The sequence below is a fragment of the Micromonospora sediminimaris genome (genome assembly GCF_016863575.1).
Classification (GTDB): Bacteria; Actinomycetota; Actinomycetes; order Mycobacteriales; family Micromonosporaceae; genus Micromonospora; species Micromonospora sediminimaris.
This window is the reverse complement of record NZ_BOPD01000024.1, coordinates 57,672-115,342: the sequence shown is the minus strand read 5'-3', so window position 1 is coordinate 115,342 and position 57,671 is coordinate 57,672. Positions and strand designations below refer to the sequence as shown.

The following is a 57,671-nucleotide window of genomic DNA, read 5'->3' as shown; positions in this document are numbered from 1 at the left end:
AGGCGGGTCCGGGGACTCAGTTCGGCCGCCAGGGCGTCCGGCTGGACGGGCCGGCCGGCGGCCGTCGGCACCACCCGGAGGGTGGCGCCCTGCCGCTCGCACAGCCGCCGCCAGGGCAGCAGGTTCGAGTTGTGTTCCATGCCGCTGACCACGACGTCGTCTCCCGGACCGACGATCCGCGCGGCGAAGGTCTCGGCGAGCAGGTTCGTCGCGTCCGTGGTGCCCCGGGTGAAGACGATCTCCTCGTCATGGGCGGCGTTGAGAATGCGGCGCACCGTCGCCCGGGCCTGCTCGTAGTGGCCGGTGGCCCGGCGGCTCAACTCGTAGAAGCCGCGGCCGACGTTGCTGTTGGCGGTGACGTACTGGTCGACCAGCGAGTCGAGCACACATCGGGGCTTCTGCGTGGTGGCCGCGTTGTCCAGGTATGCCAGCTGCGGGCGCTTGTCGGCGTGGTCGAGGAACGGGAACTCGGCCCGTACCGATTCCAGGGGATGGGCAGCCGTGTCGGTCATCCTGACTCCTCCGTGAAGCTCGCGATGAAGCGGTCGAGGAAACCCGGTGGGCAGGGAAACAACTTCTGCTCCGGGTAGGGCCGCTCCGCCGGCGGAATCCAGCCGGGCGCGCCGCGGCGGGGCCACCTACCGGTCCGGTCCGCCAGGTGCGGCCCGTGGAAGAACCAGCAGATCTGGCTGACCTGCTCGGTGAAGACGACCGGGTGCACCAGTGGCGAGTACATCGCCAGGTGGCCGTAGGCGGCCCGGAACTCACCGGCCACCCCCATCGTCGCGCCGTGCAGTATGTGCCCGAACACGTCGTGCACGACCCGGAAGATGTCGTTGTGCAGCAGCTCGACGCCGTTGACTGTGACGCCCGACGGCGCACAGAGCGGATGGTCCGGTGCCGGTCCGTGGGGGCCGTGTCCTGCGCTGGTGAGGTAGACGTACAGTACGCCCGTGCGGTCCACGGCATCGATCAGCTCGGCCGCGCCATGGTACGGCTGCCCAGGTCCCTGCCACGGCACGACCCGCAGCCCGGCCGGTTCGAGCAACGCGAAGTGGCGCCGGGTCTCCTCGGTGAAGCGGTTGTACCGGGCGACGAGGTCGGCGTCGAGGGCCCGCCGGGGCGCGCGGTCGAAGTGCCGGGCCACCTCGCGGCAGAACTCCGGATCGACGCGGACCCGGGTGCGGGACAGCCGGGACAGGTCCCGGTGGGGTAGTTCGTTCCGTGCGGCTGCGGCGTCCACGTACGCCTGGGCGACCGTCAGCAGGCGGTCGTGTCGTGCCGACGGTCGGACCCGGTCGGCCGGGCTACCGGCTCTGGTCGTCATCCGGTCCTCCCCGGCGTCGCCCCGTCGGGTGCGGCGCGCGCCCGCAGGCACAGCGCCGAGCCGGGCAGGCACACGATGCCCTCGCCACCGGCGTACCCGGCCGCCGCCTCGGCGAGTCGGTCCCATCCGGCGCGTTCGCCGTCGCCGCCGAGGTGCTGCCGCACCGCACGCAGCAGGCCGGGCGGTGTCACGTCCCGGGCGTACTGGAGGTACTCGGCGACCGAGGCGAACCGCATCGAGACCGGCACGGACTCGATGGTGATCTCGACGAAGCCGGCGGCCGCCAGTTCCTCGTGGGTACGCGCGACGTCGCACATGCTGAACGGACCGGGTCGCGGCGGTGGCGGGCCGGGCAGTTCGGCACCGAGGGCGCGGAAGGCCAGCGAGGTCATCGGATTGGCCGCCGGGGTGTCCCAGACCGCCGCGGCCAGCACGCCGCCGGGAACCAGCAGGCGACACAGGCTGGAGAGCATGCGGTGCCGGTCGACGGCGAACATCAGGCCCCAGCGGCTGAGCACCACGTCCATCGAGCGCGGCGGCAGGTCCAGTGACTCCACGTCGGACTCGACAAAGTCGATCGGATGGTCGAGACCTGCGGCGGCCATCCGGGCGCGGCGTACCATCTCCGGAGCGAGGTCGATGCCGAGCACCCGGCCGGTCGTGCCGACCAGGCGTCCGGCGCTGATCGCCGGCTCGCCCGTGCCGCAGCCGACGTCGAGCACCCGGTGGCCGGGGCGCACTCCGGCCGCGCGCAGCAGCCAGTCGGTCACCGGCGCGGCGGCGCGTTCGTACCGGTCCCGCCAGAACTCCCACCCGCCGCTGACCGCGTTCCAGGTGTCGCGTTGCTCGGCCTTGAAACCTGCCGGGTCGAACTGTACGACCGTCATGCTGTCTCCTCGCCGGCGAAAATCGGCCTCCGCCAACTATATGATTCGCAAGTATCTTGGGCAACGTCGGCTCTTGCGGGCTGAAGGCTCGCCAACGACAACGTCTTCTTCAAGCGTCTCGCGCCTCGGCGCGGTGTCCACCCTCGCGCTCCCACGGGTAGCCTTCGCCGAAGCGCCGGAACGTCCGAAGGGGAGCCGACATGAGCCAGGCCGACCCAGCCACCGCACCACCGAGCTGGCCGGTCGGTGCCGACGAGGCGTACGCGGCGGCGCGGCGCGGACTCGCCGACGCCGAGCAGGAGCTGCGCGACCAGGTCGAACGGGTGGCCGCCGCCCGCCGTGCCCTGCCGCCCGGCCCGCTGCTGGACGACTACCGGTTTGCCGAGGGCCCCACCGACCTGGACCGCGCCGAGCCGATCCGCGAGGTGCGGCTGCGTGAGCTGTTCGACGGGCACCCGACACTCTTCCTCTACCACCTGATGTTCGCTCCGGACGCCGCCGAGGCCTGCCCGATGTGCTCGATGTGGGTCGACGGCTTCCACGGCGTCCTGCCGCATCTGCTGCGGCACACCGCTGTCGCGGTGGTGGCGAAGGCGCCGCTGCCCAAGCTGCGGGCGTGGGCCCGCAGTCGTGGTTGGGCCGGCCTGCGGATCGTCTCCAGCCACGGCACCTCGTTCAACGCCGACGTCCGGGCCGAGTACCCGGACGGCACGCAACGCCCGATGGTCAGCGTGCTGCGGGCCGAGGGCGAGCGGGTACGCCATCTCTACTCCGCCCCGGCGAGCTTCCCGGACGGCGGCGAGCGCGGCATCGACCTGCTCAGCCCGGTCTGGAACGTGCTGGACCTGTTGCCCACCGGACGCGGCGACTGGTACGCCGGCAACGACTACGTCGCCGAGCCCGGCGCGGGCCGATCCGCGCCGCGCTGACCGACCCGCTCGCCCAGGAACGCCTCGGTGGCCAGCAGATCCGGCAGCCGTACCGCCGCCAGCCGGCGACCCGCGAAGTCGGCGTACCAGACCAACGCGCCGTCCCAGGTCAGGCCGACCGGCCGACCGTCGACGAGCGCCTCCCCGAGCAGCCTGCCGTCCCGGCCGTCCACCGCCCGCAGCAGCGCGGCCTCGAAGTCGGCGTAGATCACCACGTCGCCCGCCACGGTCAGGCCGGAGGGCGTACCCGGCACCGGAAACTCCCGGCACACGGTCATCGTCTCGACATCGCGCAGTTGCACCACCGACGGGCCGCGCAGACCCATCCACATCATCACGCCGCTGGTCTCGACACCACAGAGCCGGCCACTCGGTGGCCGGACCTCCCGCTCGTCGAGGACCTCCCCGCTGGTCGGGTCGATCAGCAGGATGCGCTTCGGACGTCCACCGACCTGGCACAACGCCCCGCCACCCACCGTCAGGTCCGCCCGGACCCGGCGGCAGGACAGCGTCCGTACCACCGCGCCCGTGGCCGGGTCGAGCGCGTAGATCTCTCCGGCCGCCTGATCGGAGTGCCAGAAGAACTCACCGTCATGGGTGAGGCCACAGAGGTAACTGCCGGGGGCTGGCAGCTCCCGGGCAATGGGCAACGTCGTGTCGACACCGGGAATGGTCATCGGGTACCCCTTCTCGTCTCGGTGGAAGCGGTGAACCGGTCAGATGCCATCGGCAAGCGCCCGGGACACGTCCTCGACCAGGTCGCGGCCGTCCTCGATACCGGCCGAGAGACGGATGAGTGCGTCACCGATGCCCCGGCGGGCGCGGACCTCGGCGGGCACCGGCCGGTGCGTCATCAGCGCCGGACACTCCACGAGGGAGTGCACGCCTCCGAGGCTGACGCCGCAGGAGAACAACGCGAACCGGTCCAGCAGCCGCGCAGCCGGGCCCCCCAGATACTCGAAGGACACCATCGAGCCGGGCTCGGTCATCTGGGCCTTGGCCACCGCGTGCTGCGGATGCTCGGCAAGCCCCGGGTAGTGGACGCGTCCGACGACCGGGCTGGCCCGGAGCCGCTCGACCAGCGCCCACGCGTTCGCCACCTGCCGACTCACCCGCAGCGACAGCGTGTGCAGACCCCGCCGGACCAGAAAGCAGTCAAGCGCGCCCGGCACGTTGCCGGCCGCCGTTCGGTACGACCGGTACGCCGCGTGCAGTTCCTCGTCCCGGTAGACCAGAGCGCCACCCAGCACGTCGGCGTGCCCGGCGATCGACTTGGTCGTGCTGTAGAGGGAGACGTCCGCGCCGAGGTCCAGTGGGCGCTGGAGCGCCGGACTGGCGAAGGTGTTGTCCACCACCAGCCGGGCACCGCGCTCGTGCGCCCGGCCAGCGACCTCGGCGATGTCCACCACGCTCAGCAACGGATTGGTGGGCGTCTCGACCCAGACCAGCGCGACGCCGGGGACGTCCAGCGCGCTGTCGATCCCCTCCGGGGTGGTCAGGTCGGCGTAGCGCACCCGGACACCCTGCCGGGCTGCCAGCTCGAACAACGCGTCGGTGCCGGAGTACACGTCGTCGGTGCTCACCACGCACTGTCCCGGGCGCAGCTGGGCGAGCACGGTCGCCGCGGCGGCCTGCCCGGAGGACAGGACGGTGGCGAACCGTGCCCCCTCCAGATCGGCAAGACACTCCTCCAGTTGCTCCCGGGTCGGGTTCTCACCCCGCCCGTAGAAGTAGCGGAGGTCGTCCTGCGCCCGCCGCTCGTACGTCGTCGAGAGGTGGATCGGCGGCACCACGTCTCCGGTGCCCGGCGTTGCCCGACGACCCCCGTGCACCAGGCGCGTGTCGAACCGCATTGGTCACCCCACCCCGACGCCGGCACCGCGGAACGGTGACAGTGCCCGGACCAGGCCGGCCGGTACGCGGGCCGGTTCGGTACGTCCGTTCGGCCCACGCATGCAGGCGATCCGCTGCCGCCCCCGGGCCACCAGCAGGTCGTCCTCGGCGATCCGCAGGTAGTCGAAGGCCAGCTCCATCTGCGTCTGGGTCAACTCGGCCAGCCGCATGCGTACCGCCAGCCGATCGAACGGAGCCAGCTCGGCGAAGAACTCGCAGTCGACCTTCAGGGTGAACAGTTTCAGGTCGCCTCGCAGCTCGTCGAGCACCTCGGGCGCGTGCTCGTGCAGGAACATCTCCCGGCACCGACCCTGCCACCGCAGGTAGTTGACGTAGTAGACGTTGCCGACGAGGTTGGTCTCCTCGAAACCGATGGTGTGGTGGTACTCGTAGTAGCGCGACACTGTCACCCCTCCGTCCCGTTGAGGACCGCCACCACGACCTGCTCCGCGGCGCCCGCCACCGTGCACACCCGGGTGGCGATCCGCACGCCACCGGAGTCCAGCACCACCCACCCGTCCGGGGCGGCGCCGGACACCAGGGTCAACGGACCGCCGGTGCGCCCCGCCTTCTGCAGGCACTCGGTCGCGCACCACACCCGGGTCGCCGCGAGGTCCGGCGTGTCACCGACCTCGGCGACGAGCAGCGCCGCCAGCGGCCCGTGCCGACCGATCAGGTCGCGCCGGGCGTCCGCCGACCGGACGGTCACCGGCTCCACGTCGCAGGCCAGCGGGGCGCCACCGACCACCGCGAGGCGCAGTGGCGCGGAGTACGCCACCGACACCTCACCCAGGCCGTCGGCCTCGGGTCGCCCGTCCGGTCGGTGGCGTACCACCACCGGCCGGCCAGCCGCCCGGGACAGCAGTGTCTCGGCGTCGCGCGGCCCACCGCCCGGCGCGGCAGCCACCGCGACGTCCCCGGTGAACACCTCCGCCAGACGCCGCTGCAACAGCGGCCCGAGCAGCACCGCCGGCCAACCCGAGGCCGGTGCGTGTGGACGCACCGCGCGCAGTCGAAGCCCTGTCCAGCTCTCGATCACCGTGCCGGTCGCGTCACGGACCACCGCGTCGTAGACGTAGCCCGTGCCGTGCTGTTCGCGTTCCCAGGCGGTGATGGTCACCGTCTCGGCCGCGGAGAGCTTCGGACCGGCGGACCAGATCCGGTCGATGCCCTCCGGCAGCAGCGTCGCATCCGGCACGCAAACCTGGATGCCATGCATGAACGCGTCCCGGGCACCGGGGTCGCCCAGCACGAGACGGCCCGGTAGGAAGCGGCTGAACCATTCCCCCGCGTCGCTGGTGGTCACCTCCGCCTCGACGAGCCGCGCCGCCACCTGCCGGTAGCTGTTCAGCCGCTGGAACCGACCGGCCTGGAACAGCAGGTCACCGTAGAGGTCCCGGGCCGGTTCCAGGGGAAGGGCCGGCAGCTCCGTCTGCTCCGGCGCGGCGGTGTCCTCCGGGTACGGCCCGTCCGGCGCGAACCGCATGCGGGCCCGGAAGTGGTCCGCCGCGAAGCCGGTCTCGGCGCTGCGGATCACGACGTCGATCACCTGTCCCGACCGGACCAGCGCGGCCACCCGGATCGTGACACCGCTCTGCGGGTCGACCACCACCGGCCGATCGAACCGGACGTCCTCGATGACCGGCACTCCCGGGTGGCGGGCCAGCGCGGTGGCGACCTGGGCCATGGCCTCCAGCCCGAGCACCGCGGGGAAGATCAGGTCACCGTCTAGCTGGTGATCGGCCAGGTACGGGTCGGTGGTGGGCGCGAGATCCACCTCGCAGACGAGTTCCACGCCGTCGTAGCGGATGAGAGGTCGTTCGGTGAACCGCAACAGTGGCAGCTCCGGCCGGTGGTACCGCAGGGTCTCCAGCCCACCGGTACGCCCGGTGACCACCACCACCGGCGGCAACGTGTCGTCGGAGAGCACCTCGCGCAGCACCCGCAGCCCGTCCTCCGGGCCGATCGGGGTGACGCCACGGCCGCTGAGCGCCTCGACCACCGACAGCCGTTCCCCCATGCCGACGCCGGACCACACCGACCACTCCAGACAGACAGCGCGGCACGTCGGGTAGGTCGCCGCGACATCCCGGGTCAGCTCCGCGAGTGCCTCGTTGGCGGCGGCGTAGTGCGCCTCACCATGCAGCCCGGCCCGCCCGATGATGCTGCCGAACGTCACGAGCAGCCGCAGCTGCGCAGGGTCGATCGCGGCGAGCACCGCGCGCAGGCCGCCCACCTTCGGCGCGAACACCTGGCGGACCGCGGCCTCGTCGAGGTCGCCGAGCGCGGTGGGGGTGTTCAGCCCGGCGCCGTGCAGCACGGCAGTCACCGGGCCCCAGTCGGCGGTGAGGTCGGCGACGGCGGCGGCGACGGCGGCGGGGTCGGTGACGTCCACCCGCAGGTAACGCAGGTCGCTGGCGGAGTCACGCAGCCGGGACAGGTTCGCGGACAGCACCTCGTCGGTGGCCGGGTCGGAACGACCGACCACCGCCAGCCGGCCACCGCTCTCCCGGGCCAGCAGCGCGGCCGCCTCGGCGGTGATGCCCTTGCCGCCACCGGTCACCAGCAGCACGTCCGCCGGTCCCAGGGGCAGCGCACCCGGCCGGGGATCGACCGGAGTAGGCCGCAGCACCGGCACCCGGCGGATGCCCACCGCGTCGTACGTCACCTCGGTGAAGTCGACGGTGCCGGCCACCTCGGTCACCACCCGGTCCACGGTGTCCGGTCCGAGCGGAGTCGTCACCACCGTCGTCCGCAGCCGGTCACCCTCCAGTCGGGCGGTCTTCGCCAGCGCCCCGCCCCGTGCCGCCGGTTGCACCAGCACCAGCCGGCCACCGGGGGGTTGCCGCAGCGCGGCCTGGGCACCGCGTACCGCGGCCTCCAGGTACGCCTCGTCGGGGTCGTCCGGCAGGCAGACCAGGACGCCAGAGCCGAGCCCGGCCTCCTCCAGCGCGCGCCGCAGCGGTTCGGCGAGCCGATGGCCGGGACTGGCGTAGACGTCCCACCGGCCCCCGGTGCCCGCCGGCTCGCCCGCCGGCGCCGGCTCGTCAACCAGGTCGACGACGAAGGTTCGTACCCAGGGCGCGACCCCGGCGACGACATCGGCTGGTCCAGCGGTGTCCTCACGCCCCCGGGCATGCAGCGCCTCGGCCATCTCCCGCACGGTGGCGGTGGCGAAGTTGGTCGGCACGGACACCGCCGAAAGCCCCATCGCCCGCGCCGCCTCGTTGACGATCTGCCCAACGGTGATCGAGCTCATGTGCAGGTCGTCGAGGAGGCGACTGTCCTCGTGGAGCACCTCCACCGGCAACTCCGCCCGCTGCGCCACCAACTGGCGGACCAGCTCCAACGCCCCGTCGCCGGCGGGAAGCGCGACCTCGGCGGTCGGCGCTGGCGACGCGGCGGTGGCCGGCACCGCCACCTGGGGAGCCGACTCGCAGGGGTTGGCGAAGAAGGTGCTCGGCCGGTCCAGGTCCAACGGCCGGGTGAACCGGTCCTCGAACAACGCCGGATAGCTGGCCGGACCACCCAGCACGTACACCGCACCGACGGCGGTGAGCAGGCCGACGAGAGACTCGGCGTCGGTGTCCAGCGCCAGCGCCGGAAGGTCCGGCATCTGGTCCCGGGCCAGCCGACTGAGCACCTGCCCCGGACCCACCTCGACGAACAGGTCGACCTCGACCGCGGCACGGGCCAGCGCCACGGTGAAGCGCACCGGCGCCTGGATCTGCCGGTGCAGCAGCTCGACCAGATCGGTGTCCGGTGGCAGTACGATCCCGGTCACCGTCGAGGCCACCCGCCGCAACGGTGGGCCGAACCGGCATGACCGCAGCCGTTCGCCGAAGGCTTCGGCCGCAGGCGCCATCAGCGGCGAGTGGAAGGCGTGCGAGACATTCAGTCGGGTGCAGGCCAGACCGGCCAGCGACGCCCGCCGGGCCACCTCGCCGACGGCGTCGTCAGTGCCGGCCACCACCGTCTGTCGGGGGCCGTTGTAGCCGGCCACCACCGCGCCCGTGCCGTCGAGCAGGGCGGCGGTCTCCGCCGGGTCGCCGATGACGCCGGCCATCGCACCCGGCCGGGCCAGGCTCGCCATGAGGTGCCCCCGCGCCGCGACCAGATCCCGCAGCTCACCCTCGTCCAGGCAGCCCGCCCAGTGCAGAGCGGTCAGCTCGCCGAGGCTGTGCCCGACAGCGACGGTGGCGTCGATGTCGAGCGCGTCGAGCACCCGCAACGCGCCGATCGACCCGGTGACGATGCGGGGTTGGGCGGCGGCGGTCCCGACGCTTTCGGCACGGTCACCGCCGGGGACGTCGCCGGCGGTCCGCCAGACCTCGTCCACCTCGGTGAATCGCCGGCGCAGTGCGCCGCCACCCCAACCCTGACCGGAGCCCTGGCCGGGAAAGAGGAAGCCGACGCGGACCGGACGGGTGACCCGTCCGACGAAGACACCCAGCCCCGGGTCGACCAGCCTGCCCGGGGCCCCGGGCGCCAGCGCGGCAGCTGCCGCCTCCACCGCCCGCTCGGCCTCCCGGGGGGTACGGGCCACGACGGCGGCCCGGTAGGCCCGCCCTCGTTGCTGCCGGTGCAGCGTCGCCGCCAGGTCGGCCAGGTCGGCGAAGGCGAGCCCGGCCACCGTCGGCCGTAGCTGCTCCAGCCGTTCCCGCAGCGCGTCCGGGCCGTCGGCGTCCACCAGGAGCAACTCGGCGTCCTGCGCCGACCGGGCCAGCTGCCGGGTACGCCGGTCCAACTGCCGGCGACGCGGACGGACCGGCCCGTCGATCACCAGGTGGGTGTTGATGCCGCCGAACCCCATCGCGGTGATCCCGGCCCGCTGTGGGGCGTCGTCCGGCCACGGCTCAGCCTGGCGGACCACTCGCAGCGCCGGCCGGTCACCGACGAGTTCGGCGTGCGGATCGGTGCAACCCACGGTCGGCGGGATGACCTGATGGTGCACCGCGAGTACGGCCTTGATCAGCCCGGCCACGCCGGCCGCCGCCTTGGTGTGACCGATCATGCCCTTGATGGAACCGATCGCCGCCGGTGCGACCTGCGGATCCGCCGACCGCCGTTCCGCGCCGAGTGCCCTCAGTTCGGTGGCGTCGCCCACCGCGGTCCCGGTGCCGTGTCCCTCGAACAGCGGCACGCTCTCCACGCCGAAGCCGGCCCGTTGGTACGCGCGGCGCAGCGCCAACCGGTAGCCGTCGGCCTCGGGTCGGGTCATGCCGCCACGCCCGTCGGAGGAGACGCCCCAGCCGGCAACCGTGGCGTAGATGCGGCGGCCCTGCGCGAGCGCGTCCCGCTCCCGCATCAGCACGACCATGCCGCAGCCCTCACCAGGCCAGAATCCGTTGGACCGACGGTCGTAGACGTACATCTCCTCCCGGGCCAGGGCGCCGGTGCGGGCGAAACCGACCATCTCGAACGGATCGATCGACAGGTCCACCCCACCGGCGATCGCCACGTCGACGTCCTGATCGGACAGGTTGCGACAGGCGGTGAGCACGGACAACAGCGAGGAGGCGCAGGCGCCGTCCACGGTGTAGCCGCCGCCGTGCAGGTCGAAGTAGTTGCAGATGCGACCGGCGATGGTGTTGGACAGGCCACCGGCGAGGCTGTCCTCGGTCACCTCCGGGAACGGCGACTTGTAGGAGGACTCCAGGCCGGCGAGGAAGTCCGCCACCCGCTCGTCGTCCCAGCCCTGCGCGCCCAGCGCGGCGCCCACCACCCGCCGCACGTACGGCCAGCGCAGCCGCATCGTCCCCGCCCGGGTGAATTCGCCGGTCAGCGTGTTGCCGACGACGACGGCCGTACGCTCGCGGGGCAGGCCGTCGCCCTCGGCGAACCCGGCATCGGCCAGCGCCTGCGCGGCCATGTCCAGTGCCAGCCAGTGGGTCAGGTCGGTGGAGCGGTAGGTGCTGCCGCTGACCTTGAAGCCGACCCGGTCGAACTCGTACCCCTCGATCACCGCGGCGTTGGCCGCGTAGTAGCGGTCAGCCGCGGTCGGGTCCGCCGACCAGTAGTCCTCGGCGCGCATCCGCTCGTCGGGCAGCCGGCGGAACGCCCGCCGCCCGGCGAGGACGTTCTCCCAGAGTTGACCAGGTCCGGCGGCGTCAGGAAACCGGCAGGCCAGGCCGACCACGGCGATCCGACTCATGCCCGCACCATCTCGCGTGTCACGCTGGCCGACACCTTGCCGTCCAGAGCGCCGGCGTCGGTGGGCCCCGGCCGCGCGGCGAGGCGGACCGCGTGCAGCGACCAGAGGAAGCCGCCACGGATCAGGCAGACGATCGCGGTGGCGAAGAACAGCCCGTACACGACGGATGCGCCGGTGAGCACGCCGTAGACCAGCGCGACACCGCCACCGAAGGCGAACTGTGACGAGGGCTTCGACGGTGTCGTCCCCGGATCGGTGATCATGTAGTTGGTGAACAGCACGAACGCCACGCCGGTCATGGTGGCCAGCGCGCCGACGATGGAGGTGTCGAGCACCAGGCCACGGAACACCGACTGGAGGACGAACACCCCCAGCCAGCCGGCGATCAGCCACATTCGGCCGGTGAGCTTGGCGTTGAGCAGCGTCCCGAAGATCACGATCACCGCCGGGACGATCCAGTCGCCGACGCCGGTGAGGTGCTCGGTGAACTGGTACGGCGGTGCGATGGAGATCCACGGAAACAGCAGCAGCGCGATCGCGATGCCGAAGTTCGACGGGTTCATGTAGTGCCGGAGCCGGCCGTTGACCGGCGCTCGGAACAGCCACTTGCCGCTGATCGCGACCATCACCGCGAAGAGCATGACCGGCACCTGGTCGTTGACGTACAGCAGCATGTTCACGGCGAGGCTGGTGATGTGCGCCGGGTAGAGGAACTCGACGAATCCGCGTACGCCGCCGCCGAGGTAACGCGCGCGGCGCTCCTCGGCCCACGCGCCGATCGTCTCCAGCAGGATCTCGACGCTGTACCCCACCGCCAGTGCGAGCAGTGGCCACGCCCAGGCCTGCTCGAACCCGAGCACGGTGTACCCGAAGATGTTCAGGGCCGTGATGGAGATGGCGAACCTGCGCAGCGCGGTGACGATCCGCGGGTCCTTGTGTTGGGTACGCTGCTGACTCATCGCGAAGCCTCCCGTGCCTGGGTACCGAGGGCGAGGGTGTGCCGCCCGGGGGTGAGCCGCAGTTCCTGCTCCCGGGGGATGCCCTCACGGTCGCGCCAACTCAGCTGCACGGTGACCGGACCAGCCACCTCACCGAGGCCGACCGAAACTTCGTTGCTGCGCCGGCCGGAATGGCCGCTACCACCGTCGACGCGGTCGATCAGCACCCGCCCGTCCGGGGTGGTCACCCGGACCTGCGCGCCGATCACCGGTGAGCCGGCGCCAGCGAGCGGGCCGGCGGCCTGCGGCTGGTCGTGCAGCAGCCGCAGCGTCAGGTTGGCCCCGGTCGTCGGGCTGTCGTTGTGGTACACGACGGGGGCGTCCCACTGCCGGGCCACGGCGAAGTCGAGCCGGCCGTCGCCGTCCATGTCACCGACAGCGACACCCCGAGTGGGCACCCGCTCGGCCAACCCGAGTTCGACACTCAGGTCCTCGTACCGGCCGTCGTCGCCGGCCACGTGGAAGACCAGGTGCTGGCCGCCGGCGATGTCGTCGCCCTGCTCGACCCGGGGCCACCAGCGCGGATCGGCCAGCAGCTCGTCGTTGGCCGTGGCCAACTCCTGCAACTGCGCCCAGCGGTTGACCTCTCCCTTGACGAAGCCCGCCGTCTGCACGATGTCCGGCCGGCCCCGGTTGGTGAAGTCGGCGAGCTTCACGTCCCAGCTCCAGCCGCTCCAGGCCAGGCCCAGCTCGGCGCTGCGGTCCTGCCACGGCGCCTTGCCCTCGCGCAGCGTGGCGCGCAGCTCGTCGGTGTCGGCGGCGGTGTTGACGAAGGCGAAGTTGCTCTCCTGGATACCGAACGACGTGGTGATGTTGCCGACGTACAGGTCGAACATGCCGTCGCCGTCGAAGTCGCCGAAGTCGACGCCCATGCCCTTGAACGAGTCGTGGCCGACCCGCTTCGACTTGGGCGTCAACCCGGGAAGCCCGCTGCTCTCCACCAGGGCGAAGGCGATGCGGCCCGGCTCCGACCGGTTGTGCAGCAACCGGTCGGGGCCGAAGTCGTTGGCGATGTACAGCTCCGGCAGCAGGTCGCCGTCGACGTCGTTGGCGGCGACCGCCAGCGTCCAGCCCCGCGACACGTCGGTGGCGAAGACGTCCGGCACCTCGGCGTACGAGACGTCGGGCTCCGGGCCGGCGCTGCCGCCGGTGAACCGCAGCACGTGGTCGTCGCCACCGTTGAGCGCGTTGGACATCGACCGGTTCATCGCCACCCCGCCGTGCTGGCCGGGGTCGAGTACCGGGCTGTCGGGGAAGTAGTTGCCGATGTAGACGTCGAGGTTGCCGTCACCGTCGAAGTCGGCCAGCGTCGCGGCGTTGGTGTTCCACTGCGGACCGGTGTAGGTGCCACCGGCCGGCACCCGGTCGGGCAGCAACTCGACCGCCACATAGGCGTCGCGGGACAGGGCTGTCGCGTCGGCCCGCGCCAGGAACGCCACAGGCGTGCGACCCCAGTAGTAGACCAGCAGGTCGGTACGGCCGTCTCCGTTGAGGTCGCCGGGCAGGCAGCCCATCGGTGCGATGTGCGGGTTGGTGGGCAGCGGCGCCAGGTCCAGCACGAAGGGCTGGTAGCGGTCCGCGCCGGGCGTCGGTGCCGGCGACACCACGACCCGGTCGATGCGCGGGTCGGTGACGCAGAGGTCATTGGCAAGCCCGTCGCCGTCCAGGTCGTTCACCGCGATGCCCGCCCCGACCGAGGAGATCCAGGCCGCGATATGCCGGTACGCGCCGTTCACCTGGCGGATCGACTGCTGCGGCAGCCCACCGGGCATGGTCAGCGACAGGGGCGTGAAGCGGTAGGACTGCGCCATCACCCGCCGCTCGTCGGCGCTCGCCTCCGGCAACCGGACGGCCACAAAGGTGCCGACGAGCAGCACCAGCGCCACCACCCCGGCCAGTTGCCGGCGGAGCATCCTTCTGATTGCCAACACGGGTCAGCACCTCCCCAAGGTCACGAACTGCTGGGCGATCCGCTGCCGCCAGACCAGGAACGCCGGCACCGGCCCGTCGTGGTCGAGGCCGTCCAACGCGTGCTCGGTGACCTCGGCGGCCTGCGCTGCGGGCGTACCGCAGAACACCTCGGTGGCGACGCCGGTGTGTTCGCTGGTCAGGCCGGCACGGCGACGGGCCTGCGCGGCGAACGCGCTGCCCTGCGCCATGGCCGGTGCGTACGCCGCGCCCCGTTCAGCCAGCCGGAGCAGCAGTTCTCGGCGGGCACCGCCGGCGTAGGTGGCGGCGAGCGCGGTCCCGCTGTACAGGTCCTCGCGCCGCTCGACGGGGAACTGTTCGATCGTGTCGGCGACCCGGTCGGGGTCGGCGCCCGCCACGAACCACAACGCCCGCCCGACGCCCTGGTCGATGACCTGACCGGTCCACCGCCCGGCGGGATCCCCCGGCCACGAGCCGATCCGGTCCCGGTGGCGTTCCCGCACGTAGCGCTGAGTGTGGAAGTACGCCTGGTGGAAGCCGTACCCGTCGAGGGCCAGCCAGCCCAGCAGGCGGTCGGTCGGTTGGACGGCCCGCCAGCGCCAGCGGGGCAGCCGGGCCATCGCCCACCCCAGCCCGACATGGACCATGTAGACGTGCCGATCGGCGGGACCGGCGAGGAAACGGGCCAGCCGGCGGCCACCAGTCAACCCGTCCAGCACGGCGAAACCCATCGCGGCACCCTCGTACGCGAAGCCCCGCAGGTCGGGCTCGACCGTTTCCAGCCGCGCCGCGGCCTCGACCGGGCCCCGCTCACCCACCGCGTACCGGAAGCCGGTGAGGAAGTGGACGCCGACGGACTCCAGCAGCTCGCGGCTGGCCTCGTCGCGGGCGACAAACCCACGAGTGGCAAAGCTGGCCTCGGTTGTTTTCGGGGTCAGAAGGTTCTGACGAATGGTTCGCCAGTTGACGGGCATGGATTACTCCTGACGCGCGTCATCCGCAATAAGGCCGACATGATTCGGCAAATTGGACCCCGCTGATTAATCAGCCCCATACGGGACCAGTGTCGCCGTGTCGGTACCCGAACCATGTTTCACGGCGATCATCGGAGTTACTTCTCTCAACTTGCTCGGCTGGCCCATCAATTGCCGGCCGGCCCTCCCGGCCAGCAATCAAGAAAACGTCAAGCACAGCCGCGCACAATCCACAACGGTGCCCGATCGACTCGCAGGGAGTGCACGTGAAAACGACGTCAGGCATGACGCGGAGCACGGTCGACCACTCCCGTGCTGCCGCTGCGGCACGGGCGATCGAATACATGCGTGGTCATCTCGCGGAGCCGCTGCAGCTTGCCGACCTGGCCCGGGTGGTTCCCTTCAGCCCGTTCCACTTCCATCGGCTCTTCCGGGACGTGACCTCGATGACCCCGGCCCGGTTCCTCGCCGCGCTGCGCATGGCGGAGGCCCGCCGGCTGCTGCTGCACACCGGCCTGACGGTGACGGCGATCAGCGGCTACGTCGGCTATACCAGTGCCGGCACGTTCACCACCCAGTTCACCCGTCTCGTCGGCACCTCGCCCGGACACTTCCGCCAGTTGGCCCGGCTGCTGGCCGGACGGCCCTGCTACGTCCTTGCCGAGGCGCTGCGCCGGGCGCGCACCGAGGTGGTCCGCCCCCGGCTGACGCTGCACCTGCCCGACAGCACCCCCGACGACCTCGTCCTGGTCGGCCTGCGCACGGCGGGTGAGTCCAGTGACGCGTCAACTGCGTGGGCGGTCTCGGCCGGCGGCACAGGCGTGCCGGTGGTGGCCCGTCCCGGCACGTACCACACCCGGGTCGTGCTGGTCCGAGGTCACAGCACGGTCGCCCAGGCCCTTGTGGACGAGGAGCCGACCAGCTATCTGGTGGGCGCCTCGGACCTGCTGCTGCCCCAGGACGGCCGGGCCCGTGCCCGCATCGCGATCCAGCCTCCCCGCCCCACCGACCCGCCCGCGCTGGCGATCGGGCCGGTGTGCCGGCTGGTCGAGACGCTCATCGGCCGGGTCGCACCGGGACGCTGGTCAGGACCGGCCCGGCCGGTCGGCCGTCACGCGCCCGCCACCCCGGCCATCGCGTTATGGCTGCGGCCTGGCGGGTTCGCCCGACGGTGACCGGCCCGCGACGCCGTGAACAGGAAGGCGGTTCCGGACAACCATGCCAATCGATCCCGTTTCCGGACGCGTGTCCGCACTGAAGGCCGCCGTCATCGGTGCCGGTTACGTCGGCACCTGCCTCGCGGTGGCGCTCGCCGAACGCGGCGCCGAGGTGGTGGCGATAGACAGCGACGAGTCCCTGGTGGCCGACCTGCGGGCCGGCCGGTGCCGGCTGCCCGAGCCCGGCCTCGCCGCCGCCGTGGCCGACCTGAGCGCCACCGGACGGCTCACCGCGAGCAGTTCGTACGAGGTGGTGGCCGGCGTCGACGTGGTGCTGGTGACCGTCGGCACGCCTACCGACCCGCGGGGTGAGATGGTCGCCGACCAGTTGGTGGCGGCCTGCGAACAGCTCTCCGGGTACCTGCGCGCCGGGCAGTTGGTGATCGTCAAGTCGACGGTCTCCCCCGGCACCACCCGCACCCTCGTCGCGCCATTGCTGGAGCGCGGTGGGCTGGTCCGCGAATGCGACTTCTGGCTCGCCTTCTGCCCGGAGCGGCTGGCGGAGGGCGCCGCCCTGGCCCAGGTGCGCAGCCTGCCGGTCGTGGTGGGCGGGGTCGGTCCCCGCTCGGCCGCGGCGGCCGAGCGCTTCTGGCGCTCCAGCCTCGGCGTCGAGGTCCATCAGGTGCCGTCCGCCGAGGCGGCCGAGGTGGTCAAGCTGGCCACCAACTGGTGGATCGATGCGAACGTGGCGGTTGCCAACGAGCTGGCACGGTACTGCTCGGCGCTCGACGTGGACGTCCTGGACGTGACTGGCGCGGCGAACACCCTGCCCAAGGGCAGCAGCATGGTCAACCTGCTGATGCCCGGGGTGGGGGTCGGTGGCTCGTGTCTCACAAAGGACCCGTGGATGGCCTGGCGGGACGGTCGCAGCCGAGGCGTCCCGCTACGCACGGTGGAGACCGCCCGAGCGGTCAACGACGACATGCCCCGCTACACCGCCTCGCTGATCGCCGACGAACTGCTCAAGCTCGGCCTGGACCGGTCGGACACCACGGTCACCGTGCTCGGCGCGGCCTTCAAGAGCGACACCGGCGACGTCCGCAACACCCCGGTGCTGGGCGTGGTGGCGGCGCTGCGCGAGGCCGGGTTCCAGGTCCGGATCTTCGACCCGCTCGCCGACCCGGCGCAGATCGAGGCCCGGTTCGGCTTCGCACCGGCGGCGAGCCTGACCGAGGCGGTCGCCGGGGCCGGCTGTCTCGCCTTCCTCGCCGGACACCGCCAGTTCCACGACCTCGACCTCAGCACCCTGGTCACCCAGGTGCACCGCCCCTGCCTGTTCTTCGACGGGCGCATGCACCTGACGCCGACGCGCATCCGCGAGGTGCTTCGGCTCGGCTTCGCCTATCGCGGTATCGGGAGGTGACATCGTGCCGAGGTCCTTGGTGACCGGCGGCTTCGGCTTCGTCGGCAGTCACGTGGTGCAACGTCTGCGCGACCGGGGTGACGAGGTGGTGGTCTACGATCCCGCCGACCCGCCGCCGGACCTGGCCGGGGCAGCCGGCGACGTCCGGCACGTGCGAGGCGACGTCCGTGACGCGACCGCGCTGACCGCTGCCGCCACCGGCGTGGACGAGATCTACCACCTCGCCGCTGTCGTCGGTGTCGACAGGTATCTCAGCCGGCCGCTGGATGTCGTCGAGGTCAACGTGGATGGCACCCGCAACGCCCTGCGGGCCGGCCTGCGCTGTGGCGCCCGGGTGCTGGTCTCCAGCACCAGCGAGGTGTACGGACGCAATCCCCGGGTGCCGTGGCGGGAAGAGGACGACCGGGTGCTCGGCAGCACCGCGACCGACCGGTGGTCGTACGCGACGAGCAAGGCCGCCGCCGAGCACCTCACCTTCGCCTACCACCGGCAGGAGGGACTACCGGTGGTCGTGCTGCGCTACTTCAACGTCTACGGCCCGCGCCAGCGGCCCGCGTACGTGCTCAGCCGCACGATCGCCCGGCTGCTCCGTGGTGATCCACCGGTGGTGTACGACGACGGCCGGCAGACCCGCTGCTTCACCTGGGTACCCGAGGCGGCCGAGGCGACCCTGCTCGCGGCGGCGCACCCGCGGGCGGTCGGCGAGTGTTTCAACATCGGCAACACCGTCGAGACGCCGGTGGCCGAGGCGATCCGGCTGGCCGCCGAGGTGGCCGGGGTGACGGTGTCGGCCCGGACGGCGGACACCGGTGCCGGCCTCGGAGCCCGTTACCAGGACATCCCCCGGCGCGTGCCGGACTGCGGCAAGGCCGCCAGCCTGCTCGGCTGGCGCGCCGAGACTCCCTTGGCGACCGGCCTGCGCCACACCGTCGAGTGGGCCCGGCGCAACCCTTGGTGGACAGCGCAGGCCGACGACGGGTTGGTCGCCCGGTAGCCGGAGCACCACAGCGCCGCTCGGGTCGTCGGGGGTGGGCAACACGTGCGGTCAGGCCTGTCCGGGCACGACGGTGGCTGGGCGGATCTGCCCGCCGAGGCTCGGCCGGTCACCGGTGACCCGGGCTCGCGCGTACCGGCGACGGAGCGGTTCCTCCACCCAGCGGTGCAGACCGAGCGCGACGGCGATCGACACCAGCAGCATCGCGCCCGCGACCAGGAAACCCACCCCGGCGCCGAACCGCTGGTCCGCACCGACCAGGTGCCGCATGATCAGCATGATCGGAAAATGGATGATGTACAGCGCGTACGACGCGTTGCCCAGGGCGACCAACGGCCGGGATCGCAGCACCCGACCGCGACCCTCCAGGTCCGCGTGGGCGAGGTTCGCCACCAACGCGAACAGGGGCAGGAACAGCGCCGCGCTGAAGATGAAGGTGAACGGCAGCATCGGGGTCAGCAGGAACGCCAGGATCGTCGAGACCACCAGCTTCCACCGGGCGACCCGCCGCCAGCGACCGGTCTGCACGATGCGCGCCAGCACCATGCCGAGCAGGAAATTCAGCAGCCGGACCGGAGGGAAGGTGTAGACGAACCAGTACTCGGTGAGGTTGAACGGCAACCAGTCCAGTTGGGCGACGCCGGGTAGCAGCGGGCTCAGTGCCGAGATCAGCAGGATGCCCCCGATGATCGCGAAGCACCAGCGCCACAGCCGCTCGGCCGGGATACGCAGCACCAACGGCAGCAACAACGGGAACAACAGGTAGAAGAAGGCCTCGGTCGAGATCGACCAGGCCGGGGCGTTCAGGTAGGACAGGTAGTCCCAGGACGGCACCCAACCCTGCACCAGCAGCAGGCTCGCCACCGCCGGGCCGGCCCGTAGGTCGGTGGAGAATCCGCTGACCGGCGACGGCGCGCTGGCGAGCAGGACGAACGCCACCGCGACACCCCAGGCGAGCACGTGCAGCGGCACGATCTTCCAGAACCGGCGACGCCAGAACCGGACGGCCCGGTCCATCGCTGGCGCCGACCAGGTCAGCACGAAACCGCTGAGAGTGAAGAAGGTGGCCAGGGCGGCCGAGGCCAACGGCGTGGTCAGGCCCATCCCGAGTTGCAGCGCCTCGTTGGCGAAGAGCTGCGACGTGGAGAGCAGGTGCACCGCCGCCACGGTGAGCGCGAGGAAGAAGCGATAACCGGTGAGTGCCGGCAGCCGGTGTGGTCGTGCGTCGGTGTGTGTCACGTCGCTCCTCGGATGGGCCGGGCCACGCCCTGAGCCGTCGGATGCCGCGCGTCCACCGGTGCCATCGGCGGGTGCCGACACTCGGGCTGAATCTTTCGTCGTATCTGCCGACGAAATAGGATCAGTCCGTCTGGCAGACAAACGTCCGTCGTCCCGCTGATCGGTTGCGGTGAATGCGACGATGACACGCGCACGGGCGCTGACGCACCGTACTATTGGACGGTTCGTCGATCCGTAGAGCGAGGTTGCGACGCCGAGGAGACGGTCCGGTCTATCCGTTTCCCGGGTTACTCATCCGCCGGACCACTACAACCTTCCCGGCTCCCACATCGTAGGATTGGTCCGTCGAGGTTGGCCCGCGTGAGATCCGTTCAGTTCGACGGCGGCTCGCCGGTACGGGTGGCCACGAAAAGTCCTCGTCCAGTTAACCAGCCGGTCACATATGACCCTTCGCAGCCAGCGGCGGCGAACGCGTCCAAATACTCGTCACGAGTGAACATCGCCAGCAGGCCGACCTGGGTGAACTCGCGTATGCCGTGGGCGTCACCCACCAGCCAACGCTCCTCCATCCGGGTGAGCCGCCCCTGCTGGGTCGAGCGTGAGATCCGAGCCACCACCCGGTCCGGCTCCCGGACCAGGTCGCCGCCGAGGTGACCGTCGATGAACCGCTCCGGGAACCACCAGGGCTCCACCACCAGCACGCCGCCGGGCGCGAGATGCCCGGCCATCGTGGCGATGGCGGCCCGCATCTCGGCCACCGTGCCGAGGAAGTTGATCGCGGTGAAGAGGCAGGTCACCGCGTCGAAGGTGGCACCCAGCCGGAAATCGCGCATGTCACCGACGTGCAGCGTCACCCCGGGCAGCCGGCGGCGGGCCACGTCCAGCATGGCCGGCGCGAATTCCACGCCCTCGACATGGGCGAACCGGCCGGCGAACGATTCCAGGTGGGCTCCGGTGCCGCAGCCGACGTCGAGCAACCGGGTCGCAGTCGGACGGACGGCCAGTATCCGGTCGGCCACGTCGGTGGCCTCTGCCTGCCAACTCTTGCCCCGGCTACGGTAGGTCGCCTCGTACACCGCGGCGTGCTGTGGCCCGAACATTCCTACCCCTCCCGGCACCACCGGTCGTCGACCAGGTGGCAAGCTGGATCGGCGGTGCCGCGACGATCGCCGACCTACCGCCTTTATAACCACGGTCTGATATTGTCGTGCCGTGCACGCGTTCGACGTCCTGGGCGACCCCGTCCGCCGCCGCATCATCGAGCTGCTGGCCGACGGCGAGATGTCGGCTGGCGAGGTCGGTGCGATCGTGCAACGCGAGTTCGGGATCTCCCAGCCCGGTGTTTCCCAGCACCTCCGGGTGTTGCGGGAGAACGGCTTCACCACGGTGCGTCCGCAGGGCACCCGCCGCCTGTACGCCGTCGATCCGGCACCGCTTCAGGAGCTGGACCACTGGCTGGAGCGCTATCGCAGCTTCTGGAGCCAGCGCCTCGACGCGCTGAGCACAGAGATCGCGCGGGGTCGGTCCCGCCGCCGGTCCGGCAGTGGCGAGTCGCCGGCCGACCACCAGACCCGCCGTCGGTCCGACGGCACGGACGGCTAGGGCGCGTCTTCCGGATCTTCGCCGGCCTGCGACGGACCCAGAAGGCGCCCGGCGGCACCGGTGGTTCGTCCGGATACCACACCGGCATCCGGACGAACCAACGCCTTGCCGAATCGCCGCCTGGGTCCCGTCTCGGCTCGACCGGATCCGGGCGACACGCCCGGGGCGGTTCCGGACGCTCCGCTCCGGTGACCGCCCAGCTGCGCCGGCACGGCCGGACGACGGCGAACGGGCGTTCGGACAGCCCGATTCGGGCCCATCGCCCGGGCGCGATCAGGCGGCCCGTCCCGCGGCGAAGTCGGGCAGCCGGCGGGCGACCTCGTCGGGGGCCGGCATCGCGGCGATCTCGGCGGCGACCGCCTTCGCCGCCGTCCGGTAGCTCTCGTCCGCGATCAGCCGCTTCGCGGCGTCCGCCACCGCCTCGGCGTTGACACCGCCGGGCGGCAGGTGCTCACCGGCCTTCGCCTGGGCCACGGCTTGGGCGTTCGCGAACGAGTCACCAGCCCACGGGAAGGAGAGCTGCGGCACACCGGCGTCGAACGCGCCGATGGTGGTCCCGCTGCCACCGTGATGGACCACGAGGTCGACGTGGGGAAGCAGCGCCGCCTGCGAGACCCACGACTCCAGCCGCACGTTGGTCGGCACCTCGCCGAGTTGATTGAGATCGAGCGAAGGGCCGCCCGCGACGAGGACATCGACGTCCAGGGCAGCCAGGCCGTCGATCGCGGCCCGCAGCACCTCGACGGTGCCGCCACTGGAGGTGCCCAGGGTCAGGTACACCAGGGGCCGGGACCCGGTCCGCGCGAGCACCCAGTCCGGCACGTCCGGTCGCTCGGTGAACGGCACCGGGCGCAGCTCATGGCGCTCGGGGCGGGACCGGAACGCGGGCTCCTGCAACGACGGCGGATAGATGTCGAGGAACGGGTTGCCGAAGGCGTCGATGCGCCCGGGCGGCAGGTCGATGCCGAGCTGAGCGGCGAGCCGGGCCACCTCGTCCTCAATGGAACGGGTCAGCTCGTCCGGGGTGTCTCGGCCGACCCCGTGGCAGATGGTCGGGATGCCGGCCTTGGTGGCGGCCAGTCCTGCGCCGTAGTTGCTGATCTCCTGCACGACGAGGTCGGGTCGCACCCGGTCGAGCACCGGCTGGAGCTGGTCGAAGATGCGCTGTGGCATCACCTGCCCGAACACGATCTGGGGAAGCTCGCTGAGCTGCTCGGGCGTCAGCCCGTCGGGGCTGTCGGTGTCGAAGCGGATCCTTAGCGCCGCCAGGAAGCCGTCGAAGACCGGCATCCCGGTGGCGACCGGGTCGAAGCCCTGCCCACGCAACACCTCGGCAAATCCCTCACCGGTGGCGAAGGTGATCTCGTGGCCGGCATCCCGAGCGGCGGCGGCCAACGGCAGTAGCGGGTAGGTGTGGCCGTGTGTTCCGAGACTGGCGAACAGCACACGCACGTCGATCACTCGCCTTTCGAAGGGAAACAATCCACTTTATTCATATCTAGCACAAGCCTTACGGATCAACAGTGTCCCGGCTTGCGCAACTCGCGCTGCGAGCAACCTTGCCGTGTTGTGCCATCCGACGCTCCTGTTCTACGCTTGAAAATATAAAGTGATCTACGTCTGGGAGGCCTCCATGGGCAGCGGTGACGGTCAGGACCTGCGTGCCTTCGTGCACGACTCGGCCGAGGAGACGGACACGACTCAGCGCCTGACGAAGCTCTTGACCAACTCCCCCATCCCGACCGAGGAACTGGTCAACAACCTTCCCCTCTTCCTACGCCGGCACCAGCTGACCGACCTGCTCTCCATGGACCACCTCTACCGCGAGGTCCTGGACGTACCCGGCGTGATCATGGAGTTCGGTGTCCGGTACGGCCGCCACCTCGCCACCTTCACCGCGTTGCGCGGCCTCTACGAGCCCTACAACCCGCTGCGCCGCATCGTCGGCTTCGACACCTTCACCGGGTTTCCGGACGTCAACGAGGTCGACAAGGTCGGTCCGACCGCGTACGAAGGCCGGTTCGCGACCCCCGGCGGCTACCCGGCGTACCTGCGGGAGGTCCTCGACGCCCACGAGTGCAGCGAGTTCTTCGGCCACGTGACCCAGCGCAGCGTCCTCGTGGAGGGAGACGTACGCGAGACGGTGCCGCGCTACCTGGCGGAGAACCCGCAGACGGTCATCGCGCTGGCCTACTTCGACCTCGACCTGTACGAACCGTCCAAGGCGGTGCTCGAGGCCATCCGTCCGCACCTCACCAAAGGCAGCATCGTCGCCTTCGACGAGTTGGACAACCCCAAGTGGCCAGGGGAGAACATCGCGATGCGGGAGACCCTCGGCCTGGACCACGCCACGCTTCGCCTGATCCCCGGCCGACCGGCCCCCGCCTACCTGCGGTGGGGCTCCTGAACCCCGCGTGTCCACCACACATCGAGCCAACCGCGCGGGGTGCGTATAAACTCTGACTTACGTTTGCGTCGACTTATGGAGAGGTGGGCGAGCCGCGAGCCGTCCACCTCCCGCACAGCGACAGTGAGGACGGAGACATGCCACAGGAGAAGACCGCGTCCGCCACCCGCACGGCGACCAAGAGCACCACCGCCCGGAAGCCGAAACCGCCGAACTACGATCCGTTCGTCCGGCACAGTGTCACGGTCGCGGCCGACCGCAAGACCGCCTTCAAGGTGTTCCTGGAGGACTTCCCGCAGTGGTGGCCGGAGAACTTCCGCACCACAAAGGTCGGCGCGCCCCTGGGCGTCGACCCCAAGAAGGGCGGCCGCCTCTACGAGATCGACGAGCAGGGCGAGGAACACACCTTCGGCCTGATCCGCACGGTGGACGCACCGGACACCCTGGCCGTCGGCTGGCGACTCAACGGTTTCGGCCGCATCGACCCGGACAACGCCAGTGAGTTCACGGTGACGTTCGTGCCGGACGGTCAGAAGAAGACCCGGGTCGAGGTCGAGCACACGCACTTCGACCGGATGGGCACCAAGCACGCCAAGCGGGTCCGCAACGGCATGGACAAGGGCTGGCCCACGATCCTCGCCTCCTTCGAAAAGAGGATCAAGGAGGTGACGGCGAAGTGAGCGAACTCAACAACCCGGTGGCCTCCGGCCAGCCGACCGAGCGACTCATCGGCCGGCGTTCGATCCCCGCCGGCGACGCCCGCAGCGTCATCATCCGGCAGCGATACGACGCGCCGGTCGAGGAGGTCTGGAGCGCCTGCACCGACCCGAACCGGATCAACCGCTGGTTCATCGAGCCGAAGGGGGAGCTCCGCCAGGGCGGCACCTTCGACCTGCCGGGCAACGCTCACGGAGACATCCTGCGTTGCGAGCCGCCGCGGCTGCTCACCCTCAGCTGGATCTACGGCGACAAGCCCGACAGCGAGGTGGAACTGCGGCTCAGCGAAGACGGCTCCGGCACGCTGCTCGAACTGGAGCACGCCACGGTCTCCGACCTGATGCTCATCGAGGTGGCCGTGGGCTGGGAGATGGCCCTCGACTTCCTGAGCATGTTCCTGCGCGGCGACCTGCCCGGCGCCCCCGTACCGGAGGACGCCGCCGAGGAGTTCGAGCCGAGTCCCGAGATGATGCGGATCGCCCAGGAACGCGGCCAGACCTGGGCCGCCCTGGTCAATGCCGAATCCTGACCGCCAGACGAAGCCGGCCCCGGTTCCCTCGCGGGAACCGGGGCCGGCTTCGTCTGGGGTCAGCGCTGCTTGCGGTTGTAGAGCAGGGCGGTCGGCGTCGCGAACACCACAATGAGCGCCGCGCAGGCGAGCAGACCCGCCGTGAGGTCACCGCCGGACAGATCACCGTGCATCAGGCCACGCGTGGTGGTCGCCGCATGGGTGACCGGGTTCAGCTTCACCACCGCCTCGAGCCAGCCCGGCATGGTCTGGGAGGGGGCCAGGATGTTGCTGCCGAACAGCAGGATGAACTGAAGCAGGTTGACCACACCGGCCGCGGCCGTGGGCTGCGGAATCAACACCGCGAAGAACATCCACAACCAGCTCACGCTGAAGGTGAACAGCTGCAGGTAGAGCAGCGCGAGCACCACACCGGCGAAGCCGCCGTCCGGGCGGAAGCCCAGCAGCAGACCCAACGCCAGCGGCACCACCGAGGTCAGCGCGTACCGCAGGACGTCGCCGCCCATCGTGCCGACCAGGACCGCCGGCTGCCAGATGGGCGTGGAGCGCACCCGATCGAACATCCCGGTCGCGATGTCGCGGTTGAGCGTCAGGGCACTCATCATGCTCGACGCCACAAGCGACAGAACGATCACACCGGGCAGGAAGAACTGCAGATAGTCCCCAGGCGTACCGGCGATCGCGCCACCGAGCAGATACGTGAAGACCAGGGTGAGGATCACCGGGAACACCACGGCGGTACCGAGGTGGTCCTGCACGTACTTCAGCTTGATCAACGTCCGCCAGGCGAACGTACGGCAGGCGAAGAGGGCGCCCGGAGCGGGTGGCCGTTGCATGCCGGGCACCGACCGACCGGGGAACTCGGCCGCCGGCCGAGCCTGGGTGCTGGATGATGTCATGCCCGAACCTCCGCTTCCTCTTCTCGGGTGTCGTCCAGCGTGGAGTGGCCGGTGAGCGCGAGGAACACCGTGTCCAGCGACGGCTGCCCCAGGGTGAAGTCCTCGACGCTGATTCCCGCGCGGGCCAACTCGCCGAGGGCGCGCGCGGCCTGGTCGGCGTCGGGAATCTTCACCAGCAGCCGGGACGGGTCGGACTCGGCGTCCACGCCCGCGCCGATCGCGCGGGCGAGCAGCGTGCCCGCCTCGGCGCGGCGGGACGGGTCGGTCAGCAGCACCTCCAGCACGCCGTCGGCGCGGCTGGTCTTCAGCTCGGCTGGCGTCCCGCGGGCCACCACCTGCCCGTGGTCGATCAGGGTCAGGTCGTCGGCCATCTGGTCGGCCTCGTCGAGATACTGGGTGGTGAGCAGGACGGTGCCGCCATCCTGGACGAGCACCCGGATCATCTGCCAGACCTCGCTGCGACTGCGCGGGTCGAGGCCGGTGGTCGGCTCGTCGAGAAAGAGCAACTCGTGCGTCACCACCATGCTGGCGGCCACGTCGATGCGCCGTTTCTGACCACCGGAGTAGGTCTTCACCAGCCGATTACCGACCTCGGTCAGCTCGAACGCCTCCAGCAGCTGCTCGGCGCGGGCGGTGGCCGGGCGGTGCCGCAGGCCCTGGAGGCGGCCGGCGAGGATCAGGTTCTGCAGGCCGGTCATGTCCTCGTCGAGCGCCATGGTCTGCCCGGTCAGGCCGATCCGGCGGCGTACCGCCGCCGCCTCGCGCACCACGTCGTGACCGAGCACCTGGGCATTGCCGGAGGTGGGCCGCAGCAGGGTCGCCAGAATCTTCATGGCGGTCGTCTTACCGGCGCCGTTGGGCCCCAGTACACCGTGGATCGTCCCGGTGCGCACGGTGAGGTCCAGCCCGTCCAGGGCGCGCGTCTCTCCGTAGACCTTCACCAGCTCATGGGTCTCAATGGCCAGCGCTGGATTGCCTGTCATGCTCTCTCCCGTCGCGTCACAGCGAACTCGGGCAGCCGAATCACGAGATCTTGCCCGGACCAAGCTACAGAAGCTACTTATATCATTCAAGCCTGCTATTAGTCGCGACGACAATAACGCCGGATCAATCCGGCGGGTCAAGCCACAGGTTGGCCGCGTCGTACCAGCGGTCGACGTGCGGGAGGGGAATCGCGTCGCGTACCCGCGCGCTGGTCAGGTGCTCGATGGTCGGTTCGCAGACCAGGATCGGCACGATCGCCACGTCGGTGAGGACCTGCCGGTCGACCTGGTGCCACAGCGCCGCCGCCGAATCCTCGGTAGGCGCGGAGAGCGCGCGGTCGATCAGGTCGTCGACCAACGGATTGTGGTAGCCGCCGTAGTTCGCCGTGCCGACGGCTGTGTTGCTCTGGAACATCGGCTGGACGTAGGACCGGCCGTTGTTGCCGAACCAGTCGGGCATGAAGGCCGCCGGGGTGATGTCCCACTCCCCCGCTGCCGCCCGTTTCGGATCCTGGAGGATGCGGTAGTACTCGTCGGTCTGGTCGATCTCCACCAGTCGACAATCGATCCCACCCGCGGCCAGGTCCTCGGCGATCGCCTTCGCCACCTGACCGTGCACCGCGTCGATCCGGTAGATCATCGTCAGGGTGAGCCCGTCCGGATAACCCGCCTCGGCCAGCAGTTGGCGACACCGCGCACGGTCACCTTGGTCCCCGGGGGTCGGGTACGGGTCGTAGTCACGGTGGCCGACGTTGCCAGGCGGGATGACGCCGTGCGCGGGACGGGTCACCGTGCCGATTCCCATGTCGTCGAAGAACCGGACCAGCCGCGCCTTGTCGATCGCGTACGCGATGGCCAGCCGGACCTCCCGCCGCCGCAACGCACCCGCCGCACGCGGACTGTTCAGGTTGAACACCAGGTAGGGGTTGAGCGCCCAGCCGAGGTTGCGGTCCGCTTCGGTGCGTCGGCGTGGCCGCCCCACGGCGGCGCCCCAGGACAGGTCCGCCCGTCCGCTGGTGATCTCGTCGCGGACCCGCTCGTCGCTCACCCGGGCCATCCGGACGTCGATCCGGTCCACGTACCGGCGACGGATCGGGTCGGCGTCGGGCCGCCAGGCCGGGTTGTGCGCCATGGTGAGGTGGCTGCCCGGGACGTAGGAGGTGATCCGGTACGGACCGTTGGAGCGGACCTGGCGGATGAACTCCGGGCTGTCCGGGACGAGCTGGTCGTACTCGTGCGGGGCTGCCGAGGCGAACGGCATCGCCAGCAGGTTGAGCAGATCGTTTGCCGGTCTGACCAGGTCGATGACCAACGTCCGGTCGTCGACCGCCCGCAGGCCGGCGATGTCGTGGCTGTTCTGGTAGTCGGCAAGCTCCGCAGCGGTGGGCGTGCGGCCGGCGAAGCGAGCCCGGTAGCCCGCGACGAACTGCCCCATCCCGGCGATGGTGCTGGTGTAGTAGGCGAGGGCCCCCGCGCCGGCCACCGGATTCGCCATCCGCTTGAAGCCACGGACGAAGTCGGCGGCGGTGACCGCCCGCTGCGGGCTGGTGTCCCAGTACACCCCGTCCCGCAACCGCAGCGTGTAGCTCCGACCGTCGGCGCTGCGTCCTCCGTTGGCGACAGTGGGCAGTTCGGCGGCGACATCCGGCACCGGCACCAGTGCCCGGGCGTCCTCCGTGGTCGGATAGCTGAACAGCTGCCGGGCGAACAGCCGGATCACCTGGTGGGAGAAGGCGTAGTAGGCGGCGGCGGGGTCGAGGTGGTCAAGCCCGCCGGGGCCGTAGAAGCGCAACGTGCCGCCGGGGCGGGGTCGTGGGTGGGGATCCGGCACGGTTCGACGACCTCCCTGCTCAGGCCGGCACGCCGACCGCTACGGACATCACCGACCGGGTGGGCACCACCTGCTCCAGTCGGAGACCGGCGGCGGTGAACAACGGTTCGAGTTCGGCGGCCGTACGCTCCTGTCCGGTGCGTGCGGCCAGCATCATGAAGTCCATCTCCTTGCTCTGGTGCGGGTCGTTGCCCTCCGGGACGACCGCGTCGACCACCAGTACCCGGCCGTGCGCCGGCATCGCGCGACGGCAGTTGGTCAGGATCCGTACGCTCCGCTCGTCGTCCCAGTTGTGCAGGATCCGCTTGAGCACGTGCACGTCGGCGTGAGGCGCCTCGTCGAGGAAGTCGCCGGCCACGACCTTCCAGCGCCCGGCGACGTCCGGCTCGTCGAGCCGATGGCGGGCGACCACCTCGGCGCGGTCCAGCAGGATGCCTTGGAGGCCGGGGTGTTCGCGCAGCACGGTGAGCAGGAAGCCGCCTCGCCCGCCGCCGACGTCGGCGACCGTGCCGGTGTCGGGAAAGAGGCCGGTGCGGGCGAGGATCAGGTGCTCGGCGGCGCTGACCGTCTCCATGCCCTCGTAGTAGAGCGCTTCGACCTCGGCGTCGTTGTCGAAGTAGTCGTTCAACGAGCGCCCGAAGATCTCGTCGAACCCGGGTCGGCGCGCCCCCATCGCGTCGGTCACCCGGTGGCTCATCGTCCAGAACATCGTGTCGGTGAACATGAGGATGCCGGCCCGCGCCGGCACCGGGGAGTCCGACCGCAGCGCGGCGCCCTTGTCGGTGAGGGCGAACCGGCCGTCGTGCTCGTGCACCACGTCCCGCGCGGCGAGCAGTCGCAGCACCCGGCGCAATCCGTCGACGTCGGTGCCGGTGGCGGCGGCCAACTCGGTGGCGGTGCGCGGACCGTCGGCCAGATGGTCGGCGACGTTCACCGTCGCGGCCGCCCGCAGCGCCGCCGCGTAGGTGTAGCCCATCGCCTCCTGGTAGAGGGCCAGCGCCGACTGCAACCTGTCCATGTTTCCTCCGGGCCCGATCGCTACTGCCGCACACGCTTGCTCGGATGCTATACCGGAATGAAGTGGATGGCAGCGCTAGCCTCTGTTCACCGCAACTTGCGCGATAGCCTCGCCGCTTTTCACTTGAGAAAGTGATTGTTCTGAGCGTCGGCCCGGACCGCCTCTGCGGCCTCCGGACCCGCCGTCGGCTACGAAGGGATCACCGTGAGCCATACCGTGGAGTCCCCCGGCTCGGCCACCGTCCCGACGTCGGTGCCACCGAGCCCGTTGCGCACCGCGTCGTGGAGCCGCATCCGGGAACTGTTCGCCCTGGACCCGACGACAGTGCATCTCAACACCGGAACCGTCGGGGCCATGCCGTACGAGGTCCTCGACACCGTCGACCGGGTCACCCGGCAGTGGACGGGTGGACTTCTGGACGTCTACCGGCCGGCCATGTTCACCGAGTACCGGGCCTTCATCGGCAAGACGTTCGGAGTGGACGAGGACGAGATCGTCATCTGCCACAACGCGACCGAGGGCGTCGCCCGGGTCATCCACGGGCTGGACCTGCGCGCGGGTGACGAGGTGGTGACCACCACCCACGAGTGCTACTCGGTGTTGTCCAACTTCAACCTGCTGCGCAACCGGCACGGCATCGTGATGCGCACCGTCACCCCGCCGTCGGGCCACGACGTACGGGCCGAGGAGATCGTCGACCTGGTCGAGTCGGCGATCACACCGCGTACCAGGGTGCTGTCGTTCGCGGCGATCACCCTCTTCACCGGCACCATGTTCCCCGTCCGGCAGCTGTGCGAGCTGGCTCACCGGTACGGCCTGACCACAGTCATCGACGGCGCCCTGATCCCCGGCATGCTCGACGTGAACCTGCGCGACTACGGCGCCGACTTCATCACCTGCTCCGGCTCGAAGTTCCAGTGCGGACCCCTCGGCACCGGCCTGATCTACGTCCGCAACAAGGTCATCCCCGAGTCCAACCCGCTGCCGTTGCCCACCTTCTGGCCGCTCATCTCGACCTGGTACCCGATGATGGGCAGCCCGCCGCCGCGTACCACAAACGAGGTCGCCAGCTACAACATGGGCGACTATCTACAAAGCGCCGGCAGCGCCAACCTGGCGCGCGGCGCCGCGCTGACCCGCGCCTTCGAACTGTGGGACGACATCGGGCGGGACCGCATCGAGCGGTACGTCATGGAGCTCGCCGAGTACGCGCGCGGCCGACTGATCGAGGCTTTCGGCGAGGAGGCCATGTACTCCCCCGGCGTCGATCCCCGGCTGCGCTCACCGCTGATCGCGTTCAATCCGTTCCGCCGCCCCGAGGACGCCTGGAACATCAAGAAGTTCATCACCTTCGTCAAACGACTGGAGACCGAGCACCGGATCTGGACCCGTTGGACCGAGTTCGACGTCCCCGGATCGCCGCACCAGCACTACGCGGCACGCATCACCACGCATCTGTTCAACACGCGTGCGGAGATCGACCACAGCGTCCGGACGATGGTCCGCCTTGCCGAGGAGATGTCCTGAGGTGACCCAGGCACGCAGCACCACGATCAGCACACCCGGCACCCGGCAGCGGAACATCCTGCGGTTGCTCGGTACCACCGCCGTCCATCAGGCCGACCCGGCCGCCGCCTGGTCCCCGGCCGAGCGCCAACTGCTGCGGCTGACCACGCGGCAACTGGTCAGCTACCGAGGGGCGGCTGACCCGACCGACTGGCGGGCCCTCGGCCCGGTCGGCGACCTGGCCGTCGACGTGCCGTCCACCTACAACGCCGGGCTCGGCGCCAGTCACCGCTCGTACGTGGCACACCTGCGCCCGGACGTGTGGTGGGACACCCCGCAGCCGAGGCGGATCACCGCTCACGACGTCGTACGCGGCTTCAAGCGGCTCGCCAACCCCGTGACCCGCCATCCCGCGCTGCCCTACTTCCGCAGCACGATACGAGGCATGGACCGGTACTGCGCGGAGTACGCCGCCGCCGTCGCCGGTCAGCCGGTCTCCGCGGCACTGCTGGCCGGCTTCGCCGACGCGCACGATCTGCCCGGCGTGTTCGCCCTCGACGACGAGACGGTCGTCATCGAACTTGTCCGCCCGGCGTTGGACTTTCCCGACATGCTCGCCCTGTCCTGCACCTCCCCGGCCCCCGCCGAGTACGACGCGTACCTGCCGGGCAGCCCCGAACTGCACGCGCATCTCGTCGCCAGCGGGCCGTACCGGGTCGCCGCATGGCAGCCCGGGGAGACCATCCGGTTGGAACCGAACCCCACCTGGCGTCCGGAGAGCGACCCGGTGCGGCACCAGCGTTTCGACGCGGTGGAGTTCCGGGTCTCCGACGACGGTCCGCGCCGGCTGGCCGACCAGCTCGCCGCCGACGTGGCCGACCTGCCGTGGGGGGTGCCCGTCGGCGAGGTGAGCGGGTACCGGGCCGACCCGTTCCTGGTGTTCAACCTGCGCGACCCGGCCAACCCGGCGGTGGCCACGGCAGCCGTGCGGCGGGTCATCGCCGACGCGATCGACCGGTCCGCGCTGGCCCGGATCGCCCGCGCCGACGACCCGTGGTCGGCGATTCGCGAGGCGTACACCGTGGTGCCGCCGGGCAACGACGGACACCTGCCGCCGGACCCACCGGCCGCCCCACCGGTGCACGGCACCCCCCGCGAGCGGCTCACCGCCGCCGGTCATCCGGACGGACTCGTCCTGACCGCTGTGTGCCCCGACCGGACCGAGGAGCTGGCCCTGGCCCGCGCCTGGGCCGCCGACCTGGCCACGGCCGGCATCGAGGTACGGCTGGTGGCGTTGGACGAGGCGACGCACCGGGCGCTGCTCACCGGCGCCGCAGGCGCACCGGCGCAAAGCTGGGACGTCAGCACCACGTCGTGGACGGCGCCGTGGGGGTACGGCAACGCGCGGGTGTTCCTCCAGCCGCTGGTGGATGGCGCACGGCCCAGCGGCCACCGCGACGAGGAGATCGACCGGATGGTCGAGGAGGCGGTCGACGCCGCCGATCCCCGGGAGGCCGTGGCGTGCTGGCAGCGGGTGCAGCGACGGCTGCTGGCCGACGCTGCGGTCGTACCCCTGCTGTTCCGACGCCCCACCGGCGCGGCGCCGCGCGGGCCACGGGTGCGCGCCGCCGATGCCCTGCCCTCGCTCGGTGGCCTGGCCGACCTCGGCGACGTCCGCCTGAGGAACGAGCGGTGAGCACCGCCGAGGAGGTCGTCGCCGACTACCTCACGCTCGGGCTGCGGATGGGTCGATTGGTCGACGGCTACGTCGACTGTTGGTTCGGCGATCCGGCGCTTGCCGCCCGGGTCGCCGCCGAGCCGGTCCCCGCCCCGGCGACGTTGGCCGGGCAGGCCGGTGAGCTGCTGACCCGGCTGTCCGACGCGGACCTGCACACCGACCGCCGGCGGTTCCTCACCGCCCAGGTGCGGGCCGTGCACTGCGCCGCCCGGCGGGCCGCCGGTGAGCCGATCGGCTTCCTCGACGAGGTACGAACCTATTTCGGCGTCGAGATCGGGCTCGGCGACCCGGAGCGGTACGCGGCGGTGCATGACGCGATCGGCGCGCTGCTGCCCGGCAGCGGCACGCTGATGGAGCGGGTGGAGGAGTTCTACGCCCGCAACGTGGTGCCGCCGGATCGACTGGGTCCGGCGGTACGGGCCGTCACCGACGCGCTGCGTGAGCGTGCCCGGCCGCTGCTGGGGCTGCCCACTGCCGAGCAGGTGGAGATCGAGGTGGTCCGCGACCGGCCATGGAACGCGTTCAACCGCTACCACGGCGGGTTCCGCTCCACGGTGACCCTGAACGAGACGGCGGGCCGCACGATCGCGGTGCTGCCGTTGATGGCGACGCACGAGGCGTACCCCGGTCACCACGCCGAGCACTGTCTCAAGGAAGCCGGCCTGGTCCGGCAGCGGGGCTGGGACGAGCACCGGATCGCCCTGGTCAACACGCCACAGTGCCTGATGGCCGAGGGAACCGCCGAGCACGGTGCGACCGCCCTGCTCGGCCCCGGTTGGGGCCGGTGGACCAGCGAACTGCTGACCGACCAGGGCGTCACCGTCGAAGGTGAGCTGGTCGAACGGCTGGTCGCACTGGTCAACCAGCTCATGCCGGCTCGCCAGGACGCGGCGATCCTGCTGCATGACCGGGGCGTACCGCCCGACGACGTGGTGGCCTACCTGCACCGGTGGCTGCTGCTGCCCCGGGACCGGGCCGAGCAGATCGTCACCTTCCTGGTCGATCCGTTGTGGCGGGCGTACTCCACCACCTACGTCGAGGGCGCCCGGCTGGTCGGCTCGTGGTTGGCCGCCCGGCCGGCCGAGGTGCCGCTGATCGAGCGGTATCGCACCCTGTTGACGGAGCAGGCGCTGCCCGGTCAACTGCACGACGACATCGTCGCGGAGGCGGCCGCTCCGGTCCCCACGGCCAGCTGATCCGGCCGGCGTCAGCGGCGCCGGGACAGATACGCCTCGGTCGCGTCGGCGGCGCGTACCGCGCCGCCGGCCTGCCGCACCTGCTCCCGCATCGCCGCCACCCGCTGCGCCAGCGCAGGGTCGCCGGCCACCCGCTCGACCGCGGCGAGCAGCTCCTGCCCGTCGGCCTTCTCCCCCGGCAGGAGCACACCGAGACCGAGCTGGTCGACCCGGCGGGCCATCGGCTGCACGTCGAAGGAGTGCGGTACGACAACCAGTGGGCGTCCCCAGTGCAGCGCCTCCATCAGGGTGCCCATGCCACCGTGCGTGACGCAGACACTCGCCCGTTCCAGCACCTCCACATGCGGCACCCACGGGTGCGCCTCCACGTTCGGCGGCAGTTCGCCGAGCTGCGCCGGGTCGACCTGGTCGCCGAGGGTCATCACCACGTGCCAGGGCTGGTCGGCGAACGCGCGGGCACAGTCGCGGAAGAACTCCGGCCGGTCGTTGAAGGTGGTGCCGAGCGACACCAGCACGACCGGTAGGTCGCCGACGGGCGGTGTCCACCGCCCGAGAAAACGTCGTTGCCCGAAACAGGGCCCCACGAACTCGAACCGCTCGTCGAAGCTCTCCCCGGCGATCTGGAACGCCTTCGGCACGAACACCAGGTTGAACTGCTCGACGTGCTGCCAGCACGCGACCACCGACCGGGTCAGACCGTGCTCGGCGAGCAACGCCGCCAGGGTGTCCCGGAACGCCGGGAGGTCCAGCGGGTCGATCGTGCCGGCCAACTCGATCATGTCCCGGGAGAAGGAGTAGTGCTCGTTGGAGGCGAAGGCGGCGCTGAGCCGGCCGGCCGGCCGATCCCAGCGGGCGGCCAGCAGCTGCCCGGCGATGAACGGGAAGTCGTCGTAGAGGATCAGGTCCGGGACGTCGTCGTCGAGCGCGGCAGCGGTGGCCCGCAGCACCGACACGTTCTCCCGCAGATACATCAGGTGCGGTCGGACACCGAGGTCGTCGGCGCCGAAAACCTCGGCGGCGTCAGCGTCGATGATCTCCGAGGCGTACGGCACCACGGTCGCGCCGGCCGCCGCGACCGGCGCGGCGAACCCGCCTGCCGTGACGTAGCTGACCCGGTGTCCACGCCGGACCAGCTCGGTGACCACCGCCAGGGTGGGCAGGACCAGGCCGTGGCTGGCCACGTTGACGAAGAGCAGATGGGCCACCGGTCGACTCCGTCCGTGGTCGCGTCCCGCACCGGTGCGGGACGGGTTCAGGTCAGGACATCCAGGCGTCCGGTGCCGGACCGCCGCGCCCCGGCGGCGGGAACAGCTCGTCCAACCGGGCCAGTTCGTCGGCCGCCAGTGGCTGCTCCAACGCCCGCAGGGCACCGTCGAGGTGCTCCGGGGTACGGGGACCGACCACGGCCGCGGTCACTCCCGGCCGGTGCAGCACCCAGGCCATGCCGACCTCGGCCGGGTCCCGTCCGAGATCGGCGCAGAAGCGCTCGTACGTCTCCAGCGCCGCGCGGTGCCGGGCCAGCCCCTCAGCGGCCCGCCCCTGGGCGGACTTCACCGCCGTGCCCTCCGCCCGCTTGCGCAGCACACCGCTGAGCAGGCCACCGTGCAGCGGCGACCAGACCAGCACGCCGATGCCCTCGGCTGCGGCGGCCGGTAGCACCTCCAACTCGACGTACCGGCTGACCAGGTTGTAGACGCACTGCTCGCTGGCGAGACCGAGCAGCCGGTGCCGGCGGGCGGCCTCCTGTGCGCTGACCAGGTCCCAGCCGGCGAAGTTGGAGGATCCCACGTAGCGGACCTTGCCCTGGCGCACCAGTTGCTCCATGGCCTGCCAGATCTCGTCCCAGCCGACCTCCCGGTCGACCTGGTGCATCTGATAGAGGTCGATGGTGTCGGTCTGCAACCGACGCAGCGACGCCTCGCAGGCGGCGACGACATGCCGGGCGGACAGCCCCCGGTCGTTGGGGTTGTCACTCATCGGATTGCCCACCTTGGTGGCCAGCACCACCGAGTCGCGGCGGGACGGGTCCTTGGCCAGCCAGCGGCCGATCATCTCCTCGGTCCAGCCACGGTGTACGCGCCATCCGTAGATGTCCGCGGTGTCGACCAGGTTGACCCCGCGGTTCCACGCGTGGTCGAGCAGCCGGTGGGCGTCGGACTCGTCGACCCGACCGCCGAAGTTGACGGTCCCGATCGCGACCCGGCTCACCCGCAGGCCGGTCCGGCCGAGCCGGACATGCAGCGACGCCACCCGTACCTCCCTGTGCCGGGCCGGATCCACCATCCGGCAACCACCCTTACACGATATAGATTTATGAAGCATGCGACGTGGGGCGATACGAGGTCCGCAATCAGGAAGAACGGTTAGCACCCCTGGGCGCCCTTCCGCCCTTGACCACCCTCATTAATCACTTGAGAATCATGTGGCACCTATCGAGGGGGGCGCGATGATCCCGTTGTCCAAGGTCGCCATGTCACCGGACGTCGGCCGACGCGTCTCCGCCGTGCTGCACAGCGGGCGTCTGGAGCACGGGCCGACCGTGGCCGAGTACGAGGCTGCGGTCGGCGAACGCATCGGCAACCCCCGCGTCGTGTCGGTCAACTGCGGCACCGCCGGACTGCACCTGGCCCTCAGCCTCGCCGCCCGCCCCGGGCCCGGGCAGGCCGCTCAGGCCGATCCGGGCGAGGTGCTGAGCACCCCGCTGACCTTCGAGGGCACCAACTGGCCGGCCCTCGCCAACGGGCTGCGGGTGCGCTGGGTCGATGTCGACCCGGCGACGCTCAACGTCGACCTGGACGATCTGGCGGCCAAGATCTCGCCGGCCACCCGGGCCATAGTGGTCGTGCACTGGCTCGGATACCCGGTGGACCTCAACCGGCTCTCCGCCATAGTGGATCAGGCCGCGGCCCGGTACGGGCACCGGCCGCTGATCATCGAGGACTGCGCTCAGGCGTGGGGCGCCACCTACCGGGGCACCCCGCTGGGCACGCACGGCAACGTCTGCGTGTTCAGCACCGGGGCGATCAAGACCCTCACCACCGGCAGCGGCGGACTGGTCGTGCTGCCCGACGACGACCTGCACGAGCGGCTGCGGCTGCGCCGGTGGCTGGGCATCGAGCGAGCCTCGGACCGGATCACCGGCGACTACGACGTGGCCGAATGGGGTTACCGTTTCGTCCTCAACGAGATCGGCGGCGCGATCGGCCTGTCCAACCTGGAACACGTTGACGAACTGCTGCGCCGGCACCGGGAGAACGCCGCCTACTACGACAAGGAGTTGACCGGTCTCGACGGCGTCGAACACACCGAACGCGCCGACGACCGGGAGCCCTCGTTCTGGGTGTACCCCCTGAAGGTGCGCGACCGTGCCGCGTTCATGCGCCGGCTGCACGAGGCCGGCATCGCCAGCAGTGTCATCTCCCGCCGCAACGACGCGCACAGCTGCATGGCGTCGTCACGAGCCCACCTGTCCGGCCTGGACTCGGTGGCCGACCGGGTGGTCTACATCCCGGTGGGCTGGTGGCTCACCGCGGAGGACCGCTCCCACGTCGTCGAAACGATCAGATCCGGCTGGTGAACCACGCCAGCCGTCACCTCGACCCGAAGGGCACCGACATGCGCGTCCTGTTCGTCTCCTCCCCCGGTATCGGTCACCTCTTCCCCCTGGTCCAGCTCGCCTGGAGTTTCCGCACCGCCGGCCACGACGTGGTCATCGCGCTGGCCGAACACACCCAGAAGGCCGCCGCCGCCGGCCTGGAGGTGGTGGACGTGGCCCCGGACTACAGCGCGGTAAAGGTCTTCGAGCAGGTGGCCAAGGACAACCCGCGGTTCGCCGAGACGGTCGCCACCCGCCCCGCCATCGACCTGGAGGAGTGGGGGGTGCAGATCGCCGCCGTCAACCGGCCGCTGGTGGACCGCACCATCGCCCTCGCCGACGACTTCAAGCCGGACCTGGTCGTCTACGAGCAGGGCGCGACCGTCGGGCTGCTCGCCGCCGCACGCGCCGGGGTACCCGCCATCCAGCGCAACCAGAGCGCCTGGCGCACCCGGGGCATGCACGCCTCCATCGCCTCATTCCTGACCGACCTGATGGAGAAGCACCAGGTCACCCTGCCCAAGCCGAGCGTGACGATCGAGTCGTTCCCGCCGAGCCTGCTGCTGGAGGCAGAGCCGGAGGGCTGGTTCATGCGCTGGGTGCCGTACGGCGGCGGGGCGGTCCTCGGCGACCGGCTGCCGGCGTCCCCGCCCCGCCCGGAGGTGGCCATCACGATGGGCACCATCGAACTCCAGGCGTTCGGCATCGGCGCGGTGGCGCCCATCATCGCCGCCGCCGCCGAGGTGGACGCAGACTTCGTGCTGGCGCTCGGCGACCTCGACATCACCCCGTTGGGCGAGCTGCCGCCGAACATGCGCGCGGTCGGCTGGACCCCGCTGCACACCCTGCTGCGGACCTGCACCGCCGTGGTGCACCACGGCGGTGGCGGCACGGTGATGACCGCGATCGACGCGGGCCTGCCGCAGTTGCTCGCACCCGACCCCCGCGACCAGTTCCAGCACACCGCACGGGAGGCGGTCAGCCGGCGTGGCATCGGCCTGGTGAGCACCGCCGACAAGGTCGACGCCGACCTGCTGCGGCGGCTGATCGAGGACGAGTCGATGCGCACGGCGGCGCGGGAGGTACGCGAGGAGATGCGCGCGCTGCCCACACCGGCGGAGACGGTACGACGCCTCGTGGAGCACATCGCCAACTGAGCCGGCTCACGCTGTCCGCCGGCCCGTCCGGCGGACAGCGTGACCAGCCACCGGAGGGAGAACCTCGTGTTGGCCGATGCCGTGACCGCGTTCGATCCGACCGCCGTCGACGTCCGGCGCGACCCGTACCCGTCGTACCACTGGCTGCTCCGCCACGATCCGGTGCACCGCGGCGCCCACCAGGTCTGGTACGTCTCGCGTTTCGCCGACGTCCGCGCGGTGCTCGGCGACGATCGGTTCGCCCGGACGGGCATCCGTCGATTCTGGACCGACCTGGTCGGGCCCGGCCTGCTCAGCCGGATCGTCGGCGACATCATCCTGTTTCAGGACGAGCCGGACCACGGCCGCCTGCGTGGGGTGGTCGGCCCGGCCTTCTCGCCGTCGGCGTTGCGCCGCCTGGAGCCGATGGTCGAGGCCACCGTCGACGACCTGCTACGCCCGGCGCGGGCCGTCGGCACGATGGATGTCGTGGCCGATCTGGCCTACCCGCTGGCACTGCGCGCGGTCCTCGGGCTGCTCGGCCTGCCGGCCGGCGACGCCGACGCGGTCGGCCGCTGGTCGCGTGCGGTGGGCCGGACGCTGGACCGGGGTGCCACCGCCGAGGACATGCGGCGCGGGCACGCGGCCATCGCCGAGTTCGCCGACTATGTGGAGCGGGCGCTGGCCGAGCGGCGCGACGACGGTGAGGACCTGCTGGCCCTGATGCTCGCCGCCCACCGGAGCCGGCGGATGAGCCGCAACGAGATCGTCAGCACCGTGGTCACCTTCATCTTCACCGGCCACGAGACAGTGGCCAGCCAGCTCGGCAACGGCCTGCTCAGCCTGCTGGACCATCCGGAGCAGTTGGATTCGGTGCGCCGACGGCCGGACCTGGTGCCCCGGGCGGTCGAGGAATGTCTGCGCTTCGACCCGGCGGTGCAGTCGAACACCCGGCAGCTGACCGCCGACGTCGAGTTGCACGGCCGGCGGCTGCGCCGCGACGACGTCGTGGTGGTCCTCGCCGGTGCGGCCAACCGGGACCCCGGGCGGTACGACCGACCCGACGAGTTCGACGTCCGCCGCGAACCCGTGCCGTCGATGTCCTTCGGAGCGGGCATGCGCTACTGCCTCGGGTCGTACCTCGCCCGGCTTCAGCTGCGTACCGCCCTCGGCGCCATGGCCGCGCTGCCGGACCTGCGCCTGGCTGTCAGCCCGAACGAACTGGTCTACCAGCCTCGAACGATGTTCCGCGGTCTCACGAGACTGCCGGTCGCGTTCACGCCGGCCGGCTGAGCCCCGCCGGCGGTCCGACGTACGCGAGCAGGAGGAGCAGGTGCCATGAGACAACCCGGTGCCGAGTACGACGTCATAGTCGTCGGTGGCGGCCCCGCGGGGGCGTGCACCGCCGGTCTTCTCGCGCTGGAGGGGCACCGGATCCTGTTGGTGGAGCGTGAGAAGTTTCCCCGCTACCACGTCGGCGAGTCGCTGATCACCGGCATCGTCCCGACGCTTACCGCGTTGGGACTGCTCGACCGCATGGCCGAGCTGCGGTTCCAGGTCAAGTACGGCGGCAGTCTGCTGTGGGGCGAGAACCAGACGGAGCCTTGGTCGTTCCGCTTCCGAGAGGTCCGGGGTGGCCGCTACGAGTACGCCTGGCAGGTCCGGCGCGCCGAGTTCGACGCGATGCTGCTGGACCGGGCGCGGGAGCTTGGTGTGCACGTCATCGAGGGGGCGACCGTACGGGACGCGCTCACCGACGGCGACCGGGTCACCGGCGTGCGCTATCAGTTCAAGGGCGAGTCGGATTCCGTGTCGGCGCGGGCGACGATTGTGGTCGACGCCGCGGGCCAGCATCGCTGGTTGGGTCGCCGGTTCGGGCTTGTCGACTGGTACGACGACCTGCGCAACGTGGCCGTGTGGAGCTACTGGCAGGGCGCCCTGCGCTACCCGGGTGAGCACGAGGGGGACCTGCTGACCGAGAGCTGCCGGCAGGGCTGGCTCTGGTACGCGCCGCTGAGCCCGGAGCTGACCAGCATCGGCTACGTCACGACCAGCGATCGGCTGGTGGCCTCCGGGCTGTCGCCGGAGCAACTGCTGGAAAAACAGATCGCGGAGTCGTCCGAGGTCTCCTGGCTCACCTCGGGCGCGAAGCGGGTTGATATCTATCGCGCGGCGCGCGACTGGTCGTACACCTGCCAGCAGTTCTCCGGCCCGGGCTGGGTCCTGGTCGGCGACGCGGCCGCGTTCATCGACCCGCTGCTCTCCTCCGGGGTGACCCTGGCCATGCGCGGAGCGAGCAGCGTGGCGAAGGCGGTCCACGAGACGCTCACCGCACCGGACAAGGAACGGCACGTGATGAAGGACTACGAGGACAGGTACCGGGACTTCCTCGGCCAGTTGCTGGAGCTGGTCCGGTTCTTCTACGACGGCGCGCACGGCAAGGAGGAACTGCACCTGCGGGCTCAGGCCATCGTGGATCCCGACCGCAGCCTGCCGCCCAAGCTCTCGTTCGTGTCGCTGCTCTCCGGGCTGGTCCGCGGGGACGAGAGCCTTGCCCCCGGCGCAATCGACGAGCATTGACCCCCACATCAGACGCTATATATTGTTAAAGTAAAGATCCTAAGATCATTCGCCCCGAGGAGTGAACTCGATGCGCACCGCCGGAACGTACATTCGTGGGATCGGGGCCTACCTTCCTGAGACCGTGACCGTCGAACACGCCGTCGCCCAGGGCTGGTATCCCGAGGAGGACATCGAGACCCACGAGCTCGGAGGCGCCGCCGTCGCCGGGGACCTGCCCGCGCCGGAGATGGCCCTCCGCGCCGCACAGGACGCCCTGAAAACCAGCGAGCTGAATCGCGGCGACATCGACCTGCTGCTCTACGCGGCCGCCTGGCACCAGGGCCCCGAAGGCTGGATCGCCCACGCGTACCTTCAGCACTACCTGCTCGGCGGCGTGCCCCGGGCGAGCGAGATCCGGCAGGGCTGCAACGGCATGTTCACCATGCTGGAACTGGCCGCGAGCTACCTCAAGGCCGAGCCGGAACGCACGGCCGCGATGCTGGTCGCCGCCGACAACTACGGGACCCCGCTGTTGGACCGCTGGCGGACCAACCTCGGGTTCATCCTCGGCGACGCCGCCTCGGCGGTGGTGCTGAGCACCGAGAGCGGCTTCGCCGAGCTGCTGTCGGTCTGCTCGATCACCGTGCCGGAGGCCGAGGAGGTCCACCGCGGCGGCGAGCCGATGTTCCCGCCCGGCGCGACCCTCGGCAAGGATCTCGACTTCGGCGCGCGGCTCTTCTACCACATCACCGAGCAGACGCCCGTGCTCGCCGTGCTGGGCGAGGCACAGGAGACCATGACGACCGTGGCCGAGCAGGCGCTCGCCGAAGCCGGCATCGACACCACCGACCTGACCCGGGTCTCCTTCATGAACTACTCCCGCGAGGTGGTGGAGCAGCGCTGCATGGCGCCACTCGGCCTCGGCATGGAGAAATCCACTTTCGACTTCGGCCGCATGATCGGCCACTGCGGCGCCAGCGACCACCTGCTCGCCCTGCACCACCTGCTGCGTACCGGTGAGCTGACGGCCGGTGACCACGTGCTCTGGCTCGCGATGGGCCCCGGCGTCGAGTTCACCGCAGCCGTGCTGCGCATCCTGCACACCCCCGACGGCCTCTGACCGGCCCGGAAGCCGCCACCGACCCACGGAGGTACGACGATGACCCGGGATGACCCAGCCGGCCGCCCCTTCCAGGTGGCCGTCATCGGTGTCGGCTGCCGGCTGCCCGGCGACGTCGACAGCCCCGACGCCCTCTGGGAACTACTGCTCAAGGGGGGACAGACCAACGCGGAGATCCCCACCCAGCGGTGGCGGGCGTACCGCGAGCGAGGCCCGGAGTACGAGGCGGTCCTGCGGGAGACGGTGACCGCCGGCAGCTATCTCGACGACATCGCCGGATTCGACGCCGAGTTCTTCGGCCTGACCCCACGCGAGGCCGCCGAGATGGACCCGCAGCAGCGGATCCTGCTGGAGGTCGGCTGGGAAGCGCTGGAACACGCCGGCCTGCCACCGACCGGTCTGGCCGGCAGCGACACCGGCGTCTTCGTCGGAGTCAGTACCACCGACTACGGCGACCGGCTGCTGGAGGACCTGCCCACCGTCGAGGCATGGACCGGCATCGGCGCGGCCACCTGCGCACTGGCCAACCGCATCTCGTACGCCCTGGACCTGCGCGGACCGAGTGTCGCCGTCGACACCGCCTGTTCGGCGTCGCTGGTCGCGGTCCACCTGGCCTGCCAGAGCCTGCTGCTCGGCGAGAGCACCGTCGCTCTGGCCGGCGGCGTCAACCTGGTGCTCGCGCCCGGGCAGAACGTGTCGCTGGACGCTGCGGGCACGCTCGCGCCCGACGGGGTCAGCAAGTCCTTCGACCGCGACGCCGACGGCTACGGCCGAGGCGAGGGTTGCGGTGTGCTGGTGCTCAAGCGACTCGACGACGCGGTCCGGGACGGCGACCGGGTGCTGGCAGTGATCATCGGTAGCGCGGTCAACCAGGACGGACGCACCGACGGCATCATGGCCCCCTCCGGAGAGGCCCAGCAGCACGTCGTCCGCCGCGCCTGCGCCCGCGCCGGCGTCACACCGGACAGCGTCGACTACGTGGAGGCACACGGCACCGGCACCCGACTGGGCGACCCGGTCGAGGCCGGCGCGCTCTCCGCGGTCTACGGCGCCGGCCGACCGCCGGAGCGGCCCTGTCTGATCGGGTCCATCAAGTCGAACATCGGCCACCTGGAAGGCGCGGCCGGCGTCGCCGGACTCATGAAGGCGATCCTCGCGCTGCATCGGGACCGGATTCCCGGCACCCCGCTGCGCGGCCGGTCGATCCCCGCCGTCGACGGCGACGGCACCGGGTTGCGACTGGTCACCAGCCCGCTGCCGTGGCCACGTCGCGACGGGCCCCGCCGGGCCGCCGTCTCCGGCTTCGGGTACGGCGGCACCATCGCCCACGTGATCCTGGAACAAGCCCCGACGCTGCCGTCCACCGACACCGCGGACGACGACGCAGGCCAACCCATGGTGCCACTGTCCGCCCGCTCCGCCGCCGCCCTTCGCGCGCAGGCCAGCCGACTCGCCGACCGGCTCGCCGCCGACGACCGGACCAACCTGGCCGACCTCCGACACACCCTGGCACACCGACGCGCCCACCTGAGCCACCGTGCCGTGGTCACCGGCACCGACCGCAGCGGACTGGCCGCCGCGCTGCGCCAACTCGCCGACGATCAGGCGGACGCCGGCACCGTGTCCGGGGTCGCACCGGGCGGCCGCTCCGTACGCCCGGTGTGGGTGTTCTCCGGGCACGGGTCGCACTGGGCCGGAATGGGCCGCGACCTGCTCAGTCACGAGCCGGCGTTCGCCGCCGCGATCGACGAGATCGAGCCGGTGGTCGCCGAGGAGGCGGGCTTCTCGCTCCGCACCGCCCTCGGCGCCGCGGAACTCGGCGGCGTCGACCGGATCCAGATCCTGACCTTCGCCATGCATCTCGGTCTCGCCGCCGTGTGGCGGGCGTACGGAGTGCGACCGGCGGCGGTGATCGGCCACTCCGTCGGTGAGGTGGCCGCCGCCGTCACCGCCGGCGTACTGAGCCCGGTCGACGGCGCCCGACTGATCTGCCGCCGCTCCGCCCTGCTACGCCGTGCCGCCGGGCGCGGCGCGATGGCCATGGTGACCCTGCCCTTCGCCGACGTCGCCGAACGGCTGGTCGGCCGCGCCAACCTGGTCGCGGCCATCGCCTCCGCCCCCGCCGCCACGGTGGTCTCCGGCGACATCGCCGCCGTGGACGAGATCATCGAGCAGTGGCCGGCCGATCGGATCGCCGTTCGCCGGGTGCAGTCCGACGTGGCCTTCCACAGCCCGCACATGGACCCGCTCGTCGACGAGTTGCGCGCCGCGGTGCTCGACCTGGACCGTTCACCGGCCGTGGTGCCGATGTACTCGACGGTGCTCGACGACCCGCGCGCGACGCCCAGCTGCGACGGTGACTACTGGGCGGCCAACCTGCGGCGCCCGGTACGCCTGGTCCATGCGGTCGAGGCCGCCCTGGCCGACGGACATCGCGCCTTCCTGGAGATCTCCGCGCACCCGGTGGTCGCCCATTCGCTGCGGGAGACCGCCGACCACGCCGACATCGCCGACGTGTACATCGGAACGACCTTGCGGCGGCACGCCCCCGGCCACCGCACCATGGTGGCGGCAGTCGCCGGAGCGTACTGCCACGGCGTCGAGCTCGACTGGACGCGCCACTCACCGCAGGGCCGGCTCGTCGAGCTGCCCCACTACGCCTGGCAGCACCGCGAGCACTGGCGTGAGCCCGAGCCGCCGGGCACCGCGGGCGGGCACGACATCGGGTCGCACACGCTGCTCGGCACGCCGACCAGTGTGGCCGGCAGCGAGCTGCGCCTCTGGCACACCGTGCTCACCGACGCCACCCGCCCGTACCCGGGCAGCCACCAGGTGCAGGGCGCGGAACTCGTGCCGGCGGCGGTGCTCGTCGCCACGTTCCTCGCCGCCGCTGCCCGCGACGGTGCTCCGGTGGCGTTGCGGGAGCTGTCGATGCGGGTCCCGCTCGCCACCCACGTGCGCCAGGAGATCCAGGTGGTCGACGACGAGGGCCAGCTGCGGCTCGCCTCCCGACCGGCCAACGGCGACCCGGCGCCGTGGCTGACCCACGCCACCGCCCGGGCCGTGCCGGCGAACGACCCGCTCGCCGGCACGGTGGCCACACCGCCGGCCGGCGGTGTGGTCGCCGACGTCGGTCTGGTCGCCGCCCACCTGACCGCCGTGGGAGTGCCGGCCACCGCCTTCCCCTGGACGGTGGACCGTCTGATCACCGCCGAAGGCGGCCTGCGGGCACGGGTCCGCTTCCCGGAGTCGGCCGGCGGCTGGGCGGCGATCGTCGACGCGGCCGTTTCCATCGCACCTGTCGTCTTCCCCGGCCCGCCCCGACTGCGCCTGGTCGACGGCGCCGAGTGGGTCGAGATGGCCGGCGCGCCGCCGACGGTGGCGGTGATCGACGTGATCCGCGACGCCTCCCGGGAGGACACCGCCTCGGTCCTGGTCAGCGCGCCCGACGGCACGATCGTCGCGCAGTTCGCCGGCTTGCGGTACCCGGTGGTGCCGGACGCGCCGGACGGGCCGGCCGACCAGTCCGGAGCGGCCGGCGGGTCGCTGGCCGGAATGGATCCGGACGAACTGCGCGAACGCCTGATCGACGAGGTGCGCGCCGCGATCGCCGCGGAGATGAAGCTCCCCGCCGAGTCACTGGACCCGCGGCTGCCCCTCGTGCAGCAGGGCTTGGACTCGGTGATGACCGTCATCGTGCGGCGACGGCTGGAGAAGACGTACCGCCAGGTGCTGCCGGCCTCGCTGTTCTGGCAGCAACCGACAGTCGTGGCGATCGCGGCCGAGCTGACCGAATTGATCGCCGCCCCGCCGCAGCCGGCCGGAGCGGCCGCCCGCTGACCCACCGGACGCGCCCCACCGGAGGACCGCATGGCACCGACCACGAGCATCACCCAGCCCGGGCTGCGGCACCGGATGCAACACCTGATCTACGGCTTCTTCACCGCCCAGACGCTGCACGTCGCCGCCCGGCTCCGGATACCGGACCTGCTCGCCGACGGTAAGGCCGACGTCGCCGCGCTGGCCGAGGCCACCGACACGCACGCGCCGTCACTGCGGCGGCTCCTGCGCGCGCTGGTGTTCCTGGAGGTACTGGAGGAGCCGGAGCCCGGGATCTTCGTCCTCACCGAACAGGGCGAGCTGCTGCGGTCGGACGCCATCGGGTCGATGCGGGAACTGGTGCTGCTGCTCTCCGGGCCGGAGAGCTGGGCCGCCTGGGGGCAGCTCGAACACGGCGTCCGCACCGGCGAGGTGGCCTGGGAGCATGCGCACGGGCAGAGCTGCTTCGCCTACCTCGCCGCGAACCCCCAGCGGCAGGCGGCGTTCAACGCGGCAATGGCGGAGGGTTCCCGGGCGTTCGTGCCGACGCTGATGTCCGCGTACGACTTCTCCGACCTGGAAACCGTGGTGGACGTGGGCGGTGGCAGCGGGGACCTGCTCGCCGGGCTGCTCGCCGCGTACCCACGGCTGCGGGGCACGGTCTTCGACACCCCCGACGGCGTGGCCGACACCGCGCGCACGCTCACCGCGCAGGGCGTGGCCGACCGCTGCGAGGTCCGGTCCGGGGACTTCTTCCGGTCGGTGCCGTCGGGCGCGGACGCCTACCTGCTCAAGAGCGTCCTGCACGACTGGGACGACGACGAGTGCGTGGCGGTGCTGCGGACCGTCCACCGAGCGACCCGCCCGGACAGCCGGATCCTGCTCGTGGAGTCCGTCATGCCACCGACCGTCAGCACCAGCCCGAGCGTCGCTCAGGTGGTCATGAACGACCTGAACATGATGGTGTGCCACGGCGGCCGGGAACGCACCGTGGCCGAGTTCCGGGAGCTGTTGCGCGCGGCGGGTTTCCAGCTGGATTCCGTCGCGCCCTGCCCGGCGCCGAGCGTGATGTGCGTACTCGAGGCGACGCCGGTGACGGACGGAACGCAGCCATGACCAGCCTGGGTGACCTGCACACCACCGGGCCAACCGCCCCACCGGCCCGGGCCACGATGGTCCGCGTTCCCGGTGGCACGTTCCTCCAAGGTTCCCCGGAGCGGACGTTGGACTGGCTGGAGGCCGAGGGGCAGGCCTTCCCCCGGGACTGGTTCACCGACGAGACGCCGCAGCGACCGGTGACCCTGCGCGACTACCTCATCGACCGGTACCCGGTGACGGTCACCGAGTTCGCCGACTTCGTCGCCCGCACCGGGTACGTGACCTCGGCGGAGCGGGCCGGCGGCAGCATGGTCTACAGCGACTACTGGGAGATCCGCGAGGGCGCGTGTTGGCACCGTCCGGCCGGCTACGGCAGTGGCGTCCGCAACCGCGGCGACCACCCGGTCGTGCACATCTCGTACCCGGACGCCGAGGCATATGCGACGTGGGCGGGCAAACGGCTACCGACCGAGTCGGAGTGGGAACGGGCGGCGACCGGGCGGGCGTACCGGCTCTGGCCCTGGGGCGACACCTGGGACCCGACCCGGGCCAACACCGCCGAGTGGACCGGCGGCAGCCTCCGCGGGCTCGATGAGTGGCGGAAGTGGTGGTCGGGGATCCACAACGCCCAGGGCCCGGTGCCGCAGACCACACCGGTGGGCGCGTTCTCACCGCACGGCGACAGCCCCGACGGCTGCGCCGACATGACGGGCAACGTGTACGAGTGGACCTCCACCACCGCCCACCTGTACGCGCCCGAGACCCGCTGCGACCCCACCATCCACCTGGTGATGGGCCGGTTCCGGGCGATCCGGGGCGGCTCCTGGATGAATTTCCGCTACCAGGTCCGATGCGCGGAGCGGCTCTACGGAGACCCCACCGGCTGGTCCAACTTCGCTCTCGGCTTCCGCTGCGCCGACGACGCGCCCGAGTCCGGCGCCGAACACCACGGGAGGTAGCAAATGGTCACGGTGCTGCTGTCGGCGGGCTGGGCCCACCGTGGGCAGAAGACGTTCGCGTGTCACGAAGGCACCGTCCGCGACGTCATCCGGGAGTTCGTCGAGTCCTACCCGCACTACCGGCGGCGGCTGCTCGACGACGACGGTGAGCCCCTGACCTACTACAACGTCTACCTCGACGGTGACCTCGTCGAGGCCACCGACCGATCCCGGGTGGCCGCCCCCGCCGACAGCACGGTGGCCATCGTTCCGCCCCTGGCCGGTGGGTGACCCTTCGACCGGTCGGGTCGCCGCCACCCACCAGGGTCAACCTTTGGAGTAGCCATGGTCCTGCCGCACACAGAAGCCCGACCTCGTCCGGGGCACGCCGACCGGGACCACCTCGCCGCCCGGCTGGCCCGGTCGGCACGACACCGCCCGCGTCCGGTCGCTGATTTGGAGGCGTGGCTGGACGCGCGGGCCCGGGCCAACCCCTTCGAGATCACCGAGGTGCCGTTCGCCGAGCTGACCGGGTGGTCGTTCGCGCCGCACAGCGGTGACCTGGTGCATGACAGCGGCCGGTTCTTCAGCGTCGAGGGCCTGCACGTCCGCACCGACGGTGGGCCGGTCGACGAGTGGTGGCAGCCGATCATCCACCAGCCGGACCGGGCCATCCTCGGCATCCTGGCCCGTGAGATCGACGGTGTGCTGCACTTCCTCCTCCAGGCCAAGATGGAGCCAGGCAACGTCAACGGCATCCAGTTCTCCCCCACCGTGCAGTCCACCCCCAGCAACTACCTGCGGACACACCGGGGCGCACGGTCCCGGTACGTGGAGTACTTCCTGGAACCCGGGCGTGGACGAGTGCTGGTCGACGTGCTCCAGTCGGAGCAGGGTTCGTGGTTCCGCGGCAAACGTAACCGCAACATCGTCGTCGAGGTGACCGACGACATCGAACCGCACCCGGACTTCGTGTGGCTCACCCTCGGCCAGATCCACGACCTGCTGCACCGGCCGAACCTCGTCAACATGGACGCCCGTACCGTGCTCTCCTGCCTGCCCGGCCACGCGGTCGCGGCCGACCCCGCCGACCCGGGCATCGCCGCCGCCGTCGCGCGGTCCTCGCTGGCTGACGACGATGCGGCGTGGCAGCCGTTGCTCCAGGTCCGCAACTGGTTGACCGCCAACAAGGCCGGCCGGACCCTGGTGGCTCACCAGGTGCCGCTGCGGCAGGTACGCGACTGGCACCGAGGCGACGCCGAAATCCGGCACCGCTCCGGCCGGTTCTTTCGAATCGTCGGACGTGCCGTGCGGGCCAGCAACCGGGAGGTGGCCCAGTGGCGGCAGCCGCTCCTGGCCCCCTGCGGCACCGGGCTGGTCGCCTTCGTCGTCCGGCGTCTCGGCGGCGTTCTGCACGTGCTCGCCCACGCCGACCTACGACCCGGCTACCGGGACATCGTGGAGCTTGGCCCGACCGTGCAGTGCACTCCGGACAACTTCACCGGCGCGCACCGCCCCACCTACCTGGATCTGGTCTGTTCCGACCGGGTCCAGGTGCATTACGACGTCCTCCAGTCCGAGGAGGGGGGCCGGTTCCACCACGCGGTGACGCGGCACCTGGTGGTGGAGGTGGGTCCGGAGTTCCCGGCCGTGACCCCACCGGACTACACCTGGGTGACCCTGCGCCAGCTCACCGCGATGACCGCGTTCAGCTACCAGGTCAACATAGAGGCGCGCAGCCTGCTGCTCTGTCTGCGGGCGCTGACATGACCGGGTACCAGAGCCCGCCGACCGGCGGCCAGCCCGGCGCTGCGGTGCCGTCAGGGTCGACCGATCCGGGCATCGACGCGTTTCCGCTGCCTCGGCGCTGCCCCTTCAGCCCCCCTGCCGAGTACGCGCGACTACGCGCCGAGCACCCGGTCGTCCGGCTGCCGATGCTCGGCGGTGACACGGCCTGGGTGGTCTCCCGGCACGCCGACGTCCGGCAGGTGCTCAGCGACCCCCGGATGAGCGCGGACCGACGTCGGCCCGGTTTCCCGAAGTTCGCCCCGACCACGGAAAGCCAGCGGCAGGCGTCGTTCGCGAACTTCCGCCCACCCTTGAACTGGCTGGACCCGCCCGAGCACGCCATCGTCCGCCGACAGATCGTCGACGAGTTCTCCGTACGCCGGGTCCGGCAGTTACGGGCGCTTGTCGAACGGGTGGTCGACACCCACCTCGACGCGTTGGTCGCTGCCGCGCCCGGCGCCGATCTGGTGTCGACGTTCGCCTACCCGGTGCCGTCACAGGTGATCTGTGAGGTGCTCGGCGTGCCCTACGGCGAGCACGAGTTCTTCGAGCGCCGTTCGACGCTGATGTTCCGCCGGAGCGCGCCGGCTGACGAACGCGCCCGCTGTGCCCGGGAGATCCGCGACTTTCTCGACGTGGTGGTCACCGACAAGGAGCGCCGTCCCGGCGACGACGTGCTCAGCCGGCTGCTCCAGCAGCAGCGCAGCGCCGGTGACGTGGACCACGAGGCCGTGGTGAGCATGGCGTTCGTGCTGCTGGTCGCCGGGCACGTCACCACGTCCAACATGATCGCGTTGAGTGTGCTGGCCCTGCTCACTCATCCGGCACGGCTGGCCCGGCTACGCGCCGAGCCCGAGCGGTTCCCGGCCGCCGTGGAGGAACTGCTGCGGTACTTCACCGTGGTCGAGGCGGCGACGGCCCGCACCGCCACCGCCGAGGTCACGATCGGCGGGGTGACCATCGGGGCGGGCGAGGGGGTGGTGGCGCTGGGGCAGGCAGCTAACCGTGATCCGGCGGTGTTCGAGCACCCCGACGAGTTCGACCCGGACCGGGACGCCCGCGCGCACCTCGCCTTCGGCTACGGCCGGCACGTCTGCCCGGGTCAGCATCTTGCTCGGTTGGAGCTGGAGGTCGCGCTCAGTCGCCTGTTCCGGCGGCTGCCCGGCCTGAGACTCACGACGGAGGTTGCCGACCTTCCGCTCAAGGAGGACGGCAACATCTTCGGGTTGTACGCCCTACCGGTCGCCTGGTGACCCGAGCGGGTGTCGGGCGAGCCCCGCGACGTCGAGCTGGCCAGTCCGCGTCCCGGTCGTTCTCCGCCGCGACCCCGGCGGCGTACTCCGGCATCGGACCGGCCCTGGTCACGGCCGTCCGGTGATCAGCTTCTCCCACGCGCCGCCGATCCGGTCGGCCGTCGCCGTGGCCGCCGCCACCTGCTCCGGCCCGGCGGTGGCGATCCAGTCGACCGCCCGCCCCTCGGGCAGGTCGCCGGCCAGGTAGTCACCCAACGCCAGCAGGCCCATCTCCCAGCCCGCGCCCAGCCCCCAGAGGCCGGGACCGGCGTTCGGCACGATGTCCGCCGGCACCGGCGCGTGCTCCAGTTCCAGGACTGTGGACTCGCCGTCCGGGGTGAGTCGTAGCTGAACCTCGCTGCTGCCACCGCCCGACTCCCAGGTCAGGCCGATCAGGCTGGGCCGCTCGCACCGGCGGATCTCACCGCTGGCGTTGCCCTCCAACTGGAAGCGTCCACCGGCCCGGAGCTCACCGGCGACTGGCAGGAACCAGCGCACCAGGCGCTGCGGATCGGTGATGGCGTCCCACACCTCTTCCGGGGAGGCGTCGTAGCTGCGCCGGAGCACCAGGATGCTCATGCCGTCCGGGTGTTCCCGCAACTCGCGGTCGGTGTCCTGGAGCCCGTCGAAGATCCTGTTCATTGCCCTCGTGGCCTTCCTGCGGGTGCACCCTCACACCGGACTCGATCCGGCGGCACCCGAGGACTTTAGCAGCCAGAACTCGCGCAATGTCCCATTCTGGACCGGGGCGACGGCCACGAGTCGCGCCGGCTCGCGCCGCCTGACGGCGTCGGTTCTGCTCTGCCCAGGCGCATGGCGGGCGGCGGACGGTCAGGCGGCGCCACGCGTGGGGCGGCGCAGGAGCAGGATCACCACGGCGAGCAGCACGAGGCCGTCCAGCGCCAGCAGGGCGGCGCCCATCGGGTCCACCCCGTGGGCGTGCGCCCCGTCGTCGGTCGCGTCCGCCGGACCGGCGGGCGCCGCAGCGTTCGGAGAGCCGACGGTGAGGCGGGCGATGCCCGAGGCGGTACGCCCGTCGACGGTCACCACGTGGTACGCCACCGCGAGTTGACCGGGCCGGGTCACGGCGACCTGCTGCCGCAGACCGTCGTCGCCGTCGGGCACGGCCGGCCCGGTGTTCAACCGGATCCGATCGGCGTCGTAGACCACGATGTGCGAACGACCGGGGTCAGGCTCACCAGCGACCCGGATGCGTACCGTGGTCGGCAGGTCCGGCAGGACCGCCCCGTCGGCCGGTTCCATCGAGAGCACCTCGACCGCCCGCCCCGCTTCCGATTCGGTGCCGGCCCGGCCGACCAGCGCCAGCACGGCCACCAGCGCCGCCAGGCAGATGGCGGAGCCGACGTAGATGCGGCCGGTGGTGGACATCCCGCCCGATCAGCGTCCGACGACTGCGGCCGGCTGACGCGGGTTGACCAGGCGACCGGCGCACGAACAGCGCATGGCCGCCCGCTCGGTCTCGTTGGGGCGCAGGTGCAGGTACATCGCGAACAGCATCGGGATGAAGACGACCGAGTTGTAGAACAGGTGCAGTTCCACCCGGGGCACCACCAGTTGCAGGATGCTGACCGGACCTTCCTCGCCGGCGATCCGGAAACTGCTGTGCGCCTGGATCAGCAGCAGCGCGTGCTCGATGTGGTGCCAGAACTGTAGGGCGAGGGCCACCGTCCACCACGCCTTCGCGCGGCCGGTGAAGCCCGGCAGCAGCAGAAAGAGCCCGACCAACATCACGATGGCGTACCCGTAGTGCAGCCACTCGGAGCTGACCAGCCAGGGGAACGGCATCCCCAGCACGCCGCGTGCCTCCGGGCGTGCCCAACCGAGAACCCAGATCTGGTACGCCTGCACGAGGTGTTCCGCCCAGTGAGCCACCACCACAGCCATATAAATCGCAAGCGCTAGCCGGTGGTGCCGGCCGTTCAGGGAGGAGATCAGGCCGGACCATCTGGTTCTCGCGGCAGGTGTCACGGATCCTCCATTCCCCAGCGAAAGCCGTCTACAGACACCTTAGGAAGCTCGTCGTCGCCGCATGTCTCTGAGCTTGCCGTCTATGCGCGGGACCGACCCGAGGGCTAGCCCGCCCGACAGCGCAGCTATATACATTGAAAGCTCACCGGATCGCGGGAGTGAGCAGATGCACCAACGGCGGCACATTCTCTTCGCCAACGTCCAGGGACACGGACACGTCTACCCCTCGCTCGGCCTGGTGAGCGAGCTGGTTCGGCGTGGCCACCGGATCAGCTACGTCACCACCCCGCTCTTCGCCGACGTGGTGACCGCAGCCGGCGCCACCGTGGTGCCGTACAAGTCCGAGTTCGACACCTTCCACGTGCCCGACGTCATCACCAAGGCGGACGCGGAAACCCAGTTGCACCTGGTGTACGTCCGGGAGAACGAGGCCATCCTGCGCGCCGCCGAGGACGGGCTCGCCGACGACATCCCGGATCTCGTGGTCTACGACGTCTTCCCGTTCATCGCCGGCCGGTTGCTGGCTACCCGGTGGCGTCGTCCGGCCGTCCGCCTCAGCGCCGGTTTCACCGCCAACGAGCACTACTCGTTCTTCGAGGAGCTGTGGAAGAGCCACGGTCAGCGCCACCCCGCGGACGTGCCGGAGATCAACGACGTGATCGTCGATCTGCTCGCCCGCTACGGGTTGCGCACCCCGGTCCGTCAATTCTGGAACGAGATCGAGGACCTCAACATCACGTTCCTGCCGAAGTCCTTCCAGCCCTTCTCGGAAACCTTCGACGACGACCGTTTCGCCTTCGTCGGACCGACGCTTACCGACCGGCCGGTACGCACCGGCTGGCAGCCGCCCACTCCGGACACTCCGGTGATCCTGGTGTCGCTCGGCAACCAGTTCAACGAGCATCCCGAGTTCTTCCGGACCTGCGCCGAGGCGTTCGCCGGTACCCGGTGGCAGACCGTGCTGGCGATCGGCACCTTCCTCGACCCCACCGTGCTGGAGCCACTGCCGCCGAACGCGGAGGCCCACCCGTGGATCCCGTTCCACGAGGTCCTGCCGCACGCGGAGGCCTGCGTCACCCACGGTACGACCGGCGCCGTGCTGGAATCCCTGGCAGCCGGCGTACCGCTGGTTCTGGTGCCGCACTTCGCGACCGAGGCCGCACCGTCGGCGCGCCGCGTCGTCGAGCTGGGGCTCGGCTACGAACTGACGCCGGAGCAGGTCGAGCCGGCAACGATCCGGGCCACCGTGCAACGGCTCCACGACGACCCGGCGCTGGGCGAGCGGGTCGATCGGATGCGACACGAGATCCTGACGGCCGGCGGCCCGCCGGCGGCCGCCGACCGGATCGAGAGGTACCTGGACCAGCCCCGGGGATGATCAGGCCCACCGGCCCGCGCGGTACGGGTATGCAACTTCGGCGAAAGCGCGGTTTGCCGGGAGCGGGAGGCCGCACTTTCGCCGAGGTTGTCGACCGGGGTCTCCAGCAGCGGCGCGATGCCCGATCCGGGCCCGGCCGTCAGCGGCGGGCGGCGTGGGTCACCGTACGCTTCACCGTGCCGTCGGGGTTGAAGGTCGTCCACTCGCCGACCTTCTTGTTGCTGGCGTAGTCACCCCGGTCGATCAGCTCACCGGCGGCGTTCCACCTCGTCCACGTGCCGTGCTTGCGTCCGTGGTCGAATCCACCTCGCTGCATGATCCCGCCGGACGAGCGATACCACACCCACTCGCCGTGCACGGTCCCGTTGTCGAAGCCGCCCTCCGCACGCAACCTGCCGTCGGCGAAGAAGTGCTTCCAGGTGCCCTGCCGCTCGCCCTCGACATACTCGCCGACCATCACACCGCCGTGCGGATCCGGGTCGGTCCAGAGGCCCGTCTTGCGGCCCTGCGCGTCCTTCTCGTCCGGAGTCGGTGGGGTACTCACGTGCGTTCTCCTATTCGCTCAGTGGCCACCGCTCGATGATCGAGCGCAGTGGTGCGGTGTCGAGATGATGGACCTTGGTGCGGCCGACCCGTTCGGACCAGACCAGGCCGGCCTCTTCCAGTACGGCCAGATGCTGGGAGATCGCCTGTCGGGTCGAGGTGGTGCCATGTTCCGCGAACAAGCGGCTATGGATCTCGAACAGGCTCAGACCGTCGGCGAGAGCGAGCTCGTCCATGATCCGCCGCCGCGTCAGGTCGGCCAGCGCCCGGTAGAGCACCTGCACCCGTCAACCATAGGTAATCCGGCGCTTGCCTATCAAGGCTTCGTCTTCTCGCATCATGCGCCATCGCAGGCATGCTCTGTCGAATGCCCATCAGCCCAGCGGCCGTACCGAATCGAGGTCGCAGTTGCTGCCGCCGATCGGTGACAGGCGCGGAACCACCGACCATCCGCCGTCGCGGGCGGCGATGATCGGCGGCTCCGTCGCCACCGCCTACGGCTTGCGGGCGAGTAGTCCGACGAAGGTGTGGTAGGTGTCGGTCTGTTTCGGCGCGGGCGTGCCGGGATCGGGACGCCACTCGGCCAGCGGCACCAGCCCCGGCTCCAGCAGCGTCAGCCCGTCGGCGAAGGAGAGGATCTCCTCATCGGTACGCCAGCGGCCGGTGCCCAGCGACTCGTTGAAGACCCGTTCGACCTCACGTGCCTTACGGGAGCCCTCCGGGTCCCGCTCGCCCGGATCACGGAAGTGCGAGATCGCCACGTAACTGCCGGACGGCAGCGCTTCGATCAACTCGGCCGACACCGCTCGCGGCTCCTCGTCGTCGCCGAGGTGGTGCAGGATCGCGAAGAGCAGCAACCCGATCGGCCGGTCGAGGTCGAGGAACTGGCGGACGTCCGGATGGTTGAGGATCTCCTGCGGTCGCCGGACGTCGGCCTGGATCACCGTCGCCGTGCCGTCGGCGGCGAGCAGGGCCCGCCCGTGCGTCAGGACGATCGGGTCGTTGTCCACGTACACCACCCGGGCGCTCGGGTTGTGTTCGGCGGCGACCTCGTGCACGTTGCCCTGAGTGGGCAGCCCCGAACCGATGTCGAGGAACTGATCGATGCCGGCCTCGGCGACGAGGAACCGGATCACCCGGCGCAGGAAGGCCCGGTTTGCCTGGCCGGCGGCCGGCCCGTCCGGAGTGATCCGCAGGGCGTGCTCGGCGACCTTCCGGTCGACCTCGAAGTTGTCCTTACCGCCCAGGAAGTAGTCGTAGACCCGCGCCACGCTGGGGACGGTGAGGTCGATTCCGGGGGGTGCGGCCTCGTCGCGGGTCAATGGCATCTCCATCCGATTCTGATCAGCGCCGGGTGCTGCGCGCGGCCCCGGACCTTGTTCGGGAGTGTACCGATCGGACGGTGTAGATCGTCGCCCCGATGGTATCGCTCCCAGCGGATCGGCACCGCGAGCAGGCCCGTCTTCATCGCGACGTCAAGGGCAGGACCGTTCCCCCGGGGCGGGTTTGCTGCGAAGTCAGTGCCCGAAGAGCCAGTTTGATCATGGCGGCATCACCGCTGGCCTCTTCCTTCGTCAGCAGTTCCTGCAGACCTTTCTCGTCGAACCAGCGTCCCTCGGTGAATTTGCCGGCTTCCAGGCGGGGCTGGCCAAGGTCGCCATCGGCGGTCGCCAGGACGTCGACTTCCCTGCGGCGTTGTCCGTCAGCACCGGTCCAATCGAATACGTGAACCACATCGGTGATCCGGTCGAGCCGCCAGCCAGTCTCCTCGGTGACCTCGCGAGCCAATGCAGCGGGTAACGTCTCCCCCGGTTCCACGTGGCCGCCGACGATGTCCCAGCAATCCGGAAAGAGACGGACGTGAGGCGCGCGGCGTTGCAGGTACACCCGCCCGTCTGGATCGCGGATGACCGCGCCGACGACACAGGTCAGGCCGTCTCGCTCAGCAGTTCGGCCCAGTTGGTCAAGGCTGGTCAGGATCGCGTCCACTGGCGTTGTTCCGCCTCTCGTCCGGTCTGCTGATGGGCGTAGTAACTGGCGTACAAGTCGGTGAAGTGGCCACCCGCGGCAAGTAGCGTGTCGA

Annotated in this window: 49 protein-coding genes and 1 pseudogene (2 of these 50 cut by a window edge); 23 read left to right on the top strand and 27 right to left on the bottom strand. The window is 70.9% G+C overall.

Features of this window, described 5'->3' with window-relative positions; translation table 11 throughout:
• The 3 genes in view from Vse01_RS19955 to Vse01_RS19945 are tightly spaced (each overlapping or abutting the next) and all read right to left on the bottom strand, a layout consistent with a single transcriptional unit that may run on beyond the window.
• Positions 1–512, bottom strand: the 5' end (the start) of a protein-coding gene (locus Vse01_RS19955; RefSeq protein ID WP_093409483.1) for a cysteine desulfurase. 757 nt of this gene lie to the left of the window's left edge; the window shows 512 of its 1,269 coding nt (coding positions 1–512); the start codon lies at positions 510–512; its stop codon lies off the left edge, out of view.
• Complete coding sequence (locus tag Vse01_RS19950; protein WP_093409772.1) at positions 509–1,327, bottom strand: crotonobetainyl-CoA--carnitine CoA-transferase; 819 nt, start codon at positions 1,325–1,327, stop codon at positions 509–511. Before Vse01_RS19950 ends, Vse01_RS19955 begins: the two co-directional genes overlap by 4 nt.
• Entirely contained in the window at positions 1,324–2,214 is an 891-nt protein-coding gene (locus Vse01_RS19945) for a class I SAM-dependent methyltransferase (protein ID WP_093409487.1), read from the bottom strand. The genes Vse01_RS19950 and Vse01_RS19945 overlap by 4 nt, the downstream gene beginning before the upstream one ends.
• Positions 2,215–2,414: 200 nt before the next feature.
• On the opposite strand from Vse01_RS19945, the gene Vse01_RS19940 reads away from it, so the two are divergent.
• A complete protein-coding gene (locus Vse01_RS19940; RefSeq protein WP_093409489.1) occupies positions 2,415–3,143 on the top strand; it encodes a DUF899 family protein in 729 nt (242 codons plus the stop codon).
• Here Vse01_RS19940 and Vse01_RS19935 read toward each other — a convergent pair.
• The 7 genes from Vse01_RS19935 to Vse01_RS19905 are packed head-to-tail and all read right to left on the bottom strand — an operon-like array spanning position 3,101 to position 15,091.
• Positions 3,101–3,820: an NHL repeat-containing protein gene (locus tag Vse01_RS19935; protein ID WP_232511411.1), complete on the bottom strand. Its 720-nt coding sequence runs from the start codon at positions 3,818–3,820 to the stop codon at positions 3,101–3,103. The genes Vse01_RS19940 and Vse01_RS19935 overlap by 43 nt on opposite strands.
• A 39-nt stretch (positions 3,821–3,859) precedes the next feature.
• The gene (locus Vse01_RS19930; protein ID WP_093409492.1) at positions 3,860–4,996 is read right to left on the bottom strand and encodes a trans-sulfuration enzyme family protein; all 1,137 of its coding nucleotides are present in this window, start codon (positions 4,994–4,996) and stop codon (positions 3,860–3,862) included.
• A gap of 3 nt (positions 4,997–4,999) precedes the next feature.
• Positions 5,000–5,446, bottom strand: coding sequence for an acyl-CoA thioesterase (locus tag Vse01_RS19925; RefSeq protein WP_170863591.1), 447 nt, complete (start codon positions 5,444–5,446; stop codon positions 5,000–5,002).
• Positions 5,443–11,295 carry a type I polyketide synthase gene (locus Vse01_RS19920; protein ID WP_373870688.1) on the bottom strand — a complete coding sequence of 1,951 codons (5,853 nt, stop codon included), beginning with the start codon at positions 11,293–11,295 and terminating at the stop codon, positions 5,443–5,445. Before Vse01_RS19920 ends, Vse01_RS19925 begins: the two co-directional genes overlap by 4 nt.
• Positions 11,187–12,149 carry an enediyne biosynthesis protein gene (locus Vse01_RS19915; RefSeq protein ID WP_093409499.1) on the bottom strand — a complete coding sequence of 321 codons (963 nt, stop codon included), beginning with the start codon at positions 12,147–12,149 and terminating at the stop codon, positions 11,187–11,189. Before Vse01_RS19915 ends, Vse01_RS19920 begins: the two co-directional genes overlap by 109 nt.
• Entirely contained in the window at positions 12,146–14,101 is a 1,956-nt protein-coding gene (locus Vse01_RS19910; protein WP_373870687.1) for a CRTAC1 family protein, read from the bottom strand. Before Vse01_RS19910 ends, Vse01_RS19915 begins: the two co-directional genes overlap by 4 nt.
• 21 nt (positions 14,102–14,122) lie before the next feature.
• Positions 14,123–15,091 carry a DUF1702 family protein gene (locus Vse01_RS19905; RefSeq protein WP_093409504.1) on the bottom strand — a complete coding sequence of 323 codons (969 nt, stop codon included), beginning with the start codon at positions 15,089–15,091 and terminating at the stop codon, positions 14,123–14,125.
• 284 nt (positions 15,092–15,375) lie between these two features.
• Between Vse01_RS19905 and Vse01_RS19900 the strand changes: the two genes are divergently transcribed.
• Genes Vse01_RS19900 through Vse01_RS19890 form a run of 3 tightly spaced genes read left to right on the top strand, consistent with a single transcriptional unit; the run spans position 15,376 to position 18,665 of the window.
• Positions 15,376–16,266: a helix-turn-helix domain-containing protein gene (locus Vse01_RS19900; RefSeq protein ID WP_204019259.1), complete on the top strand. Its 891-nt coding sequence runs from the start codon at positions 15,376–15,378 to the stop codon at positions 16,264–16,266.
• A 43-nt stretch (positions 16,267–16,309) separates the two neighbouring features.
• Positions 16,310–17,671 carry a nucleotide sugar dehydrogenase gene (locus tag Vse01_RS19895; protein ID WP_093409509.1) on the top strand — a complete coding sequence of 454 codons (1,362 nt, stop codon included), beginning with the start codon at positions 16,310–16,312 and terminating at the stop codon, positions 17,669–17,671.
• Between the two features lie 4 nt (positions 17,672–17,675).
• Positions 17,676–18,665, top strand: a complete 990-nt coding sequence (locus Vse01_RS19890; RefSeq protein ID WP_093409512.1) for an NAD-dependent epimerase/dehydratase family protein — start codon at positions 17,676–17,678, stop codon at positions 18,663–18,665.
• A gap of 51 nt (positions 18,666–18,716) precedes the next feature.
• Here Vse01_RS19890 and Vse01_RS19885 read toward each other — a convergent pair whose 3' ends face one another.
• Both Vse01_RS19885 and Vse01_RS19880 read right to left on the bottom strand, forming a co-directional pair.
• Entirely contained in the window at positions 18,717–19,904 is a 1,188-nt protein-coding gene (locus Vse01_RS19885; protein WP_170863592.1) for an acyltransferase family protein, read from the bottom strand.
• A 371-nt stretch (positions 19,905–20,275) separates the two neighbouring features.
• A complete protein-coding gene (locus Vse01_RS19880; protein ID WP_093409517.1) occupies positions 20,276–21,004 on the bottom strand; it encodes a class I SAM-dependent methyltransferase in 729 nt (242 codons plus the stop codon).
• 112 nt (positions 21,005–21,116) lie between these two features.
• Here Vse01_RS19880 and Vse01_RS19875 point away from each other — a divergent pair, with 112 nt between their 5' ends.
• Complete coding sequence (locus Vse01_RS19875; protein WP_093409519.1) at positions 21,117–21,506, top strand: ArsR/SmtB family transcription factor; 390 nt, start codon at positions 21,117–21,119, stop codon at positions 21,504–21,506.
• Positions 21,507–21,779: 273 nt separating this feature from the next.
• Here the strand turns inward: Vse01_RS19875 and Vse01_RS19870 are convergent, their stop codons facing one another.
• Positions 21,780–22,967, bottom strand: a complete 1,188-nt coding sequence (locus Vse01_RS19870) for a glycosyltransferase (protein WP_093409522.1) — start codon at positions 22,965–22,967, stop codon at positions 21,780–21,782.
• Between the two features lie 172 nt (positions 22,968–23,139).
• Here Vse01_RS19870 and Vse01_RS19865 point away from each other — a divergent pair, with 172 nt between their 5' ends.
• The 3 genes from Vse01_RS19865 (at position 23,140) to Vse01_RS19855 (ending at position 25,159) form a co-directional block, all read left to right on the top strand.
• On the top strand, positions 23,140–23,913 hold the full coding sequence (locus Vse01_RS19865) for a class I SAM-dependent methyltransferase (protein ID WP_093409775.1): 774 nt from the start codon (positions 23,140–23,142) through the stop codon (positions 23,911–23,913).
• A 137-nt stretch (positions 23,914–24,050) separates the two neighbouring features.
• Positions 24,051–24,593 carry an SRPBCC family protein gene (locus Vse01_RS19860; protein WP_093409777.1) on the top strand — a complete coding sequence of 181 codons (543 nt, stop codon included), beginning with the start codon at positions 24,051–24,053 and terminating at the stop codon, positions 24,591–24,593.
• Positions 24,590–25,159, top strand: a complete 570-nt coding sequence (locus tag Vse01_RS19855; protein ID WP_139233227.1) for an SRPBCC family protein — start codon at positions 24,590–24,592, stop codon at positions 25,157–25,159. Before Vse01_RS19860 ends, Vse01_RS19855 begins: the two co-directional genes overlap by 4 nt.
• Positions 25,160–25,218: 59 nt before the next feature.
• On the opposite strand, the gene Vse01_RS19850 is transcribed toward Vse01_RS19855, so the two are convergent.
• From Vse01_RS19850 to Vse01_RS19835, 4 genes are all read right to left on the bottom strand, one after another.
• Positions 25,219–26,058, bottom strand: a complete 840-nt coding sequence (locus tag Vse01_RS19850) for an ABC transporter permease (RefSeq protein WP_093409524.1) — start codon at positions 26,056–26,058, stop codon at positions 25,219–25,221.
• Positions 26,055–27,041: an ATP-binding cassette domain-containing protein gene (locus tag Vse01_RS19845; RefSeq protein ID WP_093409527.1), complete on the bottom strand. Its 987-nt coding sequence runs from the start codon at positions 27,039–27,041 to the stop codon at positions 26,055–26,057. Before Vse01_RS19845 ends, Vse01_RS19850 begins: the two co-directional genes overlap by 4 nt.
• Positions 27,042–27,165: 124 nt before the next feature.
• Complete coding sequence (locus Vse01_RS19840; RefSeq protein WP_093409529.1) at positions 27,166–28,872, bottom strand: ABC transporter substrate-binding protein; 1,707 nt, start codon at positions 28,870–28,872, stop codon at positions 27,166–27,168.
• 19 nt (positions 28,873–28,891) lie between these two features.
• On the bottom strand, positions 28,892–29,890 hold the full coding sequence (locus Vse01_RS19835; RefSeq protein ID WP_093409532.1) for a methyltransferase: 999 nt from the start codon (positions 29,888–29,890) through the stop codon (positions 28,892–28,894).
• Between the two features lie 198 nt (positions 29,891–30,088).
• Between Vse01_RS19835 and Vse01_RS19830 the strand changes: the two genes are divergently transcribed.
• Genes Vse01_RS19830 through Vse01_RS19820 form a run of 3 tightly spaced genes read left to right on the top strand, consistent with a single transcriptional unit; the run spans position 30,089 to position 34,330 of the window.
• Positions 30,089–31,417, top strand: a complete 1,329-nt coding sequence (locus Vse01_RS19830) for an aminotransferase class V-fold PLP-dependent enzyme (protein WP_093409534.1) — start codon at positions 30,089–30,091, stop codon at positions 31,415–31,417.
• A 1-nt stretch (position 31,418) separates the two neighbouring features.
• Positions 31,419–33,092: an ABC transporter substrate-binding protein gene (locus Vse01_RS19825; protein ID WP_093409537.1), complete on the top strand. Its 1,674-nt coding sequence runs from the start codon at positions 31,419–31,421 to the stop codon at positions 33,090–33,092.
• On the top strand, positions 33,089–34,330 hold the full coding sequence (locus tag Vse01_RS19820) for a DUF885 domain-containing protein (protein ID WP_093409539.1): 1,242 nt from the start codon (positions 33,089–33,091) through the stop codon (positions 34,328–34,330). The genes Vse01_RS19825 and Vse01_RS19820 overlap by 4 nt, the downstream gene beginning before the upstream one ends.
• An 11-nt stretch (positions 34,331–34,341) precedes the next feature.
• Here the strand turns inward: Vse01_RS19820 and Vse01_RS19815 are convergent, their stop codons facing one another.
• Both Vse01_RS19815 and Vse01_RS19810 read right to left on the bottom strand, forming a co-directional pair.
• Positions 34,342–35,535: a macrolide family glycosyltransferase gene (locus Vse01_RS19815; RefSeq protein ID WP_093409542.1), complete on the bottom strand. Its 1,194-nt coding sequence runs from the start codon at positions 35,533–35,535 to the stop codon at positions 34,342–34,344.
• A 52-nt stretch (positions 35,536–35,587) separates the two neighbouring features.
• Positions 35,588–36,613 (bottom strand): aldo/keto reductase, encoded by a 1,026-nt coding sequence (locus tag Vse01_RS19810; protein ID WP_093409546.1) that lies wholly within the window; start codon positions 36,611–36,613, stop codon positions 35,588–35,590.
• A gap of 163 nt (positions 36,614–36,776) precedes the next feature.
• Between Vse01_RS19810 and Vse01_RS19805 the strand changes: the two genes are divergently transcribed.
• The 11 genes and pseudogenes from Vse01_RS19805 (at position 36,777) to Vse01_RS19755 (ending at position 51,639) form a co-directional block, all read left to right on the top strand.
• Positions 36,777–37,907 (top strand): DegT/DnrJ/EryC1/StrS family aminotransferase, encoded by a 1,131-nt coding sequence (locus tag Vse01_RS19805; RefSeq protein WP_093409549.1) that lies wholly within the window; start codon positions 36,777–36,779, stop codon positions 37,905–37,907.
• A gap of 38 nt (positions 37,908–37,945) precedes the next feature.
• Positions 37,946–39,082 carry a nucleotide disphospho-sugar-binding domain-containing protein gene (locus Vse01_RS19800; protein WP_093409782.1) on the top strand — a complete coding sequence of 379 codons (1,137 nt, stop codon included), beginning with the start codon at positions 37,946–37,948 and terminating at the stop codon, positions 39,080–39,082.
• Positions 39,072–40,354 (top strand): annotated as a pseudogene (locus Vse01_RS19795) (cytochrome P450); the annotation flags it as partial. The gene Vse01_RS19800 and the pseudogene Vse01_RS19795, both read left to right, overlap by 11 nt.
• A 45-nt stretch (positions 40,355–40,399) precedes the next feature.
• The gene (locus Vse01_RS19790) at positions 40,400–41,641 is read left to right on the top strand and encodes an NAD(P)/FAD-dependent oxidoreductase (protein ID WP_093409551.1); all 1,242 of its coding nucleotides are present in this window, start codon (positions 40,400–40,402) and stop codon (positions 41,639–41,641) included.
• Positions 41,642–41,711: 70 nt separating this feature from the next.
• Positions 41,712–42,743 (top strand): ketoacyl-ACP synthase III family protein, encoded by a 1,032-nt coding sequence (locus Vse01_RS19785; RefSeq protein ID WP_093409788.1) that lies wholly within the window; start codon positions 41,712–41,714, stop codon positions 42,741–42,743.
• Between the two features lie 39 nt (positions 42,744–42,782).
• Positions 42,783–46,583, top strand: a complete 3,801-nt coding sequence (locus Vse01_RS19780) for a type I polyketide synthase (RefSeq protein ID WP_093409554.1) — start codon at positions 42,783–42,785, stop codon at positions 46,581–46,583.
• Between the two features lie 30 nt (positions 46,584–46,613).
• A complete protein-coding gene (locus Vse01_RS19775) occupies positions 46,614–47,678 on the top strand; it encodes a methyltransferase (RefSeq protein WP_093409557.1) in 1,065 nt (354 codons plus the stop codon).
• Positions 47,675–48,619, top strand: coding sequence for a formylglycine-generating enzyme family protein (locus Vse01_RS19770; protein WP_093409559.1), 945 nt, complete (start codon positions 47,675–47,677; stop codon positions 48,617–48,619). Before Vse01_RS19775 ends, Vse01_RS19770 begins: the two co-directional genes overlap by 4 nt.
• A 3-nt stretch (positions 48,620–48,622) precedes the next feature.
• On the top strand, positions 48,623–48,889 hold the full coding sequence (locus Vse01_RS19765; protein WP_093409562.1) for a MoaD/ThiS family protein: 267 nt from the start codon (positions 48,623–48,625) through the stop codon (positions 48,887–48,889).
• 54 nt (positions 48,890–48,943) lie between these two features.
• Complete coding sequence (locus Vse01_RS19760; RefSeq protein WP_093409564.1) at positions 48,944–50,368, top strand: NDP-hexose 2,3-dehydratase family protein; 1,425 nt, start codon at positions 48,944–48,946, stop codon at positions 50,366–50,368.
• A complete protein-coding gene (locus tag Vse01_RS19755) occupies positions 50,365–51,639 on the top strand; it encodes a cytochrome P450 (RefSeq protein WP_093409567.1) in 1,275 nt (424 codons plus the stop codon). The genes Vse01_RS19760 and Vse01_RS19755 overlap by 4 nt, the downstream gene beginning before the upstream one ends.
• A gap of 108 nt (positions 51,640–51,747) precedes the next feature.
• Here the strand turns inward: Vse01_RS19755 and Vse01_RS19750 are convergent, their stop codons facing one another.
• The 3 genes from Vse01_RS19750 to Vse01_RS19740 form a co-directional block, all read right to left on the bottom strand.
• Positions 51,748–52,320, bottom strand: a complete 573-nt coding sequence (locus Vse01_RS19750; RefSeq protein ID WP_093409569.1) for an SRPBCC family protein — start codon at positions 52,318–52,320, stop codon at positions 51,748–51,750.
• Between the two features lie 189 nt (positions 52,321–52,509).
• Positions 52,510–53,067, bottom strand: a complete 558-nt coding sequence (locus Vse01_RS19745) for a copper resistance CopC family protein (protein ID WP_093409571.1) — start codon at positions 53,065–53,067, stop codon at positions 52,510–52,512.
• A gap of 9 nt (positions 53,068–53,076) precedes the next feature.
• Entirely contained in the window at positions 53,077–53,583 is a 507-nt protein-coding gene (locus Vse01_RS19740) for a hypothetical protein (protein WP_239104293.1), read from the bottom strand.
• A 250-nt stretch (positions 53,584–53,833) separates the two neighbouring features.
• Here Vse01_RS19740 and Vse01_RS19735 point away from each other — a divergent pair, with 250 nt between their 5' ends.
• On the top strand, positions 53,834–55,045 hold the full coding sequence (locus Vse01_RS19735) for a macrolide family glycosyltransferase (RefSeq protein WP_093409574.1): 1,212 nt from the start codon (positions 53,834–53,836) through the stop codon (positions 55,043–55,045).
• Positions 55,046–55,184: 139 nt separating this feature from the next.
• Here Vse01_RS19735 and Vse01_RS19730 read toward each other — a convergent pair whose 3' ends face one another.
• The 5 genes from Vse01_RS19730 to Vse01_RS19710 all read right to left on the bottom strand — a co-directional run.
• A complete protein-coding gene (locus Vse01_RS19730) occupies positions 55,185–55,589 on the bottom strand; it encodes a toxin-antitoxin system YwqK family antitoxin (protein ID WP_093409577.1) in 405 nt (134 codons plus the stop codon).
• Positions 55,590–55,599: 10 nt separating this feature from the next.
• Positions 55,600–55,872, bottom strand: a complete 273-nt coding sequence (locus Vse01_RS19725) for an ArsR/SmtB family transcription factor (protein ID WP_093409579.1) — start codon at positions 55,870–55,872, stop codon at positions 55,600–55,602.
• A gap of 210 nt (positions 55,873–56,082) precedes the next feature.
• On the bottom strand, positions 56,083–56,922 hold the full coding sequence (locus tag Vse01_RS19720) for an SAM-dependent methyltransferase (RefSeq protein WP_239104290.1): 840 nt from the start codon (positions 56,920–56,922) through the stop codon (positions 56,083–56,085).
• A gap of 130 nt (positions 56,923–57,052) precedes the next feature.
• Entirely contained in the window at positions 57,053–57,577 is a 525-nt protein-coding gene (locus Vse01_RS19715; protein ID WP_232511415.1) for an NUDIX hydrolase, read from the bottom strand.
• A protein-coding gene (locus Vse01_RS19710) for an ABC transporter ATP-binding protein (protein ID WP_093409582.1) crosses the window boundary here: on the bottom strand, positions 57,562–57,671 show its end. It continues 1,699 nt past the right edge of the window; the window shows 110 of its 1,809 coding nt (coding positions 1,700–1,809); its start codon lies beyond the right edge, outside the window; its stop codon occupies positions 57,562–57,564. Before Vse01_RS19710 ends, Vse01_RS19715 begins: the two co-directional genes overlap by 16 nt.

Bases quoted from the DNA above. Each gene is read 5' to 3' on its own strand.
- Vse01_RS19950 (WP_093409772.1), bottom strand. From the start codon at position 1,327: ATGACGACCAGAGCCGGTAGCCCGGCCGACCGGGTCCGACCGTCGGCA.
- Vse01_RS19945 (WP_093409487.1), bottom strand. From the start codon at position 2,214: ATGACGGTCGTACAGTTCGACCCGGCAGGTTTCAAGGCCGAGCAACGC.
- Vse01_RS19940 (WP_093409489.1), top strand. From the start codon at position 2,415: ATGAGCCAGGCCGACCCAGCCACCGCACCACCGAGCTGGCCGGTCGGT.
- Vse01_RS19935 (WP_232511411.1), bottom strand. From the start codon at position 3,820: ATGACCATTCCCGGTGTCGACACGACGTTGCCCATTGCCCGGGAGCTG.
- Vse01_RS19930 (WP_093409492.1), bottom strand. From the start codon at position 4,996: ATGCGGTTCGACACGCGCCTGGTGCACGGGGGTCGTCGGGCAACGCCG.
- Vse01_RS19915 (WP_093409499.1), bottom strand. From the start codon at position 12,149: ATGAGTCAGCAGCGTACCCAACACAAGGACCCGCGGATCGTCACCGCG.
- Vse01_RS19910 (WP_373870687.1), bottom strand. From the start codon at position 14,101: ATGCTCCGCCGGCAACTGGCCGGGGTGGTGGCGCTGGTGCTGCTCGTC.
- Vse01_RS19905 (WP_093409504.1), bottom strand. From the start codon at position 15,091: ATGCCCGTCAACTGGCGAACCATTCGTCAGAACCTTCTGACCCCGAAA.
- Vse01_RS19900 (WP_204019259.1), top strand. From the start codon at position 15,376: ATGACGCGGAGCACGGTCGACCACTCCCGTGCTGCCGCTGCGGCACGG.
- Vse01_RS19895 (WP_093409509.1), top strand. From the start codon at position 16,310: ATGCCAATCGATCCCGTTTCCGGACGCGTGTCCGCACTGAAGGCCGCC.
- Vse01_RS19880 (WP_093409517.1), bottom strand. From the start codon at position 21,004: ATGTTCGGGCCACAGCACGCCGCGGTGTACGAGGCGACCTACCGTAGC.
- Vse01_RS19865 (WP_093409775.1), top strand. From the start codon at position 23,140: ATGGGCAGCGGTGACGGTCAGGACCTGCGTGCCTTCGTGCACGACTCG.
- Vse01_RS19860 (WP_093409777.1), top strand. From the start codon at position 24,051: ATGCCACAGGAGAAGACCGCGTCCGCCACCCGCACGGCGACCAAGAGC.
- Vse01_RS19850 (WP_093409524.1), bottom strand. From the start codon at position 26,058: ATGACATCATCCAGCACCCAGGCTCGGCCGGCGGCCGAGTTCCCCGGT.
- Vse01_RS19845 (WP_093409527.1), bottom strand. From the start codon at position 27,041: ATGACAGGCAATCCAGCGCTGGCCATTGAGACCCATGAGCTGGTGAAG.
- Vse01_RS19835 (WP_093409532.1), bottom strand. From the start codon at position 29,890: ATGGACAGGTTGCAGTCGGCGCTGGCCCTCTACCAGGAGGCGATGGGC.
- Vse01_RS19810 (WP_093409546.1), bottom strand. From the start codon at position 36,613: ATGGTGGATCCGGCCCGGCACAGGGAGGTACGGGTGGCGTCGCTGCAT.
- Vse01_RS19805 (WP_093409549.1), top strand. From the start codon at position 36,777: ATGATCCCGTTGTCCAAGGTCGCCATGTCACCGGACGTCGGCCGACGC.
- Vse01_RS19800 (WP_093409782.1), top strand. From the start codon at position 37,946: ATGCGCGTCCTGTTCGTCTCCTCCCCCGGTATCGGTCACCTCTTCCCC.
- Vse01_RS19790 (WP_093409551.1), top strand. From the start codon at position 40,400: ATGAGACAACCCGGTGCCGAGTACGACGTCATAGTCGTCGGTGGCGGC.
- Vse01_RS19785 (WP_093409788.1), top strand. From the start codon at position 41,712: ATGCGCACCGCCGGAACGTACATTCGTGGGATCGGGGCCTACCTTCCT.
- Vse01_RS19780 (WP_093409554.1), top strand. From the start codon at position 42,783: ATGACCCGGGATGACCCAGCCGGCCGCCCCTTCCAGGTGGCCGTCATC.
- Vse01_RS19775 (WP_093409557.1), top strand. From the start codon at position 46,614: ATGGCACCGACCACGAGCATCACCCAGCCCGGGCTGCGGCACCGGATG.
- Vse01_RS19770 (WP_093409559.1), top strand. From the start codon at position 47,675: ATGACCAGCCTGGGTGACCTGCACACCACCGGGCCAACCGCCCCACCG.
- Vse01_RS19765 (WP_093409562.1), top strand. From the start codon at position 48,623: ATGGTCACGGTGCTGCTGTCGGCGGGCTGGGCCCACCGTGGGCAGAAG.
- Vse01_RS19760 (WP_093409564.1), top strand. From the start codon at position 48,944: ATGGTCCTGCCGCACACAGAAGCCCGACCTCGTCCGGGGCACGCCGAC.
- Vse01_RS19755 (WP_093409567.1), top strand. From the start codon at position 50,365: ATGACCGGGTACCAGAGCCCGCCGACCGGCGGCCAGCCCGGCGCTGCG.
- Vse01_RS19750 (WP_093409569.1), bottom strand. From the start codon at position 52,320: ATGAACAGGATCTTCGACGGGCTCCAGGACACCGACCGCGAGTTGCGG.
- Vse01_RS19745 (WP_093409571.1), bottom strand. From the start codon at position 53,067: ATGTCCACCACCGGCCGCATCTACGTCGGCTCCGCCATCTGCCTGGCG.
- Vse01_RS19740 (WP_239104293.1), bottom strand. From the start codon at position 53,583: ATGGCTGTGGTGGTGGCTCACTGGGCGGAACACCTCGTGCAGGCGTAC.
- Vse01_RS19735 (WP_093409574.1), top strand. From the start codon at position 53,834: ATGCACCAACGGCGGCACATTCTCTTCGCCAACGTCCAGGGACACGGA.
- Vse01_RS19720 (WP_239104290.1), bottom strand. From the start codon at position 56,922: ATGGAGATGCCATTGACCCGCGACGAGGCCGCACCCCCCGGAATCGAC.